The 57,671-nt window shown below is 45.4% G+C and carries 50 protein-coding genes and 1 riboswitch (1 of these 51 cut by a window edge); of the genes, 46 read left to right on the top strand and 4 right to left on the bottom strand.

Translation table 11 applies throughout. From position 1 onward, the window contains the following. Positions 1-37 precede the first annotated feature (37 nt). The 3 genes from MHB43_RS29595 to MHB43_RS29585 all read left to right on the top strand — a co-directional run bounded on the left by MHB43_RS29595 (position 38) and on the right by MHB43_RS29585 (position 2,383). Positions 38-394, top strand: a complete 357-nt coding sequence (locus MHB43_RS29595) for a hypothetical protein (RefSeq protein WP_339179947.1) — start codon at positions 38-40, stop codon at positions 392-394. Positions 395-567: 173 nt separating this feature from the next. Further along, positions 568-1,911, top strand: coding sequence for a transcriptional regulator (locus tag MHB43_RS29590; RefSeq protein ID WP_339179944.1), 1,344 nt, complete (start codon positions 568-570; stop codon positions 1,909-1,911). 301 nt (positions 1,912-2,212) lie between these two features. Continuing rightward, positions 2,213-2,383 carry an aspartyl-phosphate phosphatase Spo0E family protein gene (locus tag MHB43_RS29585; protein ID WP_101313549.1) on the top strand — a complete coding sequence of 57 codons (171 nt, stop codon included), beginning with the start codon at positions 2,213-2,215 and terminating at the stop codon, positions 2,381-2,383. An 82-nt stretch (positions 2,384-2,465) separates the two neighbouring features. On the opposite strand, the gene MHB43_RS29580 is transcribed toward MHB43_RS29585, so the two are convergent. Continuing rightward, complete coding sequence (locus MHB43_RS29580; protein ID WP_339179941.1) at positions 2,466-2,900, bottom strand: hypothetical protein; 435 nt, start codon at positions 2,898-2,900, stop codon at positions 2,466-2,468. Positions 2,901-3,113: 213 nt separating this feature from the next. Between MHB43_RS29580 and MHB43_RS29575 the strand changes: the two genes are divergently transcribed. Together MHB43_RS29575 and ychF are read left to right on the top strand one after the other, a co-directional pair. Then, the gene (locus MHB43_RS29575) at positions 3,114-3,584 is read left to right on the top strand and encodes a GNAT family N-acetyltransferase (RefSeq protein ID WP_339179940.1); all 471 of its coding nucleotides are present in this window, start codon (positions 3,114-3,116) and stop codon (positions 3,582-3,584) included. Between the two features lie 192 nt (positions 3,585-3,776). Beyond that, positions 3,777-4,877: a redox-regulated ATPase YchF gene (ychF, locus tag MHB43_RS29570; RefSeq protein ID WP_017691917.1), complete on the top strand. Its 1,101-nt coding sequence runs from the start codon at positions 3,777-3,779 to the stop codon at positions 4,875-4,877. A gap of 189 nt (positions 4,878-5,066) precedes the next feature. On the opposite strand, the gene MHB43_RS29565 is transcribed toward ychF, so the two are convergent. Next, positions 5,067-6,424 (bottom strand): IS3 family transposase gene (locus MHB43_RS29565; protein ID WP_339179937.1). Its coding sequence is split into 2 segments (ribosomal slippage): positions 5,067-5,971 and positions 5,971-6,424, totalling 1,359 coding nucleotides; the frame shifts between segments, so codons are not numbered across the junction. A 638-nt stretch (positions 6,425-7,062) separates the two neighbouring features. Beyond that, positions 7,063-8,019 carry an IS30 family transposase gene (locus MHB43_RS29560; RefSeq protein ID WP_076210700.1) on the bottom strand — a complete coding sequence of 319 codons (957 nt, stop codon included), beginning with the start codon at positions 8,017-8,019 and terminating at the stop codon, positions 7,063-7,065. 834 nt (positions 8,020-8,853) lie between these two features. Between MHB43_RS29560 and MHB43_RS29555 the strand changes: the two genes are divergently transcribed. Further along, positions 8,854-9,573: a hypothetical protein gene (locus MHB43_RS29555; RefSeq protein WP_339179933.1), complete on the top strand. Its 720-nt coding sequence runs from the start codon at positions 8,854-8,856 to the stop codon at positions 9,571-9,573. A 477-nt stretch (positions 9,574-10,050) separates the two neighbouring features. On the opposite strand, the gene MHB43_RS29550 is transcribed toward MHB43_RS29555, so the two are convergent. Beyond that, entirely contained in the window at positions 10,051-10,323 is a 273-nt protein-coding gene (locus MHB43_RS29550; RefSeq protein ID WP_339179931.1) for a hypothetical protein, read from the bottom strand. A gap of 411 nt (positions 10,324-10,734) precedes the next feature. Between MHB43_RS29550 and prfA the strand changes: the two genes are divergently transcribed. The 40 genes from prfA to MHB43_RS29350 all read left to right on the top strand — a co-directional run. Further along, complete coding sequence (prfA, locus tag MHB43_RS29545; RefSeq protein WP_062836950.1) at positions 10,735-11,802, top strand: peptide chain release factor 1; 1,068 nt, start codon at positions 10,735-10,737, stop codon at positions 11,800-11,802. Between the two features lie 24 nt (positions 11,803-11,826). Further along, entirely contained in the window at positions 11,827-12,711 is an 885-nt protein-coding gene (gene prmC, locus MHB43_RS29540; protein ID WP_339185462.1) for a peptide chain release factor N(5)-glutamine methyltransferase, read from the top strand. A gap of 85 nt (positions 12,712-12,796) precedes the next feature. Then, on the top strand, positions 12,797-14,017 hold the full coding sequence (locus MHB43_RS29535; RefSeq protein ID WP_339179929.1) for an FtsW/RodA/SpoVE family cell cycle protein: 1,221 nt from the start codon (positions 12,797-12,799) through the stop codon (positions 14,015-14,017). A 271-nt stretch (positions 14,018-14,288) separates the two neighbouring features. Continuing rightward, positions 14,289-15,509 carry an FtsW/RodA/SpoVE family cell cycle protein gene (locus MHB43_RS29530; protein WP_339179926.1) on the top strand — a complete coding sequence of 407 codons (1,221 nt, stop codon included), beginning with the start codon at positions 14,289-14,291 and terminating at the stop codon, positions 15,507-15,509. A gap of 256 nt (positions 15,510-15,765) precedes the next feature. Continuing rightward, positions 15,766-16,425 carry a stage II sporulation protein R gene (spoIIR, locus tag MHB43_RS29525; RefSeq protein ID WP_405130921.1) on the top strand — a complete coding sequence of 220 codons (660 nt, stop codon included), beginning with the start codon at positions 15,766-15,768 and terminating at the stop codon, positions 16,423-16,425. A 221-nt stretch (positions 16,426-16,646) separates the two neighbouring features. Continuing rightward, positions 16,647-17,846, top strand: a complete 1,200-nt coding sequence (locus MHB43_RS29520) for an L-threonylcarbamoyladenylate synthase (protein WP_405132483.1) — start codon at positions 16,647-16,649, stop codon at positions 17,844-17,846. A 175-nt stretch (positions 17,847-18,021) separates the two neighbouring features. Then, entirely contained in the window at positions 18,022-18,582 is a 561-nt protein-coding gene (locus MHB43_RS29515; protein ID WP_017691925.1) for a manganese efflux pump MntP family protein, read from the top strand. A 58-nt stretch (positions 18,583-18,640) separates the two neighbouring features. Further along, positions 18,641-19,213: a low molecular weight protein arginine phosphatase gene (locus tag MHB43_RS29510; RefSeq protein ID WP_221821825.1), complete on the top strand. Its 573-nt coding sequence runs from the start codon at positions 18,641-18,643 to the stop codon at positions 19,211-19,213. Between the two features lie 96 nt (positions 19,214-19,309). Beyond that, positions 19,310-19,391: riboswitch (ZMP/ZTP riboswitch) on the top strand. A 141-nt stretch (positions 19,392-19,532) separates the two neighbouring features. Then, positions 19,533-20,126, top strand: coding sequence for a TIGR01440 family protein (locus tag MHB43_RS29505; protein WP_074092525.1), 594 nt, complete (start codon positions 19,533-19,535; stop codon positions 20,124-20,126). 41 nt (positions 20,127-20,167) lie between these two features. Continuing rightward, positions 20,168-21,415 (top strand): serine hydroxymethyltransferase, encoded by a 1,248-nt coding sequence (gene glyA, locus MHB43_RS29500; protein WP_164783303.1) that lies wholly within the window; start codon positions 20,168-20,170, stop codon positions 21,413-21,415. Positions 21,416-21,843: 428 nt separating this feature from the next. Further along, positions 21,844-22,473, top strand: coding sequence for a uracil phosphoribosyltransferase (gene upp / locus MHB43_RS29495; protein ID WP_017691929.1), 630 nt, complete (start codon positions 21,844-21,846; stop codon positions 22,471-22,473). A 223-nt stretch (positions 22,474-22,696) separates the two neighbouring features. Beyond that, complete coding sequence (gene wecB / locus MHB43_RS29490; RefSeq protein WP_339179915.1) at positions 22,697-23,854, top strand: non-hydrolyzing UDP-N-acetylglucosamine 2-epimerase; 1,158 nt, start codon at positions 22,697-22,699, stop codon at positions 23,852-23,854. A gap of 185 nt (positions 23,855-24,039) precedes the next feature. Next, positions 24,040-24,294, top strand: coding sequence for an AtpZ/AtpI family protein (locus MHB43_RS29485; protein ID WP_024632723.1), 255 nt, complete (start codon positions 24,040-24,042; stop codon positions 24,292-24,294). After that, positions 24,287-24,664 carry an ATP synthase subunit I gene (locus MHB43_RS29480; RefSeq protein WP_339179912.1) on the top strand — a complete coding sequence of 126 codons (378 nt, stop codon included), beginning with the start codon at positions 24,287-24,289 and terminating at the stop codon, positions 24,662-24,664. The genes MHB43_RS29485 and MHB43_RS29480 overlap by 8 nt, the downstream gene beginning before the upstream one ends. A 45-nt stretch (positions 24,665-24,709) precedes the next feature. After that, the gene (gene atpB, locus MHB43_RS29475) at positions 24,710-25,528 is read left to right on the top strand and encodes a F0F1 ATP synthase subunit A (RefSeq protein ID WP_339179909.1); all 819 of its coding nucleotides are present in this window, start codon (positions 24,710-24,712) and stop codon (positions 25,526-25,528) included. A 78-nt stretch (positions 25,529-25,606) separates the two neighbouring features. Next, positions 25,607-25,831 (top strand): F0F1 ATP synthase subunit C, encoded by a 225-nt coding sequence (gene atpE, locus MHB43_RS29470; protein ID WP_017691934.1) that lies wholly within the window; start codon positions 25,607-25,609, stop codon positions 25,829-25,831. Positions 25,832-25,944: 113 nt separating this feature from the next. Continuing rightward, the gene (gene atpF, locus MHB43_RS29465; protein WP_036612568.1) at positions 25,945-26,433 is read left to right on the top strand and encodes a F0F1 ATP synthase subunit B; all 489 of its coding nucleotides are present in this window, start codon (positions 25,945-25,947) and stop codon (positions 26,431-26,433) included. Continuing rightward, on the top strand, positions 26,430-26,978 hold the full coding sequence (locus MHB43_RS29460) for a F0F1 ATP synthase subunit delta (protein WP_339179906.1): 549 nt from the start codon (positions 26,430-26,432) through the stop codon (positions 26,976-26,978). The genes atpF and MHB43_RS29460 overlap by 4 nt, the downstream gene beginning before the upstream one ends. 16 nt (positions 26,979-26,994) lie before the next feature. Further along, the gene (atpA, locus tag MHB43_RS29455; protein WP_047840700.1) at positions 26,995-28,509 is read left to right on the top strand and encodes a F0F1 ATP synthase subunit alpha; all 1,515 of its coding nucleotides are present in this window, start codon (positions 26,995-26,997) and stop codon (positions 28,507-28,509) included. A 170-nt stretch (positions 28,510-28,679) separates the two neighbouring features. After that, complete coding sequence (gene atpG / locus MHB43_RS29450; RefSeq protein ID WP_036612560.1) at positions 28,680-29,552, top strand: ATP synthase F1 subunit gamma; 873 nt, start codon at positions 28,680-28,682, stop codon at positions 29,550-29,552. Between the two features lie 95 nt (positions 29,553-29,647). After that, positions 29,648-31,051 carry a F0F1 ATP synthase subunit beta gene (gene atpD / locus MHB43_RS29445; RefSeq protein WP_047840699.1) on the top strand — a complete coding sequence of 468 codons (1,404 nt, stop codon included), beginning with the start codon at positions 29,648-29,650 and terminating at the stop codon, positions 31,049-31,051. A gap of 65 nt (positions 31,052-31,116) precedes the next feature. After that, positions 31,117-31,521 (top strand): F0F1 ATP synthase subunit epsilon, encoded by a 405-nt coding sequence (locus MHB43_RS29440; RefSeq protein WP_405130920.1) that lies wholly within the window; start codon positions 31,117-31,119, stop codon positions 31,519-31,521. Positions 31,522-32,127: 606 nt separating this feature from the next. After that, positions 32,128-32,385, top strand: coding sequence for a DUF1146 family protein (locus tag MHB43_RS29435; protein ID WP_017691941.1), 258 nt, complete (start codon positions 32,128-32,130; stop codon positions 32,383-32,385). A gap of 521 nt (positions 32,386-32,906) precedes the next feature. Next, a complete protein-coding gene (gene murA, locus MHB43_RS29430) occupies positions 32,907-34,253 on the top strand; it encodes a UDP-N-acetylglucosamine 1-carboxyvinyltransferase (protein WP_083656970.1) in 1,347 nt (448 codons plus the stop codon). Between the two features lie 470 nt (positions 34,254-34,723). Then, the gene (spoIID, locus tag MHB43_RS29425; protein ID WP_405130919.1) at positions 34,724-36,064 is read left to right on the top strand and encodes a stage II sporulation protein D; all 1,341 of its coding nucleotides are present in this window, start codon (positions 34,724-34,726) and stop codon (positions 36,062-36,064) included. Between the two features lie 628 nt (positions 36,065-36,692). Continuing rightward, entirely contained in the window at positions 36,693-37,433 is a 741-nt protein-coding gene (locus tag MHB43_RS29420; RefSeq protein ID WP_405130918.1) for a peptidoglycan DD-metalloendopeptidase family protein, read from the top strand. A gap of 170 nt (positions 37,434-37,603) precedes the next feature. Continuing rightward, positions 37,604-37,891: a sporulation transcriptional regulator SpoIIID gene (gene spoIIID, locus MHB43_RS29415; RefSeq protein ID WP_024632710.1), complete on the top strand. Its 288-nt coding sequence runs from the start codon at positions 37,604-37,606 to the stop codon at positions 37,889-37,891. A 219-nt stretch (positions 37,892-38,110) separates the two neighbouring features. Further along, positions 38,111-39,109 carry a rod shape-determining protein gene (locus MHB43_RS29410; protein ID WP_036612542.1) on the top strand — a complete coding sequence of 333 codons (999 nt, stop codon included), beginning with the start codon at positions 38,111-38,113 and terminating at the stop codon, positions 39,107-39,109. Between the two features lie 102 nt (positions 39,110-39,211). After that, positions 39,212-40,096, top strand: coding sequence for a flagellar hook-basal body protein (locus MHB43_RS29405; RefSeq protein WP_076319217.1), 885 nt, complete (start codon positions 39,212-39,214; stop codon positions 40,094-40,096). 639 nt (positions 40,097-40,735) lie between these two features. Then, complete coding sequence (locus tag MHB43_RS29400) at positions 40,736-41,575, top strand: flagellar hook-basal body protein (RefSeq protein ID WP_405130917.1); 840 nt, start codon at positions 40,736-40,738, stop codon at positions 41,573-41,575. Positions 41,576-41,587: 12 nt separating this feature from the next. Further along, positions 41,588-41,812, top strand: coding sequence for a DNA-directed RNA polymerase subunit beta (locus MHB43_RS29395; protein ID WP_017691949.1), 225 nt, complete (start codon positions 41,588-41,590; stop codon positions 41,810-41,812). Positions 41,813-42,296: 484 nt separating this feature from the next. Continuing rightward, the gene (gene fabZ / locus MHB43_RS29390; protein ID WP_405130916.1) at positions 42,297-42,728 is read left to right on the top strand and encodes a 3-hydroxyacyl-ACP dehydratase FabZ; all 432 of its coding nucleotides are present in this window, start codon (positions 42,297-42,299) and stop codon (positions 42,726-42,728) included. A gap of 111 nt (positions 42,729-42,839) precedes the next feature. Then, complete coding sequence (locus MHB43_RS29385) at positions 42,840-44,561, top strand: phospho-sugar mutase (protein ID WP_091036315.1); 1,722 nt, start codon at positions 42,840-42,842, stop codon at positions 44,559-44,561. A 217-nt stretch (positions 44,562-44,778) separates the two neighbouring features. Continuing rightward, on the top strand, positions 44,779-46,800 hold the full coding sequence (locus MHB43_RS29380; protein WP_339179885.1) for a DUF5693 family protein: 2,022 nt from the start codon (positions 44,779-44,781) through the stop codon (positions 46,798-46,800). Then, on the top strand, positions 46,776-47,957 hold the full coding sequence (gene csaB / locus MHB43_RS29375) for a polysaccharide pyruvyl transferase CsaB (RefSeq protein ID WP_405130915.1): 1,182 nt from the start codon (positions 46,776-46,778) through the stop codon (positions 47,955-47,957). Before MHB43_RS29380 ends, csaB begins: the two co-directional genes overlap by 25 nt. Before the next feature lie 7 nt (positions 47,958-47,964). Further along, entirely contained in the window at positions 47,965-48,726 is a 762-nt protein-coding gene (locus tag MHB43_RS29370) for a WecB/TagA/CpsF family glycosyltransferase (protein ID WP_315371198.1), read from the top strand. 378 nt (positions 48,727-49,104) lie between these two features. Further along, positions 49,105-50,232 (top strand): glycosyltransferase family 4 protein, encoded by a 1,128-nt coding sequence (locus MHB43_RS29365; RefSeq protein WP_036667762.1) that lies wholly within the window; start codon positions 49,105-49,107, stop codon positions 50,230-50,232. 164 nt (positions 50,233-50,396) lie between these two features. Continuing rightward, positions 50,397-54,350 carry an S-layer homology domain-containing protein gene (locus MHB43_RS29360; protein WP_405130914.1) on the top strand — a complete coding sequence of 1,318 codons (3,954 nt, stop codon included), beginning with the start codon at positions 50,397-50,399 and terminating at the stop codon, positions 54,348-54,350. Between the two features lie 205 nt (positions 54,351-54,555). Beyond that, entirely contained in the window at positions 54,556-54,897 is a 342-nt protein-coding gene (locus MHB43_RS29355; protein ID WP_036612519.1) for a hypothetical protein, read from the top strand. A 519-nt stretch (positions 54,898-55,416) separates the two neighbouring features. Further along, positions 55,417-57,671: the 5' portion of an S-layer homology domain-containing protein gene (locus MHB43_RS29350; protein ID WP_405130913.1), read on the top strand. 1,570 nt of this gene lie beyond the right edge of the window; only the first 2,255 of its 3,825 coding nucleotides appear in the window; it begins with the start codon at positions 55,417-55,419; the stop codon falls past the right edge of the window.

The raw sequence follows: 57,671 nt of genomic DNA, 5'->3' as shown, positions 1-57,671 counted from the left end.
ATGAGTCTCATTCTTTTTAAGGGAGGGCAATAGTGTCATGAAAATCTCAAACCATTTTGAACGTGCTTTGTTAATCCTCGACACCTTTGACCAAGATCGAGAAATGTATATTTACCAAGGTTATGTCATGAATGAGCGCTATATCATTTATGTAGATGAAGGTACGTTATGGCTTCGGCATGTACAGAGAGTTACACATATAGATCATTTATATATTGATGGAGATACTGGAGGGTTAGTCCTGGCTGAGCATATCACAGGAAATGCAAGAGAGATGCTGGAGTCAATCGTGGACAGATTGAGTGGTATGGATGCGATGACATTTCTCACGGATGTCTTATTGTGGACTCCCAACCGTGTGGATATGAATTTGATGCTTGAACGCATACTATGACAAGGCTCTCCAGCCCTCTTCCAGGCTATTTTTTACAACATTTTAAGCAAAGCAGATAAATATCTTTATAATAAAAGTAAATTATTTACAAGTAAAATATTGATATTAAATTCAAAAATATAGTATTATTTAATTGACCATTGCTTAATTTTGCTTGGAAAGGTGGTGTACCTTTGAACTCAGTAGCCACAATACGTGATCATTTAGCAGACTACTTAAAAACGAACCATATGACACTCAATCAATTCTCTGAGATATCGGGAATCAACTCAGGGACGTTGAGTGGTACGCTGAACGGGCTACGTACCATTGGCATGCAGCAGTTGGATCGACTAACTGCCGGGATGGGTTTAACAGAGGGTTACTTCTATGAATTATACATACATGAGTGTTTTGTACATACAAGCCCGGATTGGCGAAGACTGGGGCCTTTTTTATACCGTTGTGCCGAACTCGGTAAGGTCGATTATATGGAAGAAGCCGTTAATCTAATTATGGATAATCTTTCCTATGCACCGCTTTTGTTCGAGTTGGCTGAACAGTTATATCGTGAAGGGAAGTTAGAAGCGGCCAAGCCCTTGTATGTATGTGTAGCCGAGGGTGAGAAAATGCAACATTCTGAACGGTTGGCTCTAAGTCAGTATCGTTTGTTCACAATCGGGCTTTCCAAGGATCAGATGAGTAATCTTGCACTTGCTACCCAGTTCGAGTTTTTTGTAGATCGGCTAGACGAGCCTTACCAGCTGGATGGACTGAACGATCTGATGAATGTGTATGCTTCATTGCGCCGATGGGATAAGGTGAGGAGCCTTGCTGATCAGTTAAAGTTAAAAGCAATGATCCATTATGAATTGAAGAAAAAAGTAAATGTAGCGGAAGATAACCCTAAAAAGCAAATTATATTCTATGTTTTATACGCTTATTTGATGCTTGGAGAGGCTTGTTTTTATTATGAAGAATATGGAGAAGCACTTCAGTATGTTTCGTTGTACACCGATTATAGTTGGATAAATGATCCGAGCGAAGAGGAAACCGTTGTTATTCGTCAGTTCGAGGAATGGGCAGAAGGCAATCGATATCTATATGAACTAATGTCAGGTAAAACAGAGGTTATCCAAAGTTATATGAACTATATCTCGGAGAGAGAAAATGAGATCTTTCCTGCTTTATGTGCGATTGTAAATGCAGCGAATCGGTATGATATGAACATTTCTTCGATTCTTGAAAAGTATCAATCTTATTTCATGTATCAGGACCAAAGCAGTCGTATTGGAAAAATCAGCGAGCAATATACGAATGATCAATATGGTACTTTGCTTGTGGGCCTAGGTACATACTATTTAAAACATCAAGATTATAACAGAGGATTTGAGTTGATTCTTAACGGTTTGGATTTTGCAAATAAAATTAAGAATAAAGATAGTATTCTAGAGTGTATAAAAATATTTGAAGAATTTCGGTGTTTTGCAGTCGAAGAAGCTAAACTACGATACAAAAAAATGATTCGGGAGGTTTGATGACGAATGAAGATGAAATTGGCAATATTGATAGTTACATGCAGTATCACAGTAGGCGTTGTTTTTCCTACTACTCAACCCATCCCCGTTGAAAAAGACCGTCCAGTAATCGTGACAACTAATGGCCACGGCACAGGGAGTTAACCAGCATTTCTGAAAATACGCTTTTTGAATATGAGCTGCTCCCTCAAGTAGAATGGTGAATTGTCTACGTTGAAGGGAGCTTTTTCGTGTTGGAGTTCGCCTGATTTCCTACTAATTAGCAGAATGGACTAGAATGTTACAACAGGGAGGGGTGAATATGGATTGTGGTGAGCTCAAGTTGCAGATCGAAGCAGCGAGACAAAAGCTCTATCAACTCAAGATGGACTATGGAAATCTGCTTCATCCTCATGTTATACAGCAATCTATGGTCCTGGATGATCTAATTAATCAATACAATCAGGTTAAAATAAAAAAGCCGATTGAATAATTCAATCGGCTTTGGGCGAGAAACTTTGGCGGGTCGCTCGCCCCTATATTTTAACATAAGTCCAACGAGCGAAGTATCGTTATTACATACATTCCTCTTTCACGGTGATATTCTCATTGGTTACAGTAACGTAGGAATTGCCGGACAAGTATTCCGTATAACCGCAAACCGTTTTGTTAAAGGTTTTTCCGCGGCTGTCCGTAAACGCCAAGGAGACGGCGCCCTCCCCAGAAAGTTTCAGCTGCGGGGCGAATTTCACGTTTGCTCCGCTGGGAATATCTTTATCGAATACGTAGGTGGAGCCACTCTCATTGTTGTTTAACGAGTTGTCGCCTTGGACCAGGCTTGCCTGAATATTGGTGATGTCATAGTCGGACTGATTGTGGATCGTGATCCTTAAGTGGCGAAAGGGATCCATTGCATTCAGAAAGCTCATAAAAGCGACTATGGCGATTCCGAGTATGATAGCGGATAAGATAATCATTTTCTGTTTGGAGAATCGGCGACGTGTGTTCAATATGATCCACTCCTTTCCTATGAGGTATAAACGATGAGAAGAGATCAAAAGTTTTGATTAAAATGGATAAATATGAAAATTGAAAACCGAATCGTCAGAATAACTTCATGCGCTAAGCGAGAGAACAGGATACAATAAGATACTAGTAGTGCAAAAAGGACTGCACAGAGTTCATACATAATTAAGATCACTCTTAATAAGGAGGGGATAAACTTGGAACTTTCTCCAATGAATCAGGAAGATTATGCGAGTTTTTGCATTCGATCGATTAAGGATTTTGCACAGGAAAAAGTAGAAGCGGGCACCTGGGCTGAGGAAGAGGCACAGCAACTGGCGGAGGAATCTTATGAACGTTATCTGCCAGAAGGCTTGAAAACACCTGGAGCGTATCTCTACAATCTGGTGCACCCTGTGGACGGAAATGTGGGGTATATCTGGTTTAATATCACGGATAATCGTCGTGGGAAAGATGCTTTTTTGCTGGATATTGTGGTTGAAGAAGCACACCGTGGTAAGGGATACGGAACAGAGACAATGCAGGCGCTTGAACAGACGGCCTTGAGTCTTGGCGTGGATCGCATTGGTTTGCATGTCTTTGGACATAATGTGCGGGCGAGCAGCCTGTATCGCAAGATGGGATACGAGGTGACGGATCTGACGATGTATAAGGAAATCAAAGGGTAAACCTAATAGGGGATATTCTAGGCAAAACTTAAGATCTGCGCAAAACGAATTATCCGCAGTAACCGGAGATTTCGGGAAGCGGATGGTGCTCTGGTCGAATTGGCGAAGTTCCTTGATGCCTTGAGGTTTGTCATATATAATGTATAGGATTATCCATACCGAACAAGTAATCAATGAGGAGTTGTCATATACATGGCTTTGAAAGCAGGAATTGTAGGGCTTCCGAACGTCGGAAAATCTACGTTGTTTAACGCTATTACACAAGCAGGTGCCGAATCGGCAAACTATCCGTTCTGTACGATTGACCCTAACGTGGGGATCGTTGAAGTACCAGATGAGCGTTTGGACAAACTGACAGAACTCGTTGTACCTAAGAAAACAGTACCAACGGCGTTTGAGTTTGTAGATATCGCTGGTCTGGTTCGCGGTGCGAGCAAAGGCGAAGGTCTTGGTAACAAGTTCCTTGCCCACATTCGTGAAGTAGATGCAATTGTACACGTGGTACGTTGCTTTGTAGATGAGAACATCACACACGTCGATGGTAAAATTGACCCGGTGAGCGACATCCAGACGATCAATCTGGAGCTGATCCTGGCCGATATCGAGAGTGTTGAGAAGAAAATCGATCGCTCCAAGAAAAACATGAAGGGCGGCAACAAGACTGCCTCTCAAGAAGTAGAAGTATTGGAGAGAGTGAAGGCTGTTTTGTACGATGACAAGCCGGCACGCAGCATGGAACTTACGGATGACGAGCTTCTGATCGTGCGCGATCTGCACTTGCTTACCCTGAAGCCTGTTCTGTACGCAGCCAATGTAGCTGAGGACGAAATCGGCGACGTGGCGAACAATGCTTACGTGCAAAAAGTAAGAGAATTCGCAGCTGCTGAGAACGCAGAAGTGGTGCCAATCAGTGCAAAGGTTGAAGAAGAGATCTCTGAGCTGGAAGGCGAAGATAAACAAATGTTCCTGGAAGAACTCGGTATCGAGGATTCTGGTCTGAACCTGTTGATTAAAGCGGCTTACAAATTGCTCGGTCTGTACACATACTTCACAGCAGGTGTACAGGAAGTTCGTGCTTGGACAATCCGCAAAGGTACCAAAGCACCTGGAGCAGCGGGTGTCATTCACACCGACTTCGAACGTGGATTCATCCGTGCAGAAGTTGTTTCCTACGATGATCTGGTAGCAGCGGGTTCCATGAACGGTGCCAAAGAGCGCGGACAACTTCGTCTTGAAGGTAAAGAGTACGTTGTAAACGACGGCGACGTTATGCACTTCCGTTTCAACGTATAAGTTGTTACTCGTTTATATGTAGATTCAATAACATGACCCTGCGACCTTCTCGTGAAGTTCGTGGGGTCTTTGACTTAGAGTTTTGTAGTGGAGTTAATAGCCTTATGCAGTGCGTGGAAAGTAGCACGGAACAAGAAAAACCACCGGGATTATGTGAAGTGACCCCGTAAAGTTAGACAGATTATATCTTTAGGCAACTTGTTGGGCATGAATCCGGTATCGTACCGGACTGATGCCTTTTAGTTTTGCCTTAATGCGTTTGTTGTTGTAATAATCGATGTATTTGGATAGCTCTTGTTTAAAATGTGAGACACTTTCAAATTCCTTTAAATATAATAATTCGGATTTCATGATGCCAAAGAAATTCTCCATGACGGCGTTATCGTAGCAGTTACCTTTACGGGACATACTTTGCGTGATGCCACGTTCTTCAAGAGCATGACGATACGGTCTCATCTGGTAGTGCCAACCTTGATCCGAATGAATGAGGAGTTTATCTTTATTTGTTAAACTGCAAAATGCTTGATCTAACATCGTGGAAACAAGCGAGTAGACCGGTCTTGAACCAATCGTATATGTAATGATTTCTCCGTTATACAGATCAAGTATGGGAGATAAATATAGTTTTTCTCCGAACAATTTAAATTCTGTAATGTCCGTAACCCACTTCTCGTTTGGCCTTTCAGCGTGGAAATTGCGTTCTAATAGGTTCGGTGCAATCTTGCCAATTGTCCCTTTATACGAACGATATTTCTTCATACGTACCAAACACTTTAATCCCAATACTTTCATCAAACGCTGTACCTTTTTATGATTTACATGGTGTCCACGATTGATTAACTCGTCGCGAATACGACGATAACCATAGCGTCCCTCATGCTCCTTATAAATCGCTTGTATCATGTCTTTTAGCTCTAAATCCTTGTCTACCGTACCAAACGCTTTTACCACGTAATAATACGTGCTACGAGGGATATCTGCTAGCTTTAGAAGTGCTTTCACCGAAAATTCGTTCCTTAGTTCATAGACTACTTGAGCTTTGTCTTGTTTGGTGATTTTTCCTTGTTTCGAACTAAGGCATTCAACTTTTTTAAATAAGCATTCTCCATTTTCAAACGCTCTACCTCTGCTTGTAAAGCCTCTACAGATCCTTCTACTAGCGTTTGATTCTTCTGTGCTTTAGATCCTTTTTTCATGGATGAGCGCCCCTTTTTCTTTGGTTGAAGGGCGTCTATCCCTTGTAATTCCAAGCTTTTTTGCCAACTTAAAAGGGTACTATGGCTAGGAATATTAAATATAGCAGCCGTTTCTCTAACAGACGTCCCAAATTCGTTCATATAATGAAGTACGTCTAGTTTAATCTGCGCAGGATATGATGTATAGCCCTTTTTAAAAGCTTTTTCACCATGATGCTCATATTGTCTAATCCAGTTTAAAAAGACAGAATGGTGAAGCCCGATTGATTTTGCAATGCTTTTCAAGCTTTCTGATCCCTTTTTATAACGCATAACGGCTTGTATTTTTTCATCTGAACTGAATTTAGTCATGAAAAAACTGCACCTCCAATTGGTAGTTGTGTCTAACAATTGGGGTGCAGTTCAATGTTGGTCGCCTTGCAATCCGGTGGTTTTTCATTCGTTTGATTGAAATTCGCCGTGGTCGCCCACCGGCCTTTGTTAGAGAAGTCACGATGTTAGCACATCGTGGCTTTTGTTTATTTTACACTTGCTATACTTGTATTATACTACCACAGTAGGAACATTTCGGAACCACATCGAACAACAATTTCATTTTGTATTTTTGCAGCACATATTAGGATACTACTTGGTGGAGAATGAGGGATAATAAAACTTAAAGCCTAATTTCAAAGGGTAGAGAGGTGTTTTTTGAAAAAAATGAGTATAATCAGATATGTCGGAGTAGAGGGACGAATATCACTACCAAAAGAATTTCGTGAGTTAAATCAAATAGATTCACACACTACACTTATTTTAACAAAAGAGGAAGATTCGATAGTATTTTCTATTCGAAGTGATCATTGTATTTTTTGCGCTTCAACAAGTAACACTATAGTTTTTAAAACACACAATGTTTGTAAGAAGTGTGTTGGAACTGTCAGTGAAGAATATAAGCCTGTAACAGAGATGTCTAAAGTTACATATGAGGAATTACTTCCGACAGATTGTCAAACCAAGTGCGACAGTTCCTCTGTGAAAGATTCGTGAGCGGTTCTCCAGCCCAAGCATTTTCGGGGTCTGTGGTTAATCAGATCCAGTGAGTGGCCGAGATCTTCATCCTCTACTTGAGCGAAGTCGGTACCCTTGGGATGAAACTCCCGCAGTAGTCCATTCCCATTTTCGTTGGAACCGCGTTGCCAGGAAGAATACGGGTCAGCAAAATAGACGTGAAAGCCATGTGTGTCTTCCAGGTTTGCATAGCAAGCAAATTCCTTGCCTCTGTCAGCCGTGGCTGTAAGGAAGGTGCCTTTAGGGTACTGGGAGATGGCTACACCAAGCGCAATTTCCATGGACAAAGCGGTACGATCCGGCATGAGAATGGCGGTATACAGCCGGGTTTTGCGTTCAATGAGCGTGGCTACGCATCCTTTACTTTTCCCACGACCTGATACGACGGTATCCAGTTCCCAGTGCCCAAACGTTTCTCGGGAACGAACCTCATTGGGGCGATCCGAAATGGATCTGCCGATAGCGAATTTACCGCGAGTTTCTGTGGGTTTCTGACGCTTCCCTTTGTGTCGAAGGACCTGTAACACGCCTCGAACTAGACGTCCGGCATAGAGCCAACGATAGATGGTTTTAAAGGAGACCGACGGCAGGCCTTGGATGCGGAAACGTTCCGTGATCTGTTCCGGAGACCACGTGGCTTGCAGTTTTTCCTCCAAGGAAATAGCTAAGACTTCGGACCATTTACCAGGTGAGACAGAAGCCTTACGACGCTCCTCATACGCGCTCTGAGCCTGTTCTGCCTGATAGGCTTGCGATGAAGTAGCACGATTCAATTCACGACAAATCGTCGAAGGATGTCTTCCTAATTCTTTTGCGATGCCTCTTGAACTTTGACCTTGCCGATGGAGGATTTCTAGCTTGCTGCGCTCGATTATGCTAAGATGTCTGTAGCTCATGGTGGATTCTCCTTGTGTGAATGGTTGTTGTGGTGACTTCATTCTACACGAATCCGGCCATGGGCCATTATTTATTTATTTCCAGCGGGTGTCGCACTTCATATTACAATCTGTCTTCCTAAAAAAATCAGAGAGTACCATAACCTAATACTGTCACATCCAGGTATAAAACAACATGAAGCTGCCCAAATTTTAGGAGTTTCTCAACAAAGAGTATCAAAAATGAAAAGAAAAATTGCGGAAGTATCACATCTTTTAAGTCATGGAAATATATATTGAGAATAGTATGGATTTTTACTTATCTTAATTGATGCGATTACAAACTACTTATTGGTGGGTAAAATTCCGTATTAGACGATTTATACATTAAAACCATTAGTGTAGGAGAAAGACTGGGAAAGAATATTTGATTTCAAAGATTGAGCTGCTGTTAACAGCGGCTTTTATTTTTTGTCGAATAACGCTAATTCTGTCGTATTAAAGGTGCTTATGAACTATTTTAGATTTATTCGGCTTAAGTTAAGATTAAGTAGCAATAATTACTAAATATGGAGGTGATTCAACGAAAACGTTCTTGCTCACCTTTTATTTGTTCGTTTTTGCAATAATCGTTGTCCAACTTGTCTATATTCTAAACTGCGGATCCTACCTTTCTCCAGTGAGAAAGCAACAAAATATTTGAATTCGCAATATTTGCAGAACTTTTAGCGAAAACAATTATTTCAAGTTATTTCCTATTATAATTATAGTTGAAAAAGAAGAGAGGAGCTGTAAGTAAAAATAGTTTGCCCGTATTAGTTTACTATCTAAATCAAAAAAGAGGAGCTGTATCAATTGTTAAAAAAAATCGGAAAACTATTCGGCGCTGTGGTACTATGTGTTTCTTTGATTCCCGCATTCTCCACATCTAAAGCTGAGGCAAGTAATGATGTACAAGAATCCATAAATTTCGCAAAATATTTTAATAGCTCTAAGCAATTAAAAACCAACTCTGATCAGTCCGGTCAGTCTGTTGTAATTACGGATCGTGAGACGATTAACGCTATAGCTAAGGAACAATCTTTAAATAATCCAGATTCAATTAAAGAAATTCAATTCGATTCTGTTGTCATTGATTCTGAACCCCAAGATGCGGGAAGTTCTAATATTACTCCTTCAGCTGTGACAAAATATCATATCGAAAATGTGAAAGACTTGGGAACAGGCTGGTCTTTTCCAGATACATTCATATCTCATATTTTCCCAGGTCCTGCTGAAATTAGACAAACTTTCTCAAAAGAAGATACCTTTGCAGTGGCTGGTTCATTAGGGACTCAACTCAAAGATATTATTGAGGCTAAATTCTCGGTGACATTGGGTACTAAGAAAACACAATCAACTGAATATAAGTTTAGTGTACCAAGCGGGAAAACTACAGAGCTTCGAATCTATACAAATTACAACAAGAAGTCTTACGAAGTATGGAACCTGGTTAATGGATTAGATTACAACTTAGGTACTGAGAATTTCCATAAATCAGTTGGATTAATATTTCAACAAGTAAAGTACAACTAAAGAGATAACATGAAGAATACAATTATAGGCATATCATTTCTATATTTTGGAGCTATCGTGTGCTTGACTATATTAGGTTATGGATTCAAATATTCAGAAGCAGTAACAGAGTGGAATCCTAAACTCGGAAAATTGTGGTCATTTATTTGGGATAATTATTTACTAATACCATTTGTTCTTTCGTTATTGCTTACATTATTCGCAATTGCATTACTACTAAAAGAGTACTTTTCAAAAAAATGATCGGATGCGTACTAAGAATTAAATCTGATTGTATGCTAGCCGTAAAAGCCGACCTTTAAAGTTATAAAATGTACCCTATAAGATGGACACTTTGAAAAAAGTCCATCTTATAGGGTCATTTTAATCATCAGTGGTTTTCTCTTTTTCTCTCGATTTGTTGCGTGCTGCTCTAAGGATCTTCTCTTTGTTAGACTAACTCTGGCATCAAAGCATCTCTTAATGCCTGGTTGTCGATTATAATTGTCGTTGATCCATTATTTTATCAATCGTCTTGACTATGATCATTAGACCTTGACTTGGCTTCTCTGAAGCAACAAGTATACTCGCCCGAATGTCCTTTAATTCATCGTTTGAACTTTCCCATAGAAGTCTTTCGAATGCATCTCCAACCTCCAGTACCATGATCCCATTCACAGTTTTAACTTCATCTTCCCGTAAGGACATCACTTGTTCGCCGTCTTTAAGAATTTTATAAGGATATTTATCTTGACTAAAGTTTCTCATCAAATGTTCATACATCCCTTTCTAAATTTAATGATTTACTTAGTGATTGACACAGAAATTTTTCTAAATTAGTTTATCCGCCTGCGGAACAGTTACTATTCAGAACCATAAGAATATGCTATAATTAAGAGTCGTATACCACGTTGGATTTCGCGCTGTAACAGATGAGCTTAAGCGGATTTCATACAGGGTACGCGATTTCTTGATTTCACTTTAAAAGTAAAGGATTTGATGACGTTGTAGCGATGTTATACGTCGATCATACATGAATGTGAATACATGCTGCGGTCAGGGGATTCGCTGAGAATCCTGTGCGTTGTGGAATATAGATTATAGATGTTATGAATAATGAAACCGAAATAATTATTAAAAACGATATGTGCATGGACAAAATAATGCGTGAGGTGACTATACATGTTGGATAAATTACAGGCGTTAGCCGACCGTTATGACAAGTTGAGCGAGCTTTTGTGTGACCCGGATGTAGCAAGCGACAATAAAAAGCTGCGGGAATATTCCAAAGAACAATCGGATCTGCAACCGACTTATGAAGCGTACAATGAGTACAAACAAGTAAGTGAGGATCTCGAAGCTGCAAAGGAAATGCAGGGTGAGAAACTGGATGATGAGATGCGTGAAATGGTCAAAATGGAAATTGACGAACTAAGCACTCGCCAGAAGGAACTGGACGAATTGATTCGTGTACTCATGCTGCCAAAAGATCCGAATGACGACAAAAACGTTATTGTTGAGATTCGCGGAGCAGCTGGTGGAGATGAGGCAGCGTTGTTTGCAGCAGATCTGTATCGGATGTACACACGTTATGCAGATGCACAAGGCTGGCGTGTAGAGCTGATGGACGTTAACACAAATGATCTCGGTGGATTCAAAGAGGTTGTTTTCCTGATCAACGGACGTGGCGCTTACAGCAAAATGAAATACGAAAGCGGCGCACACCGTGTGCAGCGTATTCCAACAACTGAATCCGGCGGACGTATTCATACGTCAACTTCAACGGTTGCGGTTATGCCTGAAGCCGAAGATTTCGATATTGAAATTCATGACAAAGACATCCGTGTTGATACGTTCTGTTCCAGTGGTGCCGGTGGACAATCGGTTAATACCACGAAATCCGCAGTACGGGTAACGCACGTTCCAACGGGAATCGTGGCGACATGTCAGGATGGAAAATCACAGAACTCCAACAAGGAAAAAGCGTTGCAGGTTCTGCGTACACGTATCTTCGATATGAAACGTATGGAAGAGGAAGCAAAGATCTCTGTTGAGCGGAAAAGTAAAGTGGGAACGGGCGACCGCAGTGAGCGTATTCGTACGTACAACTTCCCGCAAAGCCGTGTGACGGATCACCGTATCGGCCTGACGATGCACAAGCTGGATCAGATCATGAACGGGGAGATTGAAGATATCTTGTCTGCACTGACGATTGCTCAGCAGACCGAGTTGATGGATAGAGGAGAATAATCTGTGACCCGCGCGCAGTTTGTCATGACGCCGGAACAGAGCTGTCGGGAAGCCTTCGTGGAGGCTTCCTCTTTTTTGGAGAAGTGCGGCGTGTACGAGCCGCAAAACAATGCCCGGCTGCTGCTGGAACATGTACTCGGCGTTTATGGCGCCGCGTATTACATGATGCAGCCGGAGCCTTTTCCCAGCGAGCATCGCAGCCGCTGGGAGGACGCCGTCACGCGCAAGGCTGCGGGTGAGCCGGCGCAATACATTATCGGCAGCCAGGAATTCTATGGGCTGCCGTTTGAGGTCACGCCGGCCGTGCTGATTCCGCGGCCGGAGACCGAGCTGTTGGTCGAGGCTGTGCTGCGCGAAGCCGACCGCGTGTTTCCCGACGGCGCTCCGCTCGCCGTCGATATCGGCACGGGCAGTGGTGCCATCGCGGTGACGATGGCTTCACTACGCCCGCGCTGGCAGGTAGGCGCCGGAGATCTCTCGGCGGCTGCCCTGCAAGTGGCCGCGCGGAACGCGGCCGCGAACGGGGTACAGATCGACTTCCGTGAAGGCGATCTGCTGGCCCCGTTCGCCGGGGCACGGGTGGACATCTTGGTGTCCAACCCACCATACATCCCGGCGGCGGATATCGCCGGGTTGCAGCAAGAGGTGCGCGATCATGAGCCGCGCATGGCATTGGACGGCGGTCCGGACGGGCTTGCACCGTACCGTGTCATGCTGGAGCAGTTGGCGCTGCTGCCTGCGCCGCCGCAGATCATTGGTTTTGAGCTGGGCCAGGGGCAGGCTCATGACATCGCAGCTTTGCTTGAATCGGCGGGACATTGGCCGGAAATAATCATTGTACCGGACCTTGCCGGAATCGAGCGGCATGTCCTGGGTGTTCGTACTTCGGAACAGGTGACGAAAATGTAAGGTTCCGCGGGTTTTCTTTTTGCCGTGAAATCCTCTACAATGAGATATACCGAAGATTTCTGAATGCTTGGGGGAACATAATTACATGCTGCACAAATTTAAAAAGATAGACTATTCTATTGTCTTTATACTCGTTATTCTGATGGGTATCAGTATTTTATCGATTTACAGTACAACGTTTGGTCGTCCGAGATGGGAATCCTATCCCCAAAAGGCAGGGATTTTCTATATTATAGGTTTCATCGTATTCTTCGGAATGTCTATGATTAACTATAAAGTGATTATTAAAAACTATTTATATATCTACGGTGTGGGTCTACTGCTACTCGTCATCGTTAACTTTTTCGGTGTTACGTATTATGGAGCCCAAGGCTGGTTATCCATTTTTGGCCTTAGTTTGCAGCCTGCGGAATTATTTAAGTTGTGTTTAATCGTTTTCCTGTCTGCTCTGCTTGCGAGAAAGAAAAACAGACCCTTATTCTTCGGGCGTGATGTCATTCCGATCGCACTGTGCGTTTTGCCTCCTTTGTTGTTGGTTCTGCTTCAAAATGATTTGGGGAATGCTTTGAGCTATGTAGTCATTCTTGTCGGTCTGTTGTGGATTGGCAATGTGAAATTCAGCCATGCACTGATTGGTTTTGTGATTGCTGTCGCTGCCTTTATTGGTGGAACACAGGCCTATATTCATTATCATGATGAAGTTGCCAAGTTCCTCAAGGATATTGGACGTGCTCACTGGGCTGAGCGGTTTGACCCTTGGCTCGTGCCAGAACAGACATCCAGAGATGTATTGTGGCAGACCTATAATGCCAAGTTAGCCATCGGTTCAGGAGGAATCAGTGGTAAGGGGTATCTCGAAGGTACGACAATCCAGTCCAATCGAGTACCGCTCGCATACGCGGATTCCATCTTTGTGCAGATTGGTGAAGAATTCGGTTTTGTTGGAGCCTCGGTATTGTTACTGCTCTACTTTATTCTGATTCACAGGCTGGTGTTGATCGCGCTGGAGTGCAAGGATCGAGCTGGGCCGTACCTAATTGTAGGTATTATCTCAATGTTGCTCTATCAGATTTTCGTTAATATCGGTCCGTTTATCGGTCTGATGCCATTAACAGGGATCACCCTTCCGTTTATCAGTTTCGGTGGTACCTCTCTTGTGCTCAACATGCTCAGTATGGGCGTTGTCATGAGTATCAAAGTGCATACGGAAGAAAATGAAGATATCCTGGGTTCGTCAGAACAACTCAGTATTACGGAACTGGTCATGAAATTGTTCAGACGGAAGCCATCACAGCAAGAGCAATAACTCTCTGGAATCAAATCGTGAAGCAAACAAAAGATATTTAGGTATAAGCCGAGATCACGATAAAACCCTGGAACAGACCAACCCAAGTCACATTGGGTGGATGTTTTGGGGTTTTTATTGTTTTTACGGCGTAATTCAGGCCATTGAATAGTTCATTTTTTTAACCTGAAATGACCCTGATTTCCATTTTATTATCCAATTATATACAATGGTAATATTGAGTTTAATTGGAAATCATAGAATGCTAGATTTCAGGGGGATGGACGGCGTCATGTTGAGAATGCTGAAAAAGATGGACGGTGTGATTCTTTTTGTCATGCTGCTGCTCATGATTATTAGTGTATTTGCGATTTATAGCGGAACGCAGACAGATGCCAACCTGGCGAATCATCATGTCAAAACGATGTATTTCTATGTGGCCGGGTTCATTGCGGTGCTTGTGATCGGGCTTGTGAATTACAAGTTATACGTGAAATATGCGTTTTATTTGTATGGCTTGGGGATCATACTACTGATCCTGGCCAATGTCCTGGGAAGTTCAATCAATAACGCCAACGGTTGGCTGAAGCTGGGCGAGAACTTTTCTTTTCAACCCGCAGAGCTGTTCAAGATGATTCTGATTTTGTTCCTCGCCCATTTGATCGTGAAGAGACAACGAGGCACGCTGAAATTTTGGAGAGATATTGTGCCGATTGGCTGTTGGGCGTTTATTCCGTTTGCCCTTGTTATGGCTCAGAATGATTTGGGGAATGCGCTGGGGTATGTGGTGATTTTGGCTGCGGTATTCTGGATCGGAAATATGAGGCTGAAGCACGCATTGATTGCACTGGCGATTGTGGGGGGAGCGTTCTTTGGTTTTGTCAAAGCTTATACCTTCTACCATGATGAAGTATTCACTTTTCTTGAGAAGATAAAACGTGAGCATTGGGCGGAGCGGATTGATCCCTGGCTTGTACCGGAAAAGGCTACCTCAAAGGCTTCTTGGCATACGAAAAATGCAGGTTTAGCCATCGGTTCAGGGGGCATCATCGGCAAAGGTTATTTGCAAGGAACATCCGTTCAGAGTGGACGAGTCCCCTATACGTATTCTGATTCCATTTTTGTTGTGATCGCAGAGGAGTTTGGCTTTGTTGGTGCATCCGTACTGATTCTGTTGTACTTTATCCTGATCCACCGCATGGTGCTGATTGCTCTGGCATGCAGAGATCGCGCGGGACCCGTCATCATTGTAGGTATTATCGGAATGTTATTGTATCAGGTGTTTGAGAACGTGGGGGCGTTCCTCGGACTGATGCCACTCACAGGTATTACGTTACCGTTCATCAGTTACGGCGGCACCTCTTTGCTTATAAATATGGCTTGCATCGGTGTAGTCATGAGCATAAAGTTGTACGGGCAAGAAGAGGAGGATGAACTTCTGATCGGGGAGCAGCAACCTCGGTTGTCGGAACGTTTATGGAATATGCTCAAGAAAGAGAAAAGTGCTGTGTAACTGTTGAGTCGGTGTAGTGAAAAGCAAAGCTGTGGAGTAGATAACGTGATCTTTCGTAGGAATAAAGAGGTTGATTTGCCCTGTAACCAGGTGCAGATCAGCCTTTTTTAACATGACTGGTGAGCGAATGTAAATGAGAGAATTGATGTAGTAGATTTATTGCAAATGCTAGGTTTACTTCCGGTTCTTCGGGGCATACTGATAGACATGAGAGAGTTGCAGGCAACGTGATCAGAGAGCCAAGGGGGAGAACGGAATGAACAGACGAATTGTAAAGCAAATTGGACTTATTATTTTATGTCTTATGTTGATTATCATGATGTGGGAAGGTCAGAAAACGGATGCAGCTGTGGCAGCCACAGCAATTCCAGAACAATCGATTCGCTTGCGTATTCTAGCAAACTCGGATGCACCGGGAGATCAATTGGTGAAACGCGAGATTCGGGATGCTGTCGTTGCTCAGATGGGCGAGTGGGTAGCCGAACTGGAGAATCCGCAAAGTCTGGATGAAGCGCGCAAGGTTATTCGTGAGCATTTGTCCGAGATTGAGAATAGAGTAGGAGAAGAGTTGGCCAGTCGCGGTTTGAATTATGAGTATCAGGTGGAGCTGGGTTCCGTTCCGTTCCCGACCAAACTATATGGTGGCACTGTGTATCCTGCCGGAGATTATGAAGCGGTTCGGATTACGCTGGGCGAAGGAAAAGGTCAGAACTGGTGGTGTGTGTTGTTCCCGCCGTTGTGCTTCATTGATGCAGGGACCGGGGATGCACTGGCGAAACCTTCAACTGTATCAGCCGCAGCGGCTGATACAGTTGAAGCCGAGGCATCTGTGCAGGGAGATACACCGGAAGCAAGATTCTTTCTATGGGATATGGCTGTGAAACTGTGGAGTTGGGTAACTGGATTATTCACATAACAACGTATTTATACTATTAATAAGGGTGACTTCGATTCATGAAGCTGCCCTTTTAATATGAATTAGTGGTGAAATTCCGAGTGGAGTATGAAGGGCATCCGAGGCGGGAGAGGTATGTTATAATTACTTAATATTGAATATGGATATGAAGTAACCTACTTGAAGTTTAGGAATGATGATATATGAGCAGAGAAAACGAACCAGTGCAACACACCTCTGAGATGAGGGATGGTAGAGAAGAACGTGATATGAAAGCTCCGGGAGAGCTGGTCACTGAGATGTGGGATGTACGCGTCTTGGTGAGCGCTGAGAATGATCACGGAATGGGTAATATTGAAATGTTGGATGTGAAAAAGGGGAGCGCCGATCAACAGGCGCTCGCCGACTTGCAGGCTGCCGCAGCCTGCATTCGTCAAGGTCAGACGGTAGCCTTTCCGACCGAGACGGTCTATGGCCTGGGTGCTGATGCGCGTAGCACAGCAGCCGTGGAGGCTGTATTTGTCGCCAAAGGCCGACCTTCCGACAATCCACTGATTGTGCATATCGCGCACCGTGACCAGTTGGATACGCTGGTCACGGAAGTGAATGAAACGGCGGAAGCCCTGTTGACGGCGTTCTGGCCGGGACCACTGACGCTGGTGCTGCCGGTTAGGCCGGGGGCGGTGTCCCCGCGTGTCACCGCCGGTCTGGACACGGTGGCCGTGCGCATGCCGGACCATCCGGTGGCCTTGCAGTTAATCGCGGCGGCGGCATGTCCTGTGGCTGCGCCAAGCGCCAACCGCTCCGGGCGGCCAAGCCCGACACTCGCGTCTCATGTACGCGAGGATCTGGATGGCCGCATCGGCGGCATTGTGGACGGCGGCCCCACCGGGGTGGGCGTCGAGTCCACGGTTGTGCAGGTCGGTGACGACGGTACCGTCACCATCCTGCGCCCTGGCGGCATTACGGCGGAACAACTGTCCGCCGTTGCCGCCCGTGTCGCCACGGACCCCGCGCTACTCGCGGAGGGGTCCGATGGCGTGGGCAGCCCGGCGCCGCGCTCGCCGGGCATGAAGTACACGCACTACGCGCCCGCAGGGGCGCTGTGCGTGGTAGAGGGGCCGCCCGCAGCAGTGGCGGCCTGGATCAGCGCCGCCCTCGCAGAGGCGGCGCAGCGCGGAGAGCGCACCGCGGTGCTGGCGTTCGCCGAGCACGCGGAGCAGTACCGCGCCGATGCCGTGTTCTCGCTGGGAGACGCCAGCGAGCTGGAAGAAGCAGCGCGCCGGCTATACGCCGCGCTGCGTAGCTGCGATGAGCAAGGCGCCACATATATTGTGGCTGAAGCCTGCTCACGCGAAGGGCTGGGAGCAGCCGTCATGAATCGGCTGCTCAAGGCTGCAGGGAACCAACTCATACAAGTTGGCAACCAGCAACCCTCTTAAGCTCTCCTGATCATACAGTCAGGAGAGTAATCACCCTTTTTCCAAAACAAAATCAAGATTCTATAAAGCCGGCATCTGACCAGAGAACCGTCGCCGTTTGCCTTTCATCGGTCATGTTTAGGTCCTTGTCCGCATATCGTGTACAAGAACCTTTACGTGACTTGGGGGTATGGGGATGTGGGATGTGTCTGCCCATGTGGGGCAGTTGGTAACCATTTTGATCATGGCTGTTGCGCTTGGCCTCGATGCGTTCTCACTCGGAATCGGAATTGGCATGAAGGGCATTCGGCTGCGGGATGTATTGCGAATCAGTATTGTAACGGCGCTGTTTCATATCATCATGCCGCTCATCGGCATGTATATGGGCAAATACGTCAGCTCGCTGCTCGGTGACATTACGACGTATGCGGCAGGTGGATTGCTTGTTTTGCTGGGTGCTCATATGATTCTGAATGCATTCCGTGAAGGCGATACAAAGCTGGTGGACCACCGTTCCCTGCTCGGCGTTGTGTTGTTCTCCCTCAGCGTAAGTGTGGACTCGTTCTCCGTTGGCGTTTCCTTAGGGATGTTTAGCAGTGATCTGATCTTAACCGTACTTGCTTTCGGTGTGTGTGGCGGGGTGATGTCGGTTATGGGGCTGTTATTAGGCCGTCGGGTGAGCCAGAATCTCGGGGATTACGGCGAAGCTATTGGTGGCGCAATCTTGCTTGCGTTTGGACTTTTGTTTATATTTTAGAATAAAACTTGAGATATCATATCATTCGCATCATATGTAAAATGGGGAGGCTAACACAATGAAACATATTTTATTCGTATGTACAGGAAATACGTGCCGCAGCCCCATGGCAGAGGGGCTTTTGCGAAAACTGGCATCGGAGCGCGGCATTCAGGTAGAGGTTCGCTCCGCAGGTGTGGCAGCAACGTCGGGTATGCCGATCTCCCGACATGCTGAAGCGGTTTTGAGAGATCATAACGTTGAAGGTCCACCTCATTCCACACAGCTTAGCGCTAACCTGGTAGGTTGGGCCGATCTGGTTCTTACGTTAACACGGAGTCATAAGCAGCATGTCATGCAGGTTTTTCCCGATTCAGTCCACAAAACTTATACATTGAAAGAATATGTGGAGGATGATGAACAGGTATTAAGTGATGTTCAGGAGTTGGACAGCCTGTTTGCAACGCTTGAGATGAAACGTGCCCTTGGGCAAGAGATCCTGGCATCGGAGCGTGAGCGAGCCATTGAGATTAGACAACGAATTCCAAGTTTCGACATCTCCGATCCGTTTGGGGGAAGTCGTGATGATTACAATATAGCTGCAGCTGAGATTCGGACGGCGTTGGACCGGCTTTTGGATAAGCTGGGTTAAATCTGATCCTGCGGGGCGGGTTATAGAAATAGGACACGTGATGTAAATTAACCGTTGATTTTAGACGCGGGTTGTTTTATGATGAAGGGGAAAACAGGGATCCGGTGTAACTGGCGACGAAGTGGGCATAACCACGATGGAGCACCGGAACAAACGGCCGGTCGCCTGGGCAAAAGAGCAATTCTGCGTTACCCGCAGACTGCTCTTTTTTTCGTCTTTCATCTGATTATTCGCTATAATAGTACCTGAGATGCCGTGCAAGAATACGAAGGACAACCAAGAGACAGCGGGCATGATTTTATCGGGAGGCGATGATAGGATGACTATAGAGTTAGATTCGGAACAACCCGGATTGCAGGAACAGACCGCGTCTATTCTGCATGAACTGGCGCTTGCCGGACAGCTTGGACCTGGACAGATCGTTGTGATCGGTACAAGCACAAGTGAAGTCGCAGGCGCTCGGATTGGTACGAGTGGTGCCATTGAAGTGGCACAGCAGCTTCTTGCGGGTATACGCGAGGTGCAGGAGGAATTCGGTTTTGACACGGTATTCCAATGTTGTGAGCATCTGAACCGTGCGCTGGTAATGGAACGTTCTGTGCTTACTCGTCTTGGATTGACCGAGGTTGGTGCTATACCCGTGCCCAAGGCCGGAGGTTCAATGGCATCCGCAGCATATCGTTCGCTGACCGATCCATGCCTGGCTGAACATGTGCAGGCCCATGCGGGACTGGACATTGGGGAGACGATGATTGGAATGCATCTCCGGCATGTAGCCGTACCCTATCGTACAGCGCTTCGCTATGTTGGAGATGCTCGTGTAACCACAGCGTTGACCCGTCCGAAGTTGATTGGCGGCGAACGCGCGGTGTATCGTATGGAAGAACAACCAGATTCGACATTATGTGACTAACATATTCAACCTACTTCACTATACTTGGGAGGAATTTAATCATGGAACAATTGCGCAAGAATGACCCGGCAGTACTGGAAGCGATGAATCTTGAACTGAAACGTCAACAGAACAACATCGAACTTATTGCATCCGAGAACATCGTAAGTGAAGCAGTAATCGAAGCAATGGGATCTGTTCTGACCAACAAGTATGCTGAAGGATATCCAGGCAAACGTTACTATGGCGGTTGTGAGCATGTGGACATCGTTGAAGACATCGCGCGTGATCGTGCAAAAGAATTGTTCGGAGCAGAACACGTGAATGTTCAACCTCACTCCGGTGCACAAGCGAACATGGCAGTTTATCTTGCAGCGTTGAAACCTGGTGATACTGTACTCGGTATGAACCTTGCCCATGGTGGACACCTCACACACGGTAGCCCGGTTAACGCATCCGGTTTGCTGTATAACTTTGTAGCATACGGCGTACAGGAAGATACATTCCTGATTGATTATGATGAAGTACGCAAAGCGGCTTTCAAACACCGCCCTCGTCTGATCGTTGCAGGTGCAAGTGCATATCCACGTACCATTGATTTTGAAAAGCTGGCTTCCATCGCCAATGATGTAGGCGCTTTGTTCATGGTGGACATGGCTCACATCGCAGGACTGGTTGCTGCTGGTTTGCATCCAAACCCGGTTCCACATGCGCATTTCGTAACAACAACTACACACAAAACGCTGCGTGGACCTCGTGGTGGTATGATTCTGTGCCGCAAAGCATGGGCAGCAGCGATTGATAAAGCCGTATTCCCTGGTTCCCAAGGTGGACCTCTGATGCACGTGATTGCTTCCAAAGCGGTAGCATTCGGTGAAGCTTTGCAACCTTCGTTCAAAACATATGCTGAGAATGTTGTGAAAAACGCACAGGTTCTGGCTGAAACACTGATCGCTGAAGGATTGAACATCGTATCCGGTGGTACAGATAACCACTTGATGCTGATTGACACACGCAGTGTGAACATCACAGGTAAGGAAGCTGAGCATGTGCTTGATTCCATCGGTATTACCGTGAACAAAAATGCCATTCCATTCGACCCTACTAGCCCGTTTGTAACGAGTGGTATTCGAATTGGTACACCTGCTGCAACTTCCCGTGGCATGAACGAAGAAGCGATGGTAGCGATCGGTAAGATCATTGCCAAAACGCTGAAAAATCCAAAAGATACAGCGAAGCTGGATGAAGCTCGTGCAGAAGTGACTGCACTGACAGACCAATTCCCGCTCTATACAGATCTTAAATACTAAAAAACTTTGCTCATGCTGTTTGTATTTGAGATGTTCTTAAAATGGGATACAAAAAAACGAAGCAGACAGAATGAGACCGCAGAAGCGAAGCGTTCGCCTTTATCCCCGGATTTTCCCCTTGTTAAAAGGAGAATAAAAAAATCTGGGGATAACAGCGATCGAAGGATCATTCTGTAGGCGGAGTGCCATTGTATTCATCATTTTCATTTTCACAACGACATAACAGCAAGAGCAAAACAGGACCGGATGGATCATTTTCCGGTCCTGTTTTTTATAGGATTCGGTAATCTGTAATGATTGGGTGCCCTTTGATGGTGTAATTCGTTGTTGGTGATGATATAATATACAGGATTTATCGAGCCCATGAATGGTGGCTAGGTATATTTGGAAATGCTGAACATGAAGAACTTACCGGAGGGACAAATTAGATGGGAAAATTAGTAATATGTGATCACCCTTTGATTCAACACAAACTGACGTTTATACGCGACATGCGTACGAATACGAAAGATTTTCGTGAATTGGTGGATGAAGTAGCAACGTTGATGGCTTATGAGATTACAAGAGATGTTGAACTGGAAACGATTGATGTACAGACACCTGTAGCTGCAACACAAGGTAAAGTTATCTCTGGACGTATGCTCGGACTGGTGCCGATTCTGCGTGCAGGACTCGGAATGCTGGATGGCGTTGTGAAATTATTGCCAGCGGCAAAAGTTGGACATGTTGGTCTGTTCCGTGACCCGGAAACACTGCAACCGGTAGAATACTACACCAAACTGCCTACAGACGTAACAGAGCGTCAATTGATTGTAATTGATCCGATGCTGGCAACGGGTGGTTCGGCAATTGCAGCTATTGACGTGCTCAAAAAACGTGGCTGTACCCAAATCAAAATGATGAACCTGGTTGCAGCACCGGAAGGCGTAAAAGCTGTGCAGGATGCACATCCCGATGTGGACATCTATGTAGCAGCATTGGACGACCGTCTGGATGATCATGGTTATATCGTTCCAGGACTTGGAGATGCAGGAGACCGTCTATACGGCACTAAATAAGCATATCGCATGCTTTGTAAGAGGTTGTTCAAAAAGTCCAATTTTGATTACGAAGGATGCCCAAGGGCATCATCGGCATCGAATATGAAATTCAGCCGAAATGTCCGTTGCTCACGTAGTTTTCCCTACGCTCTGCTACTCCATTTCTACCTTCATTCCATATTCTTGGTACTGAAAACCGGACTTTTTGAACATGAACTTATAGAAAAGGGGCTTTGCTCGAATGTCCAACAAAATTAAAGTCATGACGATCTTCGGGGTGCGTCCGGAAGCCATCAAGATGGCTCCGCTTATTTTGGAATTGCAAAAACACCCTGAGTCTATTGAATCTATTGTTTGCGTAACTGCGCAGCATCGCCAGATGTTGGATCAGGTACTTGACGTTTTCGACATTCATCCCGATTATGATCTGGATGTGATGAAGGACCGTCAGACATTGAATGAAATTACAATTCGTGTGCTTGGTGGTCTGGAGCCCGTGTTAGCTGAAGCTAAACCGGATATTGTGCTGGTTCACGGGGATACATTAACTACCTTTGTAGCGAGCTACGCAGCATTCTTGCAACAGATTCAGGTAGGACATGTGGAAGCGGGACTGCGGACGTGGAACAAGCTGTCTCCATATCCGGAAGAGATGAACCGTCAGCTGACGGGAGTACTGGCTGATCTACACTTTGCGCCTACGGATTGGTCTTCTTCCAATCTTGTCAAAGAAAATAAATCGGAGTCTAGTACGTACGTCACAGGCAACACGGTAACAGATGTGTTTCAATATACTGTACGGGAGGACTACACACACCCGGTACTTGATTGGGCCCAAGGCAAACGCCTTGTGCTGATGACAGCTCATCGCCGCGAATCTCAAGGCGAGCCTCACCGCAACATTTTCCAGGCCGTCAAACGGATTGCCGACGAATTCGAAGATATTGCCATCGTGTACCCGGTGCATCCAAGTCCTGCTGTGAAGGAGCCGGCTCACGCGATTTTGGGGAATCATCCCCGTATTCAATTAATTGATCCACTAGACGTGGTGGATTTGCATAACTTTTACCCGCACACTCACTTGATTTTGACCGATTCAGGCGGTTTGCAGGAAGAAGCGCCTTCGTTTGGTGTGCCTGTGCTCGTATTGCGCGATACAACAGAACGCCCGGAAGGTATTGAAGCCGGAACGCTGGAATTGGTAGGTACCGAAGAGGAACTTGTGTATGAACGGACCAAAGCTCTGCTTACAGACAAAACCCTGTATGCAAGCATGAGTCAGGCTGCCAATCCATACGGTGATGGACATGCTTCGGAAAGAATTGTCAATGCGATTTTGCACCATTTTGGTGTAAATAGTGAGCGTCCGGAATCATTTCACAGAAAATTCAAAAAATAATACATTTTTTCTGACGGATTTATAAAGGGCAAGCATACAGTTAAACTGTACGGTTTACGCGGGTTTATGGGCTTTGAGGGTCTGTATTCCCGTCGTTTCCCCCTTTAAAACGCTAAAATCATTCAATTGACAAAGGCTCTCATCATTCAGTAAAATTAACTGGGATTGCAAGGGTGGCGTGGAAAATGGCCGATTCGAACAAACCAAATTCATCCCGTAACCATGACGATAATGTGTGGAAAGCGATGGGGCTCGTGACAGCTTTTGGGATCGAGATTGCCATTCTCGCTGTTGCCGGATATTACGCTGGCTCCTGGTTGGACAAGACCATCGGGGGTAACGGAATATGGATCGCCGTAAGCGTTCTCTTTTTTCTTGCGGCAGGCGGTGTAAGCATCTACTTTATCGCGAAAAAATTCATGGGGGAAAGTGATGAGTGAACTAACCAGATACCGCAGATCGATGACTGTTTTCATCATGTACTTTCTTATGATTTGTTTTCTCGCAGCGGCCTTTATGCCACGTGTGGAGACAATTGCTTTGGGACTGGCCCTGGGTACAGGAGTTAGCTGGATCAATGCATTTTACTTGGGCTACAAAGTAAGGAAAATGTCTGATGATGCGGCAGAAGGTAACTTGAAGCGTGTGAACCTGGGATTTTTGACAAGAGCGGCACTCGCTGTGCTCGGTATATTCATATCGATGCGCTTTCCGCAGTACTTCAATACATATGCGGTTGCAGGCGGTCTCGTCATTGCACAATATTCCTTACTGATTATAGGGATTGTCCATTCCCGCAGAGCAGAATGATGTTAAGGGCTGCAGCTTTCAAGTCGAGAAAGGGGTGAGAAAAATATGCATGAAGCTCCAATTATTATGCTTGGCGGATTTCGACTGGATCTATCGGTACTGTTGATGCTGGTGGTAACAGGTGCACTTGTTTTTATTTTTGCTGTACTGGCAACACGGAGATTATCCGTTGAAAATCCCGGCAAGCTGCAAAATTTTATGGAGTGGGCAGTAGAATTCGTCCGCAATCTGATTTCCAGTACAATGGATATGAAGAAAGGTAAACATTTTATCTCTCTCGCTCTTTCCATGATTATGTTCATTTTTGTAGGAAACATGCTCGGACTTCCATTCCAAGCGGTAACTGCAGTGGACAGCGCAGAACATGCGCAAGTATTCGGTAAGCCGATTGTTACAGCGGTGGAGGCGTTTGAAAAAGCGCATGCCAAGGACCCTGAAGCACACCCACACGTTGAACTGGCCTGGTGGAAATCACCAACAGCCGACTTGTCTGTAACGATGGGACTCGCTCTTGTAGCGTTCCTGGTATCTCATGGACTGGGATTGTTCCGCAACACAAAAGGATATCTCCAGCATTACCTGAAGCCATTCGCTTTGTTCTTGCCAATCAACTTGATTGAGACGGCATCCAAGCTGTTGACACACGGTATGCGTCTATTCGCGAATATCTTCGCAGGTGAGGTACTGATCGCAACGATCCTGAAACTGACCACATTTAAAGTGTTTGGTGCTATTGCAGCGATTCCGCTACTTATGGTGTGGCAAGGCTTTAGTATCTTTATCGGCGCGATCCAGGCATTTGTGTTTGTTATCTTGATGATGGTGTACATTTCACAGAGCATCGAGACGCACGACGAGCATTAAGTTTCAAGCCCTACGAAGATTTCTTCACCAGGCTGAACAATAAAAAATTCGATTTATCATTTTAAGGAGGATATACAAATGGGAGCAATGGCATTAATCGCAGCAGCAATTGTTGCAGGACTGGGCGCGTTTGGCGCAGGTATTGGTAACGGTATGGTAATCAGCAAAACGGTGGAAGGTATTGCCCGTCAACCAGAAGCAAAATCCACTCTTCAAACAACAATGTTTATCGGTGTAGGTTTGATCGAGGTATTGCCGATCATCGGTGTGGTACTCGCGTTCATGTTCTACGGTATGGCTTAATTAAATTTTAAAGGTTTGGCGGGGAAGGCCATAGCCATCCGCGCCTTCTTTTTAGGTAATGTCCGTTCTAACGGATGACGTTTCAAGGATACCTCCAGGAAGGAGTGAACAGATTGAGTTTCATATGGGAAAATACGCTTCTTGCGATTGTTGCATTTGCAATTTTATATTGGCTGCTTAGCCGTTATGCCTTCGGGCCTTTGTTCTCCATTATGGAAAAACGTCGTGAACTCGTGATGACGCAGATGAATGAGGCTGCACAGACTCGGGAACAGGCCATTGCCTATGTGGAGGAACAAAAACAAGCTCTTGAACAAGCACGTCAAGATGCTTACGACATCATTGAACAGTCCAAACAAACAGGTGGCAAACAAGCTGAATCGATTTTGGCTGATGCAAAAGCTGAAGCTAATCGTCTGAAAGACGATGCAGTACGCGAAATCGAGAGCGAGAAGAACAAAGCAGTCGCAGCACTTCGCAGCGAACTGGGTACAGCTTCCGTTCAGATTGCATCTAAGTTGATCAAAAAAGAAGTTGAGAACGGTCCTGCACAAGAAGAGCTTGTGAACCAATACCTCAATGAGGTAGGAGGCCGACAATGAGCCGCGATACGATAGTTGCCAAGCGTTATGCGAAAGCATTGTTCGAAGTTGCTCTTCAGCAAAAGCAGGTGCTTGAGGTTGAACAGGAACTGGTTGCAGTAGTCAGTGCATTGACCGGAGATGCAGATATCGAGAAATTTATCGTATCCCCTAATATTTCTGATGAAGCCAAGCAGAACGTAATTCACTCAAGTCTTGATGGCAAGGTATCCGATTCAGTCCTTCGTACAGTCTTGTTGTTGATTGAGCGCGGACGCGTTGAATTGCTGGGAGACTTGTTGAATGATTATCGGAAGATCCAAGGTGAGTCGCTGGGCATCGCTGATGCACGTGTCTATTCGACTTATGCGTTGAATGATGAAGAAAAAGAAGCGGTAGCCCGTGAATTCGGTGGCCGTGTGAATAAAAAGATTCGTATCGAGAACATTGTTGATCCGACTCTGCTGGGCGGATTGAAAGTCGCCATTGGCGATACGATCTATGACGGCAGCTTGGCTGGCAAGCTCGAACGTCTTGAGCAGTCTTTTAACAGACGAGTACAGTAGATTGGGGTGAGGACACTTGAGTATCAAACCAGAAGAAATCAGTACATTAATTAAGAGCCAAATCGAACAATACAAGACCGATATCGATGTAGTCGAAGTCGGAACGGTAATCGAGGTTGGTGATGGTATCGCTCGTGTTTACGGACTTGAGAACGTCATGTCCAACGAGTTGGTTGAATTCCCAAGCGGTGTTATGGGACTCGCCATGAACGTCGAAGAAAGCAATGTCGGTGTCGTTATCCTGGGACCTTACTACGATATTCGTGAAGGTGACCAAGTTAAACGTACTGGTCAAATCATGCAAGTGCCTGTAGGCGAAGCATTGATTGGACGCGTTGTGAACCCGCTCGGTATTCCTGTAGATGGCAAAGGGCCAATCGCTACAACGGAATTCCGTCCGGTTGAAGGTAAAGCACCAGGCGTAATGGATCGTAAATCGGTTCATGAGCCGATGCAAACAGGGATCAAAGCCATTGATGCAATGGTTCCAATCGGTCGCGGACAACGTGAGTTGATCATCGGTGACCGTCAAACAGGTAAAACATCCATCGCAATTGATGCGATCCTGAACCAAAAGGGCAGTGGCATGAAGTGTATCTACGTGGCTATTGGTCAGAAACAGTCTACGGTTGCTCAAGTTGTGGAAACTCTTCGTCGTAAAGGCGCAATGGAGTACACAATTGTTGTAACAGCAGCAGCTTCCGATCCATCACCACTCTTGTACATCGCACCGTATTCCGGTTGTTCGATGGGTGAGTACTTCATGTACAAAGGCGAGCACGTTCTGGTTATCTATGATGACTTGACCAAACAAGCCTCTGCATATCGTGAGCTTTCCTTGTTGCTTCGTCGTCCACCGGGCCGTGAGGCTTATCCGGGTGACGTCTTCTACCTGCACTCCCGTTTGCTGGAGCGCGCTGCGAAGCTGAATGATGAACTTGGTGGTGGTTCTTTAACCGCACTGCCGTTTATTGAAACACAAGCTTCCGACGTATCTGCATACATCCCAACGAACGTAATCTCCATCACGGACGGACAAATCTTCTTGGAAGCTGACTTGTTCAATGCTGGACAACGCCCGGCGATCAACGTAGGTATTTCCGTATCCCGTGTCGGTGGTTCTGCTCAGATCAAAGCGATGAAAAAGGTTGCAGGTTCCCTGCGTCTCGACCTCGCTCAATATCGTGAGCTTCAAGCGTTCTCCCAGTTCGGTTCCGATCTGGATAAAGCGACTCAGGCCCGCCTGAATCGTGGTGCGCGTATGATGGAAATCCTGAAGCAAGGTGTTAACCAGCCTCTGCCTGTAGAACAACAGGTTGTCAGCTTGTACACTGCGGTTAAAGGATTCCTGGATGAGATTCCAACAGGTGATGTTACTCGTTTCGAGCGTGAGTTCCTCGCGTTCATGGAGAGCAGCCATCCGGAGATTCTTGCATCCATCCGTGATACTAAAGAATTGACTGCAGACAACGAAAATGCACTGAAAGGTGCAATTGAGAAGTTCAGAAAGAGCTTTGCTGTCTCTGTCTAAATAAATGATTGCAGGTGCGGAGTTGTCTAACCGATTCCGCATGTCTGCATGTAATACTTTGACTCTGTCAAAAAAGATGATGCTTACGATGTAGTTTTGACTTTGTCAAAACTAGTGGTGATGCTTACGAAGTAACTTTGACTCCGTCAAAGTTTTGAGGTGGTGAAATCATGGCAAAAGGCATGCGCGAAATTAAGCGGCAAATTAAAAGCGTACAAAGCACCAAGCAGATCACCAAAGCAATGGAGATGGTAGCTGCTGCAAAACTGCGTAAAGCGCAGGAAAAAGCGGAAGCAGCCCGTCCTTATTCGGAGAAACTGAAAGAAGTTGTAGCTAGTATTGCATCAAGCACGCAAGGTATACAGCATCCGATGCTGGAGAGCCGTCCGGTCAAAAAGACAGCTTACCTGATCATTACATCGGACCGTGGTCTTGCAGGTGGATACAATGCGAACGTTTTGCGTCAGGTTAATCAGACGCTCAAAGAGCGCCACAACTCCCAGGATGACTACGAATTGTTCGTCATTGGACGTAAAGGACGCGATTACTTCAGACGTCGTGAAATTGCGATGGCATCCACAACAACGGATCTGTCGGATTCGCCTTCATTTGCAGACATCAAATCCATCGCACACGAAGCTGTTCATGGGTTTGAACTGGCTGAATTTGATGAATTGTACATTTGTTATAACCGCTTTGTGAATGCGTTGACCCAGATTCCTACGGTAGAAAAACTTCTTCCGATGGAAACACCTGAGGTAACTGCTGCGGAAGGACCAACGGCAAGCTACGAATACGAGCCGTCTGCTGAAGCTGTACTTGAGGTCTTGCTTCCGCGTTACGCGGAAACGCTGATCTATGGTGCACTTCTGAACGGTAAGGCAAGTGAGCTCGGCGCGAAAATGACGGCAATGGGTAATGCAACCAAAAATGCATCCAAACTCATTAACGACTTGTCATTGACATACAACCGTGCCCGTCAAGCGGCGATTACGCAGGAGATTACGGAAATTGTGGCAGGTGCCAACGCAGCACAAGGCTAACCGTTTTTTTATTAATGAAGGCTTGCAGAGCAAAGATAAACGAACGGTACATTATTTTTGCAAAAGTAGCAGGCTTGTAGGAGGGGAACGTTAAGATGAACAAAGGACGCGTTGTGAGCATCATGGGTCCGGTTGTTGACGTCGAGTTTGATCGCGGCGGTCTGCCGGAAATCCTCAATGCCATTACGATCACTACAGTAAGTGAGAGCGGCGTTAGTGTAAACCTTACACTCGAAGCTTCGAAACATCTGGGTGACAACCGAGTACGTTGTATTGCGATGTCCTCCACGGATGGACTTGTTCGTGGTATGGAAGCTTTAGATACAGGAGCACCAATCTCTGTACCTGTCGGAGAAGCAACACTGGGTCGTGTATTTAACGTACTCGGCGAAGCAATTGATACTGGCGGTGCCGTAGCTGCTGAGCACAAGAACCCGATTCACCGTTCAGCACCTGCATTTGATGAACTGACTACCCAAGCAGAGATGCTGGAGACAGGAATCAAAGTTATCGACTTGCTTGCTCCTTACGCTAAAGGTGGTAAAATCGGTCTCTTCGGTGGTGCCGGTGTAGGTAAGACGGTAACCATTCAGGAATTGATCAACAACATCGCACAAGAACACGGCGGTATCTCCGTATTTGCGGGTGTTGGTGAGCGTACACGTGAAGGTAATGACTTGTATCACGAGATGAGTGATTCCGGCGTTATCAACAAAACAGCAATGGTCTTCGGACAAATGAACGAGCCTCCAGGCGCACGTCTTCGTGTAGCCCTCACAGGTCTGACGATGGCGGAATACTTCCGTGATGAAGAAGGCCGTGACGTGTTGCTCTTTATCGATAATATCTTCCGTTTCACCCAAGCGGGTTCAGAAGTATCTGCCTTGCTTGGACGTATGCCTTCCGCGGTAGGTTACCAACCTACACTGGCAACAGAAATGGGTCAACTGCAAGAACGTATCACATCAACGAAAAAAGGTTCTGTAACATCCATCCAGGCCATCTACGTGCCTGCGGATGACTACACTGACCCGGCTCCTGCAACGACGTTTGCCCACTTGGATGCAACGACGAACCTGGAGCGTAAAATTTCCGAGATGGGTATCTACCCTGCGGTAGATCCACTGGCTTCCAGCTCCCGGATCTTGTCCCCTGAAGTTGTAGGCGAAGAACACTACAGCGTCGCTCAAGGCGTTAAACGTATCTTGGCACGTTACAATGAATTGCAAGATATCATTGCAATCCTGGGTATGGACGAGTTGAGTGAAGAAGACAGAGCGCTTGTATACCGTGCTCGTAAAATCCAACGTTTCTTGTCCCAGCCTTTCCACGTTGCTGAAGCATTTAACGGTATTCCGGGTAAATACGTTCCAGTTAAAGAAACGGTGCGCAGCTTTAAAGAGATTCTCGAAGGTAAGTATGATGATCTTCCGGAAGCAGCTTTCCTCTTTGTTGGTACAATTGAAGAGGCAGTGGAGAAAGCCAAAACACTGGTTTAGTCTGAATCCAGGATTGTCCTTCTTATGAAGCGGGCTATCCTTCGGATATTTCAGGAGGGATGGAATTGAGCACCTTTTTGTTGGAAATTGTAACACCCGAGCGTTTGGTCTATTCAGAACAGGTGAATAGCATTACGGCTCGTGGTATTGAAGGGGAACTTGGCATTATGCCAGGTCATATTCCTATGGTTACACCTTTGCAGATTGCACCAATCTATATCCATAACGGAAAAGAAAATAAACGAGTTGCTATCGGTGGCGGGTTTATCGAAGTTCGTAGCGATAAGGTTGTTGTACTCGCAGAGAGTGCTGAATTCCCGGAAAGCATTGATGTGGATCGTGCGCGTGCGGCGAAAGAGCGGGCTGAACGTCGGCTTGCAAGCCAAAGCAATCAGGACCACTTTGATCACCGTCGTGCAGAGATTGCGCTGCAAAAAGCGGTTAACCGGATTAATGTATTCGGCAAATAAACGATTCTTGGAAGCCTGGCGGCTTAGTCTGCCGGGCTTTTTTGAGTTTGTTTGATAGAATTGTTCTATCGAATATATCAAAATGGCTGACCACAAATCCATCCTATTCCTTCAGTAAACAGAAGTATTTTAAGCAAAATATTCACCGATTATGAGGATTTGAATAGGATGTAGGACTAAAGTAGTGGGCGCATTTACCACTAAGAGAACCATTTTTTTCATGAATGAATTTAAATTATTTCCGAGGAAATGACAGAATCGATATCGAAATAGCGCTCTTTTATGTCGTTTTAGTCACAAAATCCCGGCATTTTAAAATTAAAATATTTTAGAAGTGGAAATCAATGTAATTGACAATGTATGATGAAAGAGCCTATATTCCATAGAGTCAGCAGAAGCAGGAAGCTGCGTAGTAGATTCCGTAGTCATGCACAGCCGCATTGTTGCTGCTCGGTGATTGGGCATCAGGAGATTCCTGCCTGGCAGGAGTAAATCTGACAGTACGCTCAGTATGTTGTGCTCAAGACATTCCAGTATACTAACAAGTTATGGGTGCCGGGCATATGATATGCTGATCGCTGCAACAAATGTGGAGGTAAAGAATATATGGATACTGATCTGACGAATCAGGTGAACCAGGCGTTAAGCACCAATGGCTTGGTCTCAATCATCGTCTCCCTGTTATGTATTGCGTTGTCTTGGTGGGCTTTGACAAATCTCAAACTGGATTTAATCATCAGGCAGCCACGAGGTGCTCAGGGAAGACTGTTGCATTTGTTGCTCGCCATCATTTTGGGGCATGCCGTTGCTGGCTTTGTCATTGACTACTTGTCCTGGACTCAAATGTTGCGTAATTTGTTTTAATGTTGAGATGGTTGGTTAATCATCTGTTAGGTTCTTCAAGCTGCTCATTGTCGAATAACATCGATTAATTGTGTTAACAATTAGAGTATGAGTTGTCGGTAAAGAAATTAAGAAAAAAATGTGACGTAAAATTGGTTGAATTTGAGATGTTTTATGTAAAAATGCTTGTATCGTACAATTCAACAATGTTATGATGGAAGTTAGGGAATTCACAATTGTTCACTTATTTTGTAGTTATAAACGGGATATCCGGTTCATGCCGGCTAATAACCATCCCACTCTGTCTGTTCTGATGCTCTGCTGGCTTGTAAGACACTTATTTTACATGCTGAATAGTAAGATGCACGGCACATGGTATCATTGATATGGATTATAAAAACCAATTCTTTTCTGAACAGACATCTGTGGCAATATGCCAGAATATGTCGAAATTCCACACACAGCAACAGTCCTTTCTAGCATAGTGGGGCTTACGTATTCCGGAATGAAGAAAAGGGAATAAAAGCGCGGAGGGAACCATGATGAGCAAATTTATCGTCCGCGGTGGCAAAAGGTTGACCGGAAGTGTCAAAGTTAGCGGCGCTAAAAATTCTGTTCTTCCGATCATCGCTGCCTCTCTCTTAGGGGAAGAAGGACAAAGCGTTATTATTGACGCGCCTCCTCTAGACGATGTGATGACGATTAACAAGGTGTTGGAATCGCTGGGAGCGGGAGTTACATACCGGGACGAAGTGATTACCGTAAATGCGGAGAAACTTACTTCCTGTGAAGCCCCGTATGAATGGGTAAGTAAAATGCGGGCGTCTTTCCTGGTCATGGGGCCTTTGTTGACTCGTATGGGTCATACAAGAATCTCACTTCCTGGTGGATGTGCCATCGGTACACGGCCTATTGATCAGCATTTGAAAGGTTTTGAAGCCATGGGCGCAGAGATCAGCTTGGGCCAAGGTTATATCGAAGCTCGTAGCCAAGGAAGGTTGCGTGGCGCGAAAATTTATCTGGATGTGGCTTCCGTAGGTGCCACTCAAAATATTATGATGGCTGCAACATTGGCCGAAGGTGTAACTGTTCTGGAGAACGCGGCGAAAGAACCTGAGATTGTGGATCTTGCCAACTTCCTGAATGGAATGGGTGCCATCGTACGTGGTGCTGGTACTGGAGTCATCCGCATTGAAGGTGTGGAGAAACTTAAAGGCGTTACACACACCGTTATTCCGGATCGGGTAGAAGCTGGTACGTATATGGCTGCTGCTGCAATTTCTGGTGGTGACGTGTACATTGAAGGTGCAATCTCTGATCATTTAGGCTCCGTTATCGCGAAGCTTGAAGAGATGGGTGTTACAATCCAACCGGATGAGAATGGCGTGCGTGTAATCGCAGATCGTCCTCTTAAGGCTGTGGATGTGAAAACATTACCATACCCAGGATTCCCGACAGATATGCAATCCCAGATGATGGCACTCTTGCTCGCATCTGAAGGAACAAGTGTCGTGACAGAGACTGTTTTTGAAAACCGATTCATGCATGTGGATGAGTTCCAATTGATGAATGCGGAGATCAAAGTTGAAGGACGTTCGTCCATCATCACAGGTAATGCCAAACTGAAGGGTGCCAAAGTAACGGCTACCGATTTGCGTGCGGGTGCCGCACTCATTATTGCAGGTCTCGTTGCTGAAGGTACAACGGAAGTGGGCGGTGTTCATCACATCGACCGTGGCTATGTACATCTCGCTGAGAAGCTTAATGGACTTGGCGCTGACATCTATCGGATCTCGGTTGATGAGCCTAAGCTGGAAGCAACCAAAGCACCTAGTGAAAAAGTGGAGAAAGAAGTACCGATGTTTAAGGTACAACCAACTTTGGCTTAACACTGGATTGAATAGAAAAAAATATGGTCCCCCTATTATGAGTCACACCGTTGTGTGGATTATGAATGCGAAGGAACGTATATTGTAAAAAATGATAAAGCTAAGCCATCTGGCTTGGCTTTTTTTGTGTTTACTTTCAAGAAAACAACGAGATATTTGATACCTGATTCTATTAATAGCTGGTCCTAACTTGTATAGCATAACATCGTATTCTGTATCGATTCTGAACCAAATGAAAGAGCGTACTTTATATAGGGTGTCGGGTCCAGCTAAACACCAGTATTCAGCGACAGATCAACGTTTCTAAGATGTACATAGCAAAAGAAAACAGGAGATTGAACAGAACAAAAAGGGCCTCGTTTCTCTTAAATCAGGTTCTATCAGATCAAACCAGCTCATAACCTAAACTATGGATTTGAACAACACGACCGGCACATGACCGGCCATAGATAACGGAGGGTTATATTCGAATGAAAGAAGCTCGTGTACAGGTAAAGGTACCCCTTGTCCCTCGTCCAGGTATGCAAGAGCCGGAGGGTAATACCGTTTCTGGAGTGGAAAAAGACAAGCCTGCCCCATTGAATCTGAGGACTGTTCCATCAAACCCTGCAAGATTATCCAATCCAGGACGGGTGTCGACAGATGAGCTAAACCGACAGACAACCGAGCACATTCATATACCTGTTATTGAGCTGGACCAATTCCGCCGAGTGAAGCGTCGCCGAATGCGGACATTTGGACGAAAACCCCGATGGGGACGCAATACGAAGCGATGGCAACCCGCTGCCGCTGTATCTGCCTTATTGGCAATGGCGTTGCTAATTCCGGTAATTCTGGTATGGCCGCGGTCAAGCGAATCACCAAAGCCGATCCCTGCTCCAACAGATTCAAGCAGTGTAAGAACCCCAGCTCCTGCGCCAGCCGTTCCAGTTACCTACCCTGAACCTAAAGTACGCGTATACCTGTCCGCAACGGGCACAACGATGAATCTGCCATTGGAAGACTATGTTACCGGGGTTGTGGCAGCTGAGATGCCGGCGGAATTCAGACTGGAGGCGTTAAAGGCACAGGCAATAGCTGCTCGTACATTTATCGTGCGTAGGCTCGCAGCGAGTGATACAAGTGGTGTTCCATCGGGTACTGCGGATGTGACGGATACGGTCAGCCATCAGGTGTTTATTCCGCCAGATCAGGTGAAAGCGGATTGGACGCGTCTAGGGAAGGCGAAGGAATGGGAGAAGCTGCAACAGGCTGTACGCGAAAGTCGAGATACGGTGATGACATATCAGGGCCAAGCAATCACCGCATCTTTTTTTTCCACAAGTAATGGGTATACCGAGAATGCCGAGGATGTATGGGGGAACGCTGTGCCGTATCTGAAAAGTGTAGACAGTCCGTGGGACAAAAATTTGGCACCAGGATTCAAGCAGACCGTTACCTTGAAGCGTAATGAGATTCTACAGAAGTTAAACCTGGATGCCATTCCGGTTACCGCCCAGAAGAGTGGTTCGTGGATGGAAGTGTTGTCTACAACCAAAGGACATCGGATTAAGGAAATGCAGATCGCAGGTGAAAGATTCAGCGGACCAGAGGTGCGTAAACTGCTTGGATTAAGATCCAGCCAGTTCAGTTGGAAGACCACAGGTGACGAGGTCCAAATTACAACGTTCGGGTATGGGCATGGGGTTGGCATGAGTCAATGGGGAGCAAACGGCATGGCGCAGGAGGGACACACCGCCACCCAGATTCTCAAACATTACTATACCGGCATCTCATTCGGACAGGCATCCAAGATGCTTGCATTGAAGTAGGAAAGATGAACACGGATAAAGCAAAATAATTCGAATGGATACGAATGTATGCAAATGTATGTGAATGAGAGCAGTATAGGTTTGGAACTCATCAGACTTCACATACACCATTGGCGCGCTAACGAATCTGAGAGACCTTATTGGGCGTTATCACAGCGAATGGGAATTCTAACAAATCTCAGACATCTCACTTTAACGAACCTAGAGTACCTTACATCTGCATTATCCAGTCACATCCTATATCATTTCGCTCTCACCGATAAATGCACTTCATAGAAGGATTGGCCTCTACAGCCAATCCAGACCAGTCTACCAACACCCATTCCGGAGCTTTCGAGATTTGGCTATATATGCGGAGAGTGCTAGCCGTATGGGGAGCGCAGGGGACAGAAAAGACCTGTAGAAGCGAAGCGTCCGCCTTTATCACCGGATTTCTCCCTTGGGAGAAATAATCAGGAAATCCGGGGATAACAGCCGGTCGAAAGGTTTTCTGGCCCCGAAGCGGCGCACCAACTAGCTGCACACACACTCCATATATAGAACTCTCTGAAACCTCCATGAAAATAATTAGAGTCGCGCGTGTATAAAAGAGTTGCACCCGGTAACACTTGTTACTGAGGTGATTAACATGAATGAACAAAACAAAAAAACCAACCAAGAAGAAACTCCTAAAACAACTCAAGGAGTACCGGCTAGTCAGCCCTCTTCATGGAAAAGAGCAATGTCCAAACGCTGGGTCTTCCCGGCAGCCTACATCGCAGCAGCAGGCATTATACTAACCTTAGTGTGGGTCTATCAGGGCACAGGCGACAAAACGCTAAACTCGGACCCTGCTAGCGGGGTAGTTGAAACAGGCGCATCGGCGGGTACAGAAGGAACAGCAGTAGGTGGAGAAGAAGAAAGTGTGGAAGTTGTTGCAAAGTCGGAGAATTTTGGTTGGCCGGTAGCGGTACCGTCCGAAATTTCGGTAGTAAAACCTTTCTATGATAGCGAAGCTTCAACCGAGGAACATGAAGCGGCAATGGTGCAGTACAATGATACATTCATCCCGAACACGGGTGTGGATCTGGCACGTGGGGATAACAAATCGTTTGAAGTCAAAGCAGCACTCGCCGGTAAAGTTACCCGGGTTGAGCAAAATCCGCTCACAGGTCAAGTTGTGGAAATCACACATAGCGATAACCTGAAGACGGTGTACCAAAGCTTGGCAGACGTCAAAGTGAAACAGGACGACGAAGTGAAACAGGGAGATGCAATTGCATCCGCTGGCGTCAATGAATTGGGTAAAACGCTTGGCAACCATCTTCACTTTGAAGTGTACGAAGACGGACAGCCGGTTAACCCTCAAGGATATCTTCCGGAAAAATAAATGAATTTTACCGCAGCAACATGACGGGCAGGGGGTTAAACCTCTGCTCTTTTTGTGCTTTTCAGAAAATAATGGGACCTTCGAAGCTTGTCACACCTCTAAACCGCGAATATATAGGCATGCTCCTCATATAATGTACCAAACTATCCACACAGTAGGGAGGCGGGAGCGTGCACGATTACATCAAGGAACGGACCATCAAAATTGGTCGCTGCATTGTTGAGACGAGGAATACGGTCCGTACCATAGCCAAAGAATTCGGCGTGTCAAAGAGTACTGTGCATAAGGATCTGACGGAGCGTCTGCCGGAAATCAACCCTGATCTTGCTGACCAGGTGAAACACATTTTGGAGTATCACAAGTCCATCCGCCATTTGCGGGGCGGTGAAGCGACCAAAATTAAATACAAAAAAACGAGTGGCAAGAAACGTGAGGTGTTGGCTTCCGCCAAATCGTAAGCATCTTCACAAAGACGTAGGCCAAAAAGCTCACACATGCATTGAATCCCTCCCCTGAAGTATGATATGTTAAATGCTGGTACAGGATCGAATTATGACATCTTATCAGCCCGATTTTTACATATATATGTTGCACTTTGTCGAACGAGCGGTGACGTGATAAGGGACTCTTTTTCACAGGATACGCTGACCAAATAATATCACTTTGGGGGCTCTTTTATGTTTAGCAAGGATATCGGTATTGATCTTGGCACGGCCAACGTGCTTATTCACGTGAAAGGAAGTGGGGTTGTCCTCGATGAACCTTCCGTCGTGACCATTGAAAGAGATACGAAGCGTGTCCTTGCTGTTGGGGAAGAAGCGCGTCGTATGGTGGGGCGTACTCCAGGTAACATTGTTGCCATTAGACCGCTGCGTGACGGCGTTATTGCGGATTTCGAGATTACAGAAGCGATGCTCAGACATTTCATTAATCGTGTGGGTGCAAGAAGCTGGTACAGCCACCCTCGAATTTTGATCTGTGCACCAACGAACATTACTTCCGTGGAGCAGAAGGCCATCCGTGAGGCGGCAGAACGCAGTGGTGCCAAAGAAGTGTTTCTGGAAGAAGAGCCGAAAGCGGCAGCGATCGGTGCGGGAATGGATATTTTTCAGCCGAGCGGCAATATGGTCGTGGATATCGGCGGCGGTACGACTGACGTTGCAGTCCTTTCTATGGGCGACGTGGTCACCGCCTCTTCTATTAAAGTCGCAGGGGACAAGTTCGACGAAGCCATTATCAAGTTTATCAAAGCCAAGTACAAGCTCATGATCGGTGAACGGACCGCTGAAGATATCAAAATTGCGATTGGTACCGTACATCCGGGTGGACATCAAACGGAGATGGACATTCGCGGACGCGATATGGTATCCGGCCTTCCTGTTACTGTAACGATATCGGGAAATGAAGTACAGGAAGCACTTTGGGATTCCGTACAATCCATCATCGTGGCAGCCAAATCGGTATTGGAACGTACACCGCCTGAATTGTCAGCGGACATTATCGACCGTGGTGTTGTATTGACCGGCGGAGGTGCGTTGCTGAACGGACTGGACGAGCTTTTGTCCAATGAATTGCATGTACCGGTATGGGTTGCGGAAGATCCGATGCACTGTGTCGTGAAGGGGACAGGCATAATGCTTAATAATTTGGATCAGGTGGTTAAGAAAAAGTTCTAATCTGCCGATATAAATAGCAAAGGTTCGCCATGCTCGGAAAGCAGAACGGACAAGCAGCCAACCTGTGATGCAGGTCAAGCGCTTGAGGAGAGGGGTTAATTCATGTTAAGAGGTCTGTACACCGCTACTGCGGGAATGATTACGCAACAACGCCGCCATGACACAGCAACACAGAATATCGTAAATATGAACACCACGGGATATAAACAGGTGAACAGCGTAAGCCGTTCCTTCCCGGAAATGCTCATTACTTTGGTAGGCGGAGATGCAAATCTTCCAACAAAGCGGCTGGGCAAGCTGAACACGGGGGTGTTCGCGGAAGAGAGTTTGTCCATGAATTTGCAGGGGACCATTATGGAGACTGGGCAGAAAAACGATTTTTCCATTTCATCCAATATGACTGTCAATGATCCGCAGACTGGACAACCTGTCCCGTTTGACGCATCAGGCAAATTTGTACGGGCCGACGGCACGGTGACTTACCAGCCCCAGGCGTATTTTACAGTTCAGGATGCAGAAGGTAACACCGGATATACACGCGATGGTCACTTCGAGATCACTGGAACGGGACAATTGCTGAGTTCAACAGGTTCACAAGTGTTGGATAATAATGGACAACCTGTAGTGTTGACAGGTTCTGTGGAGCAATTTAAAGTGGATGAGCAAGGCCGTTTGGTGAATGCAGCAACGGGTGCACCAACAGGGGTTACTCTTGGCATTAGTGTCATTGACCAGCCGAATCAACTGGTTCGTCAAGGTAATGGCAACTTCAGTCTCAGCGATGCAAACGGGGCAACGTCCCGGATGATGGCTGCAGGAGATAATGTGCAGATCCGTCAGGGATACCTGGAAGGTTCCAATGTTGATGCCTCACAGGCAACGGTTGATATGAACGCCGCATTCCGTGCGTATGAAGCAAACCAGAAGATCGTACAATTCTACGACCGCAGTCTGGATAAAGCCGTCAATGAAGTCGGGCGTGTATAACGCCGACGTTTAAATATAACCGCGCAGCGGAGAGCCAAACGCCCTTTGCGTAGCAAAGCAGAGAGGCTCACGCGAAGCGCAAACCAAACGCATCCGAGCTTATGCGAGGAATGCGTAGCAGTACCTGAGCGCAGCGACGGTCTCGACAGTCCTTTGCGGAGCAAAGCAAGGAGAGACCACGCGGAGCGCAAGAACTTAAACGCAGCCGAGCTTATGCGAGGAATGCGTAGCAGTACCTGAGCGCAGCGAGGGTCTCGACAGCCCTTTGCGAAGCAAAGCAGGGAAGAGACCCCGCGAAGCGCAAACCAATCGCATCCGAGCCTATGCGAGGAATGCGTAGCAATACCTGAGCGAAGCGACGGTCTCGACAGCCCTTTGCGGAGCAAAGCAAGGAAGAGACCACGCGGAGCTACACGCCGCATAAAGAGCGTGCCGTGCTATGATTCAGCCATGTGAAACGATGGCGGGAATCATAGCACGGCAGTCGCGGCGAACACACACCACCGTCACTTAGCAAGATCGTACCCCACTTACCTAATCCGCCTGTTTCGGGAGTCCAGAGGGCAGCGCCATCTGGGGCCCTCCCTGCTAGGGAGGGTTTGGGAGGGTGGACAGGACACAAGGGAGGGTATACCACCAATGAATAATTCCATGATTAGTGCCAAGGTTTCCATGACTGCCATACAGCAGCGTCTGGATGTCATTTCCGATAATATTGCCAACGTGAATACGGCAGGCTATAAGAGCAAGCAAGCGGCCTTCGAGGATGTGCTGACCCGGGTTCAACAACAACCGGACAAGTACAAACTGGATGGACGTTCCACACCGATGGGATATAACCTCGGTTTTGGTGCTCGTTTGGCAGATGTAACGAAGGATATGTCTCAAGGCCCCTTGAACGAGACTGGTCTTCCGACCGATCTGGCCATTGAAGGAAATGCGATGTTTGCAGTTGAAGCGAATGGGGAGAAAATGTGGACACGTCAGGGTGCATTTCATTTTGTACCTGATACAAGACCTAAGCCTACTCCGAATTCACCTGATATGATGGTGATGGTCAATGGCGAAGGCCACTTTGCCCTGGATCGTCAAGGCAATCGTATTACGGCACCGAATAATAGCAAAGTTGCTTTTGATGAAAATGGCAACCTGTTAATCCGACGCGGTAATGCGGCAAACGCAACCATTGGAGCACAGCTGCAAGTGGTAGACATTGAACGTCCTGAGGGGCTGGTGCAGTTTGCGGATAACCTGTTTGGTCTGGATGCGGGATTAACCGAAGATGATGTATTTGGCGCTAATGCAGCTACACGTCAAGCAACGGCCTTGATCCGTCCAGGATTTTTGGAGCAATCCAATGTGGATCTGACACAGGAGATGTCTTTGCTTATGCAAGGACAGCGGACATATCAGCTGGCGGCAAAGGCGCTAACTTCAAGTGATTCCATGTTGGGTCTTGCCAACAATATGAGAGCGTAAAAGGTGAATGTGATGACAGAAACACAGCAGCAGAACAGTAAGCCGGAGAAAAAGGAAGTCAAGAAGAAGAAGAGTGGATGGCGCATCGCAAGATGGTTCCTGGTTCCGGTCCTGCTTGTTCTTGCCCTCGCTGGCGGAATGGTAGCTGGATATGTGGTACTGGGCAAACAGGATATCGGTTCCGTATGGCAATGGAGTACATGGGAACATGTATATAATCTGGTATTCGCTCCATAATGTAACGAGTTAAGCGAAAACTCCTGCGCAGGCAGGAGTTTTCTTTTTGACGTTGAAAACAGTATAATGATGGATGACGTTTCATAGCAAAAGAGGCCTCCCCTGCGAAAGACATTCGTCATCGCGAAGAGAGACCCCTTATCTTAACCTTCACTACTGCAGTCATGAAGGATATAACTAGTGTTAACCGAAAATATGCTTTCCATACAAAATTTTAAAATTAAAAACCTTTTATATGAGCTTTTGATTTTATCATGTTTGGGTTGACCTTGCAGCATCGAAGTAAGTGGAGGGAACGGAATCGTTCAGAAGAAGCAAAGCGCTCGCCTTTGTCACCGAATTTTCACCTCTCTGAGGTTGATCAAAAAAATTCGGAGACAACAGCGATCAGAAGGACGATCCGTAACCGTAACGACCACCGCAGCGCTAAGAGTCAATCATGATGAAGAACGCTCATATAAACATCCCGAGAGGAGATTACACTGTGCTCGATATCAAACAGATTCAAGAAATCATCCCGCACCGCCCCCCGTTTCTGCTGGTGGACAAGATTCTAGAGATTGAGGATGGCAAACGTGCCGTTGGTTTGAAAAACGTAACCATTAACGAACCTTTCTTCATTGGTCATTTCCCAGCCTATCCGGTAATGCCGGGTGTACTGATTACAGAAGCGCTGGCGCAAGTTGGTGCAGTAGCCATTCTGAATTTGGAAGGCAACAAAGGAAAAATCGGCTTTTTGGCGGGACTGGACAACTTCCGATTCCGTGGACAAGTTGTGCCCGGAGATACGTTGATTCTGGAAGTGGAGATTACACGTCTGAAGGGTTCTATTGGTAAAGGTAAAGCAACTGCCCGAGTGAACGACAAAGTGGTCGCTGAAGGCGAGATCATGTTTGCACTGTCTGACCCAAGCTGATTACATACGTGAGCATTGACATCATGCAGGAACGTAGACGGACCGAATGATGCAAGATGCTGTAGTAACTCAGCACACCTGAATTTATATAGACGGAAGGGGTTTATCGGAATGGAACAGTTAAGCACAGCAGCAGCAGAGACGTTGCAGCAATGGTTGGAGGATGCTTCGATTGATGAAGCAACGAAACAGGAGCTTCGTGACTTGCAGGATCAGCCGAAAGAGCTGGAGGAACGTTTTTACAGAAACCTGGAGTTTGGTACAGGAGGATTGCGCGGAGTCATCGGTGCGGGAAGCAACCGGATGAACCGCTACACCGTAGGTCGGGCAACCCAAGGATTTGCGCGTTATTTGCTTGAGCAGCATGGTGACCAAGAAGGCAAACCTTCTGTTGTCATTGCTCATGATTCCCGTCATTTCTCACCTGAATTCACACTGGATGCTGCGCTTGTACTGGCTGGAAACGGCATTGTAGCCAAGCTGTTCCCATCCCTGCGTTCTACTCCTGAGCTGTCATTCGCAGTGCGTCATCAGAAGGCAACTGGAGGGATCGTTGTAACAGCGAGCCATAACCCACCGGAATATAACGGCTACAAAGTATACAATCATGAGGGCGGTCAATTGGTACCGGATGAAGCGGAAAAAGTCATTCAGTACATCCAGGAAGTGCCTTCCCTTGCTGACGTGAAAAAGCTGACGCAAGAAGAAGCAGAAGCTCAAGGACTCCTGATCTGGTTGGGTGAAGACCAAGACCAAGCGTTTGTGGATACCGTAGCGAGCCGCAGTCTGAGCCGTGAACTGATCCAATCCGGCATAGGCCGTGATTTCAAAATCGTTTACACACCGCTTCACGGAACAGGTAACATTCCTGTACGTCGCGTGCTGGAGCAGATCGGATTCGAGCAAGTGCACATTGTAGCTGAACAAGAACAGCCGGATGCTGAGTTCTCTACCGTGAAATCCCCTAACCCGGAAGAACGTGAAGCGTTTACGCTTGCAATGAAGCTGGGAGAATCCGTAGGCGCTGACATTCTGATCGGAACAGATCCGGATGCAGACCGTATGGGTGCTGTCGTGAAAGACAATGATGGCAAATATTTCGTCTTGTCCGGTAACCAGTCTGGTGCCATTATGGTACATTACCTGCTCAGTCGCCTGCAAGAGACAGGTACACTGCCAAGCAATGGTGCGGTTGTCAAAACAATCGTAACAAGTGAGATGGGTGCTGTTATTGCTGAACATTACGGTGCAGAAGTGATGAACACACTGACGGGCTTCAAATATATTGGTGAAAAAATGAACCAGTTCGAAGCAACAGGCAGTCATACATTCTTGTTCGGATATGAAGAGAGTTATGGCTACCTTTCAGGCAACTATGCCCGTGACAAGGATGCTGTCCTTGCCTCGATGCTGATTGCTGAAGCTGCTGCGTATTATAAGAGTCAAGGCAAGACGCTGTATGATGTCTTGCAAGAGCTGTACAACCAATTCGGATACTTCCTGGAGAAGCTGGAGTCCCGTACGCTTAAAGGCAAAGACGGCGTAGCTCAGATTCAAGCCAAAATGACGGACTGGCGTTCCAATCCGCCACAAGAAGTAGCGGGAATTGCTGTACAAGATGTACTGGACTACTCCCTTGGTCTGGACGGTCTTCCGAAGGAGAACGTACTGAAGTTCATTTTGGCAGACGGTTCATGGTTCTGCTTGCGTCCTTCAGGAACAGAACCGAAGATCAAAGTATACTTCGCCGTGCGTGGAGAGAATTTGGAAGATGCGGAAAGCCGGATCGAGCGTCTGGTGACTACAGTGATGTCGCGTGTAGACGCACAATAATACGAATGCAACAATGAGCAAGAACATGAGAAGGCCTCTCCGCACCGTAAGGTTGGTTGGCGGAGGGGTTTTTCTTTGAAATAAAAGTGTAGATGGTTCTAGCATATAAGAAGGCTTGTTGACACAAGCTGTTTGTAACCTATTGTATGAATGTTATATGAACGAATTACTTGAGCTGAACGTGTATTTGGTTCCAACACTTGAGGAGGTACATGTAGTGCGTCAAAAATGGCTTTATTGGAATAACGCTTCTCGGAAGTGGTTGTGGCTCGTCGTTATCATCGGTCTGGTTGCGTCCATCCCTGTAATCAGTGATCGGGTGCAGACAGAATCTTCTGCCAAAAAGGTGGAGCTTGTCTTCAACTATCGAGGTCTGCTGGATATTTCCGCCTATCAGGCACATCCGCAAGATTTCATGAATGAACAATTGACTCGTCTGAAAGACGCAGGCGTAACAACGATGGCTGTGTTCGAAAGTACATTGGACGAGCTGAGAAAGACACGCCGACTAATGGTATATAACGGCCAGGATCTCGCGAACCTGACTAAAGATGTGATCCCTTCTAATGCGAATTACACGTATGTGTTATTTACATCAGAGGAAAACGCACAGACGTATACCCCTATTATTGAACAAACGTTCGCTGATCGGCAGATTCCGGTAGTACCATGGGAATATGAAGGTCGTAGCGGCTTAATATTGCAGACTCCTCCGGAGAATGCCAACATGCAGCCTTTGCAGCCCGATCCGGTTGCCGTGAAGATGCTGCGTGATAAAGGTTTCTACATTTTGCCGCGGATCTCGGACAGTGTGCCATACAGCCAGGAATCGATGGAGCGCTTGCTTACCTTCTTCGAAGAGAATGGCGTAAAGCGCATCTTGTTTGATGGTGATGCTGTGAAAGGGTACAATGATAATGCAGAGATGAAAAGTCTCGACCAATTTGCACAGTTGCTGAACAAGCACAATATTGGTCTTGCAGCCATTGAGAACTTGAAGAAACCGCAGTCTGGATTCCAGACCCTTGCATATAAAACGGATTACAACGTTACGCGTCTGTACTCGCTTAGTGATGGAGATGCCAATCTGGACGTAGACACGATTGCTGACCGTTTTGTTCTCGCAACCAAGGATCGTAACATTCGTATGCTCTATATGAATGCATCGCCAAGCCGGAATACAGCAAAGGCCATGATTACAGATCCAATTGAGAATCTGATCAACAGCCTGGGTGAGCCGGGTCATGCCGTAGAACGCATGGCGAAGCATGGATTCGAGCTAGGACAAGCTGAGGCATTTACAGTTAAGGATTCTTCGATTCAGCGTTATGCCAAGCTGGTTGCTCTTGTTGGTGCAATTGCCATGATTGCGCTTATGGTTTCTTATTTTATCCCACTACTGACCTTGATCGCATTTGTGGTCGCTTTGGTGGGCAGTGCAGGATTGTTCCTTTTGAAACCAACGCTGCTGGAGCAAGGAATTGCCTTGCTTGTGGCAATCGCCGCGCCGACCATAGCAATGGTGCTGGCCGTTCGTACAGTGAACTATCAGCAACAGCGTCAACCAGATGCATCTGCAGGTCGTCGTTTGAAACAAACGTTAGTTTTATATGTAAGAACTTCGATTCTGTCATTCCTGGCGGTACCTTTTGTCATCGCATTGCTTAACAGTATTACGTACAGTCTGGTGATTAACCAGTTCCGCGGCGTGAGTCTGTTGCACTTTGCACCTATGGCACTGGTGGCGATCTATATTGTGTTTTACCGGGGTGCGGGATCGTTCTCTATTAAACAAATTAAGAATATTCTTCGTACACCGATTACCGTTGTGATGGTTGTGCTGGGACTTGTTGCTGCCGTTGTTGGATATTACTATTTGAGCCGTACAGGCAACTCGGGTTCGGTAACACCATTCGAGATGTTCCTTCGTGTTGTGTTGGAAGATACGTTCGGTGTACGTCCGAGATTCAAAGAATTTATGCTGGGACACCCGCTGTTTATCGTTGGCGTGTTCGCCGCTTTAAAATATCGTAAAGTCATCTTTGTGCTCATTATTGCAGCGATTGGACAGTTGTCCATGGTGGATACGTTCGCGCATATCCATACGCCGGCTGTATTGTCACTCATTCGTGGAGTGATGGGATTGGGACTTGGCTTAATCTTCGGTATCATTGCTGTGGGTGTGTGGCAAGTAGCGGAAGGATGTTGGAAAAAATGGTCACCACTTCTCAAAAGTTAGTCATCTCGGGGTATTACGGATTCCGCAATAGCGGAGACGAAGCGGTGCTAAAGTCGATTTTGACAGCGCTGGAAGAGGAAAGCCAAAGGTCGAACATAACGATTGAACCTATTGTTCTCTCGGGTGATCCCGAGTCGACAACTGCCATGTACGGTGTGCGTTCCGTGCATCGTATGAAATTGAAGGAAGTCCGTGAAGCACTCAAGGAGAGCGACGGGTTAATCAGTGGCGGAGGAAGTCTATTGCAGGATGCAACTGGACTGAAATCCATTCCTTATTATCTGGGTGTAATCAAGCTGGCCCAGTGGCTGAAAAAACCAACGTTTATCTATGCACAGGGGATTGGTCCTGTGAATCGTAAAATTTTTAATCCGATGATCAAATCGGTCTTTAAGGCCTGCACCTATGTATCCGTTCGGGATGAACAATCTGCAGACTACCTGCGTGGGCTCGGGTTACAGTGGAACCAGATCCATGTTGTACCCGACCCCGTAATGGGTTTGCCATTACCTGAAACAAATTCGAAGGCTGTAGCTGGCGCTACTTCAGCAGATGCTGCTAACCAGGCTAATCGAGTGGAACCTTCAACTGGAGGACATACGAAGCTTCCTGTGATCGGCGTTTCGGTACGTTTTTGGGAGTCAGACCGGAAGGAACTTACGGCTATTGCCGCCGGATTGAAAAAGCTGTGCTCCAAAAGAGCCGTGCACTTGCGTTTTCTACCATTTCATTTGCCGGTTGATGAACAGGCATCACGATTCCTTATGGAAATGCTAGGTGATGTGACCAGCAAAGGCAACGAGATTAGCATCACAGAAGATCTGACCGACCCTCAGCTTATGCTGGAGGAAGTCAGCAAGTGTGATCTTGTCATCGGTATGCGTCTGCACAGTCTGATCTATGCAGCATCTCAGTATGTTCCACCGGTGGGCATCTCGTATGATCCGAAAATTGATCAATTCCTGCTTCGTCTGGACAGTGAACCAGCAGGCAATACGGATACACTCGATGGCGACAAACTCGCCAAGACTGTTGTTGGACTGCTGGATCAACGTTCACAGTGGTTGAAGGAACATGAAGAAGGTATCACCCAACTGAAGCAGGAAGCCAGAGTGCCTGCACAGCAGATTATTAACTATTTAGGCCGCAAAGGATGAGATAAAGATGAGTCAGACTGGATCAATACCTACCGTTTCGATCTACGGCATTCCTTTTTCCAAACTGACGATGAAAGAAACGGTAAAGGTTCTCCAGGAAGCTGTGCTGTCCAAACAGACACCACATCAGGTCATTACAGCCAATCCCATTATGGTTATGGCCGCATTGGAAAATCCCGCAATCATGGAAGTTATGCAAGCTGCGGAATTGATTGTTCCTGATGGAACAGGTGTCGTATGGGCTGCAAACTATTGTGGAGATCCTGTAGCTGAGCGAGTGCCGGGTTTTGAGCTTTTACATGAATTGCTGCGTGTTGGAGAAAACTATCGATGGGGCGTATATCTGCTGGGTTCCACCCCTGAGGTGATTCAAGAAACGGCAGTTCGGTTACAACAGCAATATCCGGCGATTCGAATTGTGGGTTATCGCGACGGTTATTTTGGTCCGGCTGAGGATGAACAGGTCATCGCTTCCATTCGGGAAGCGGCACCTGATCTGTTGTTTGTAGCACGTGGGGCGGACACCCAAGAACCGTGGATTCACAAGCACAAAGATGCGCTAAAGGTTCCTGTAACTATGGGCGTTGGCGGAAGCTTTGATGTGATTTCGGGTAAAACTAAACGTGCGCCTGTCCTGTTCCAAAAGTTAAGACTGGAGTGGTTTTATCGCTTATTGCGTGAACCAAGCCGGGCTGGACGGATGCTTGCGCTTCCGAAATTCGCTGTTAAGGTGATGCGTGACAAAGAAAACGTGACGAAAGTCCGTTAAAAACAGGTAATTGCGAGATAAATGCGTGTTTTTGCTAGAAATTGAGGATGGCTTTTCGGGTGTGATGAGCGTATAATTCATTCCGGATTACATGTGTGCCACTCCATGAAAAACGGAAGTTGTTGCATACGGCCACTTCGATGTCAGAATAACCTTTTGATCGCTGTTATCTCTGGATTTCTTTTATCCACCTTTACAAGGTTGAAATCCCGCGATAAAGGCGAACGCTTCGCTTCTACAGGTTATTTCTGCCCTCTCCGTTCTGGTGCAAATTGCATTTTTCATCAAAAGTGACTAACAAATAATTTTTATATATAAAAAGAGATCAGGGGATTTATAATTTCGTACAGGTATTATAATTGGGGGTCGAATGTTCAAATGGTAGCGATCTTTATCATTGGATTTATCGTGTCAATGGGACTGGCTCTTGCCCTGACACCACTTGTCAAAAAGTTCGCAGTCCGCATTGGCGCAATGGATACGCCGAATGCACGTAAAGTACACACACGGATCATGCCTCGTCTTGGTGGTCTGGGGATATTCCTGGCCTTTATTATTACAGTTGCTGCATTGCTTCCGTTTGTATCGGCATGGTTCACGACTCGTGATATGAGTTTTGTCAGCGCGTTTCTGATTGGTGGAACAATTATCGTGCTGATCGGCGCACTCGATGATCGGTTTGAACTGTCAGCCAAAGTGAAGTTGCTTGGTCAGATCGTTGCTGCTTCTGTCGTTGTATTCGGATTTAATATCCGGGTAGATTTCGTTAACATTCCGTTTCAGGATTCCTACTCTTCACTCGAAGCTTGGGTATCCATTCCGCTGACGATCTTCTGGATCGTTGGTGTAACCAATGCGATTAACCTGATTGATGGTCTGGATGGTCTGGCAGCCGGTGTATCTGGTATTGCAATTGGTACCATCGCCGTGATGTCCTTCCTCATGGGTAACATGATGATTGCCTTGATGTGTCTTGTATTGCTGGGTAGTATTATCGGATTCCTGTTCTTCAACTTCCACCCGGCCAAGATCTTCATGGGGGATACCGGATCACTATTCCTTGGTTTCTCTCTGGCGATGCTGTCCATGCTGGGATTCAAACAAATTGCTATCGTGTCCTTTATTACCCCGCTGATCATTATCGGTGTGCCGCTCTCGGATACCTTCTTCGCGATTATCCGTCGTGCGGTACAACGGAAACCGATTTTCGCACCGGACAAAGGTCACCTGCATCATTGCTTGCGTGAACTTGGATTCAGTCACCGTCAGACGGTACTGATCATATACGGAATTGCCGCCTTCTTCGGTGTTCTGGCGATTATCCAATCTTCCGCTGCCATGTTTGAAGCAAACTGGGTAACATTTGTGGTCATCTGTATCATGATGTTCTTCCTCCAGGTGGGAGCAGAAGTTATCGGGCTTGTTAGCAAAACTAGAAGACCGGTTATTAACTTCCTGATGCGCATGCGCGTTAAGTTGAATCCGGAGACTCGTTCGAAATCATAAATAGATAAATGTAATGGTTATAGCTATTCTTGAATATTATTCCAGACCCAACCTTATCCCTTGTGGATAAGGTTTTTTGTTTATTTTGAGATTTTTACTAAATAATTGGAACCTTTTGCCGATATATAAAGGTAACTGACTTAAAAGAGGAGAGATGATATTTAATGCAACAAAAGAAACGGCCGTTGGTCTGGATCATGTTGGTCACCATGGTGTTCTCATTGTTCCCACAAGGTCTATTCGGTGGGTCCGTTGCTTCGGCTGCAGATGAGCCTAATCCTAGTACAGCTTCCTACTTCATCCCAGATTTGAAAACCTTGCGAGAGACATCTGATCTTTCGATTGATGCTGCTAATGCAAACAAGGTATTTCTTACAAGAGATAAAGCCTACGTTACCAAAGACTCAAAGGTCACAGTTACAGGAACATTCTCGGGGGTTAGCACTGATAACCTGAAAGCATCGGTGGAACAATTAACTCTATCTAGCAATAACACGAAATGGACGGTTGAGGCAGGACGTACGAGAACAGGCAGTATCATAGCTGATGCTGGTTCTCAAGCTGCCCCTAAGTTCACAGCTACATTAGACTTGTTTCCGGGATTTAACCAGGTTACCCTAACTGGAAGTGGATTAAATAATGTTGAACGCTCAAATACATTTTATATTTTATACGAAGAAACTCCATTAATTGAGAAATTAACCGTAACAACTGATTTCACCACAGGAAATGGACAAGAATTTAACTTGAACGGTGTGTCAGAAACAATTGTAGATACGAAAGATGTTACTTTCGGTTTAACGCTTCAAAATGCAACTAAAGTATCCCTTTCCATCAATGGTGGGACTAAGGTAGATGCTTTTCCTACACAGAATAATGAGATTAGTCAGAAGTTCTTTACTCCACCATTAGAGCTTGCGAGTGGCAAAAACAAAGTTGTGTTTGATATTGTTGGACCGTCGAGTTCAATGACTGTCGAAAGAACGTTGTATTACTTTGACAAGAATCAATCATTTGCAGACTTGCAGATTACTATTGGTGGAGAAAATGGAGAGAAGAAGTCGGTTCTTAATAACAAAGCAAACTTCTCAACTCCGGCAACAACAGCCAAACTGTCGGGTCAACTTATACTACCTTACTCTACGACTCCATTTGACGGTGCTACAGGTATAGAAGTGAATAACAATCCCTATCCTGTAACAGTTGATTCTAGTCAAGATATCCTTATTACTGGTGCCAATGGAGTGGACTTTCAGTACAGAATTATCACATTTGTAGGTGTTGGTGAATATACTCTCGCCGCTACAGGTGGCTTAACGGACAAGAACCAACCGATAAAAGTAGTTGCAAAGTATGGATCATTTAATACGGGATATACGGGAGAGTTTACTTACTCACCAGACAGCAAAGATATAACGAATGTTTATTATCTGCCTGGATACACTAGTGGTCCAGTTGATTCGAAAGTTCAGTTGAACAAAACTGACTATACTAAAGTGGCGGAAGATTCATTTTACATCCTGGTTGAGTCAACTCAAATAATCAAGGGTGCAGACATCAATGGTAAATATCTTCCTTCACTAACAGTACCATTAAGTATTACGCCCGTTAATGATAATACTGCAGGGCTTAAAGATACTCAGCAAATATATAAAATCAACAAAGTTTCGGGTGGACAACAGAAGATCAGTTTTTATTATGGAGATTCAACTAAAGCGCCTGAGTTACCTTTTGTAGCTTGGATAAGTTACGCATCAAGCAGTTCGATATATATCGAAAACCTTCAAGATGGTCAGACATTTAAGTTTAATTCAGGCAATAAATCTGCGAAATTAGAGGTTATCGGTAAGTATCTTGATTTCCGCAATGTGGATAATTCAACTGGACCCAAAACTGGCTTTAAAGCTGAGTTACAAGTAAATGGTAAAGTGGAGAAACCAGATACAGGATTTCCAACGTTATCCGGAAACAACTTCAAGTTTGATTTGGGGATAACCAAAGATGGCCCTCTTGGTTATGGGCAAAATATAATTCGTATTACGGCTACAGATGCGGATGAGAAAGGTGCACCAGTAATCATTACGAGAACACTTACGGTGTATATTATTGATGAAAATGTATCTACTATTGATTCATTTATGCCTACAGCTGTACCTAAGTCTTCTAATGCCAGAGCACCGTTTTATGAAAAGGAGATAACAAGTTATACATCAGAAGAGATGAGTAACATCTTCGCGGTAACTCCTGATTTTGCGTATAAAGAGAATAAATATGTAACAAGTGAAGATACCTATGATCTTGTGTTCAGAGGTGGCGGCGCCCAGATTGCTAATGTCTACTTTGGTTCTGAGTTGATTTTCCGTCATGAACAGACAGGTACATTGACACTTGATTTGGATAAGGATGGTCCAGCATCTCAGCTCAAAAAGTATGACTTTGCGGGTAATGAGAAACAATTTATAGCTCGGATCAAGAACTTGAAATTTGATTCGCCAGGTACACAGGTATATACACTTGAGTTAATTAACAGCACAGGTGCAAGAACAACACAAAGGCTGGAGATCGTCCGTGAACCATCTTCTTTCCGTATTGTGGCACCACAACCGACAGTGGGAGATAAAATTGTTGTTAACAAAAACTATATCCGGTTCGATATCGAAGCAGAGGGTGCTTCCCGAGTAGTAATTGATAAGAATGTGGCAACAAAACGTACAGACATGAACAATCGTTACATCTATGATTACGTTGGTTTGAAACCGGACAAGGATAATAAGATCAAAATTTCCATTGAACGAGATGGTAGTACAATTAATGAAACGATCAATGTATTCTATACAGGAGCAGTAACTGTAGACAGTCAGTTTATGGCTCCTAAAGTGGCTAACAAGTATACGGTGTTCAACAAAGGACTGACATTATCTTTCCCTAAGGGGACAATTCTTCAGGCTAAAGTTGATGGAGGCACGAAGTTCTATCCTGATAATAAAATTCTATTCGGTATCGCTGATCCTCTGAACGGTGTACTGGAACGTAAGAATGATTACGGCAATGTAATAAATATTGATCGAGACATGAGAACTGTTCGTGGGGAAAGTGCTATCGCACTTCGAGAGGATTTAATTAGTGCATTCACCTCAACAAACAACACTGGGAACTTTACCTTAATATCAGATGTATACTGGATTAACGGTGGATTGGGTGAGTTGAACAATTTACCTTATACGGATGGTATACCACCATATTCGATCTATGGTTATTATCCTGAGTATCCAACTTCAAGAATTCTCACTCCCTCGCAGCGAGGAAGTCTGACGCTTAAATATGATCCAAGTATTGTTGATGAAGTTGGCTCGACCATTAGCGTATTCCGCTATACTGATGTAAGTGATCAGAAACAGTGGATTCCGATTGGTGGAGTTGTTGATACCAAAGCACACACGATTACTGTACCTTTTGACGAGTTCGGTTATTATAAAGTCATGAAGCAGAGCAAAAGCTTCCAGGATATAACGAATCACCCTTGGGCTCGTAATATGTTGAACGCTTTGTACTCAAAAGGCATAATGAAAGCACTTCGTACAGGCGAGTTCGGTGCAGATGATCAAACCACACGTGGTGAATTTGCAACATTGCTAGTTAAAGGTCTGAACATTCCCCTTAATTACGATGCTAATAAGCAGACATTTATTGATGTGTCGAAAAGAGCAGAGAAGAACTCTTGGAGCTTTGCTGCCATTGAGACAGCAGCTCGTGCGGGAATCGTACAAGGGTTAAGTGACGGATACTTTGGAGTGGAGGATCGGATAACGCGTGAGCAGGCTGCGGTCATGATTGCTAGAGCAATGAGTAGTAAGCTTGCGACAAATGACAGTAAACTTTCAGCTACTCTTGCTAAATCATTCCAAGATTCTGGTTCCATTGAGCATTATGCCCGACCGGCTGTTCAAGCCGTAACCAAAGCAAAAATCATGGAAGGTAGTCCTGTAACAGTAACAGGCTCTACCAAGCAGCAATTCCAATTCAATCCGAAGGGGAACCTGACTCGTGCAGAGGCTGCTAAGATCGCAGTGGAACTACTCAAAAAGAGTACGAAGCTATTCCCTAAAAACTTGAGTTAATTCTAGTTATGAGATGAAATTTGTTCTATGACCTGCCCCTTGCATTAAAGGGGTAGGTTCTTTTTAATGACAGTCAATAAATTGACAAACAACTCATTTATAATAGAGGAAACAGAATTATTACCAATAACTATTTTTGTAATTTGCTAGAGTTTAAGATACAATAACGGTAAATACACAATGATCTAGAGGGTGAAGTTAGCTAATGAAACCGATTTATTCGAAAGCCCAGTTGGGCTACATGAAGGCAAAGACACAGTTTGAGAAGCAGGCAGTCATTCTGGAGAAAAAGTTGGAAGATACACGCAAGACTCAGGAGATCTCTCAGGAAGTTATGGAAGGGCTTGTACAGTCCACTGGCTTCCATGATGCGTATAACAATCTGGTTCTGGCTGAGAATGAGTTGATTGAATGGTCTCACACGACGATGAAGCATGAGAAAACGTACCGTGAGAACAGACAACCAATTGACGATATGTATCTGAGATTGAACAGTGATCCAAATATGCGTGCTCAAATTATTGAACTCGCGATGAAGATTAAATAACTTATATTTCCAGAATTGCACCAGAAGCATCCCAATAGGGGTGCTTCTTTATTTTGTTTTTTGTGGATTTTGTCGCTTCATAGGATGAAACTGCGGGTATAAATAAACGTTGGTAGCAAAGACAAACCAGAGATCACCATTCCAGATTCATTGCTATATCAACGGTTTGAAAAGGTTTTGAATGGCTTCAATACCCGCACTGTACCTATACATAAAAAAAATCAAAACTTTTTTTGTGCAATCCGCAACTTTTTGAAATCTACTGCGTTTAAAGTGTAGAGTCGAAAACATTGGGCCTGTTACCAAGAATGACCTCGTGAAGAATCTTGTCTATTTTTTAGAAAAAATTGCTTTACGGCACGAGAGACCCATTGTATAATACGTAAGGTAGGATTAGGAAACTACTCTATTTTCGTATAAATCTGCTTTACAATCTTAGTTTACAAGTTTCTGTGATAGCTCACAGACATCATTTATATTAACTTGCTCACAAACTCTGGAAAGGGGGTGCAACAATATATGAGAAATACGAGCGACCCTATTAAAGAAAATTCAAATGTTATGTACACCCAAGGAGGAGAAAAAAAGGTTATGAAGAAAATTTTATCCGTAGCATTGTCTACAGCAATGGCATTCTCAATGTTTGCATCTGTAGCATTCGGTGACACAGCAGTTTCCCCGCAACAACAGTTTGATGCATTGAAAGCAAAAGGTATCTTCAACGGTTATCCGGATGGTACAGCAGGTCTTGACAAAGACATGACTCGTGCTGAGTTTGCAAAAGTTATCACTAAATTGCTGGGTCTGAAAGAGATCACTGGAACTCTTTCTTACAGTGACAAAAACTACACAGCTAAAAACTGGGCTGTACCTTACATCGAAGCAGTAACTGCTGCGGGTATCATGGAAGGTAAAAACGTTGAGAAGAAAATCTTCGACTTCAACGGTAAAGTAACAGTAGCTGAAATGGCTACAATCCTGACTCGTGCATTGGATCTTGAAATCCCAGCTGAAACAAACAACACTGCAGCAGCATGGGCTAAAGGTTACGCTCAAGCAGCGATCAATGCAGGTCTGATCGACGCTAACGCTAACTTCGCTGGAAATGCTTCCCGTGAATTGCTTGTAGGTGCTGCTTACGCAATTGATGAAGCTCAAAGCATCAAAGTTGAATCTTACACAGTATCTGAAGCTGGTAAAGTAGTTGAGTTTAAAATCAGCGATGGCGAAACTGTAAAAGTAACTTTGGATAAAGCTCTTGAAGCTAACAAAGAAACTGAAGTGAAATTCACTTACAAAGATAAAGAATTCACTGAGAAAGTTACTTATGTAGTAACTACAGCTACTAAAGTAGAAAAAGTATCTGCAGCTAACCTGAAAGAAGTAACTGTTGCTTTCGATGGTACTGTTGACGAAGATACTGCTACAGACATCTCTAACTACTCTTTGAAATCAGGCAAAGCAATCAAAACTGCTACATTGTCTGATGACAAGAAAACAGTTACAGTTGAGTTGCAAGGCACTCTGAACAACAATAAAGTTGACTTCTTGAATGTCTCCAACGTTAAAGCTGGTAATGTTGTAGTGAGTGCAAAAGACGTTGAATTCTCAATCGCGGACAATGAGCTTCCTAAAGTTGAATCAGTTAAATCTTTGGGTACTAAATCCGTTAAAGTAGTATTCAGTGAGCCGGTACAATTGCCAGCACAAGGTAACTTCGAACTTGATGGTAAAGCATACTTCGGTAAAATCACTCAACCTACATTGAGAACAGTTGTGTTGACACCTTACAGCACTTCAGCTCTTACTGTTGGAGATCACAAACTTACTGTAGTTGGCGTTAAAGACTATGCTGGTTTTGTATCCCTGACAACTTCACATGACATTACAGTTGTTGAAGATAAAGATGCTCCAACAATTACTGCAGCAACTGCAACTTTGGAAAGTGTAACTCTTACATTCTCTGAAGAAGTTGATCCAGAAACTCTTGATTCTGACAATGTATACTGGAAATCCGGTACTGACAAAATCAAGGCTACTGGAACACCAAAAGCATTGGCTGACAACAAATACAAATTCACTTTCGACAAAGCAAACGCTCTGCCAACAGGTGCTGTATTGGTCTATGTTGAAGGAGTAAAAGATTACTCCGGTAACCAAATTGCTAAGGACACTTCAGTTACAGTTAACGCTGAAATTGACCAAACTCGTCCTGAAGTAAGAAAAGCAGAAGCAATTGATTCCAAACACATTCAAGTTACTTTCTCTAAAGCTCTTCTTAATGATTCTGTAAAAGAAACTAAGAACTACAGTGTGACTGATAAAGATGGAAAAGTTGTTGCTGTTAAAGACGCAGTAAGAAGTGGTAATGACAACAATGTAATTACAATTGAATTGTACACTGCATTGTCCACAGGTGATAACACTGTAACAATCAAAAACATCAAAGACAACACAAGACTTGGTAACACAATGCTTGATTACAGCGGTAAAGTGAACTTGGCTGATATAACGACTCCTAAATTGGATTCGAAATTAGTTAGTGTGAGCAATCGTACTGTAATTGTTGGCTTCGACAAGAAAATGGATCCTGCAACACTTGCTGACTACTCTAACTATCATGTCGTAATCAACGGAGACAGAGTTACGTTGACTCCTGAATTGGCTGATATCACTGTATTGAACGACAGCAAAGCTGTATCCATTAAATTTGTTGAAACATATAAAAATCAATCTGTTGTATTTGCAGCTGGAAACTCCACTTCCACAAGAAA

It is taken from the genome of Paenibacillus sp. FSL H8-0317 (assembly GCF_045040685.1).
In the GTDB taxonomy this organism is placed as follows: Bacteria; Bacillota; Bacilli; order Paenibacillales; family Paenibacillaceae; genus Paenibacillus.
The sequence above is the reverse complement of the archived record's forward strand: the minus strand, read 5'-3'. Positions and strand labels throughout refer to the sequence as shown.

What these genes read in the sequence shown, in the direction of transcription:
- MHB43_RS29385 (WP_091036315.1), top strand. Translation starts at nt 42,840, where the DNA reads ATGGAACAGTTAAGCACAGCAGCAGCAGAGACGTTGCAGCAATGGTTG.
- MHB43_RS29585 (WP_101313549.1), top strand. Translation starts at nt 2,213, where the DNA reads ATGGATTGTGGTGAGCTCAAGTTGCAGATCGAAGCAGCGAGACAAAAG.
- MHB43_RS29560 (WP_076210700.1), bottom strand. Translation starts at nt 8,019, where the DNA reads ATGAGCTACAGACATCTTAGCATAATCGAGCGCAGCAAGCTAGAAATC.
- MHB43_RS29485 (WP_024632723.1), top strand. Translation starts at nt 24,040, where the DNA reads ATGGCCGATTCGAACAAACCAAATTCATCCCGTAACCATGACGATAAT.
- MHB43_RS29535 (WP_339179929.1), top strand. Translation starts at nt 12,797, where the DNA reads ATGCTGCACAAATTTAAAAAGATAGACTATTCTATTGTCTTTATACTC.
- atpE (WP_017691934.1), top strand. Translation starts at nt 25,607, where the DNA reads ATGGGAGCAATGGCATTAATCGCAGCAGCAATTGTTGCAGGACTGGGC.
- MHB43_RS29505 (WP_074092525.1), top strand. Translation starts at nt 19,533, where the DNA reads ATGACTATAGAGTTAGATTCGGAACAACCCGGATTGCAGGAACAGACC.
- MHB43_RS29460 (WP_339179906.1), top strand. Translation starts at nt 26,430, where the DNA reads ATGAGCCGCGATACGATAGTTGCCAAGCGTTATGCGAAAGCATTGTTC.
- prmC (WP_339185462.1), top strand. Translation starts at nt 11,827, where the DNA reads ATGACGCCGGAACAGAGCTGTCGGGAAGCCTTCGTGGAGGCTTCCTCT.
- MHB43_RS29420 (WP_405130918.1), top strand. Translation starts at nt 36,693, where the DNA reads ATGAATGAACAAAACAAAAAAACCAACCAAGAAGAAACTCCTAAAACA.
- MHB43_RS29520 (WP_405132483.1), top strand. Translation starts at nt 16,647, where the DNA reads ATGAGGGATGGTAGAGAAGAACGTGATATGAAAGCTCCGGGAGAGCTG.
- upp (WP_017691929.1), top strand. Translation starts at nt 21,844, where the DNA reads ATGGGAAAATTAGTAATATGTGATCACCCTTTGATTCAACACAAACTG.
- MHB43_RS29410 (WP_036612542.1), top strand. Translation starts at nt 38,111, where the DNA reads ATGTTTAGCAAGGATATCGGTATTGATCTTGGCACGGCCAACGTGCTT.
- prfA (WP_062836950.1), top strand. Translation starts at nt 10,735, where the DNA reads ATGTTGGATAAATTACAGGCGTTAGCCGACCGTTATGACAAGTTGAGC.
- MHB43_RS29365 (WP_036667762.1), top strand. Translation starts at nt 49,105, where the DNA reads ATGGTAGCGATCTTTATCATTGGATTTATCGTGTCAATGGGACTGGCT.
- MHB43_RS29530 (WP_339179926.1), top strand. Translation starts at nt 14,289, where the DNA reads ATGTTGAGAATGCTGAAAAAGATGGACGGTGTGATTCTTTTTGTCATG.
- wecB (WP_339179915.1), top strand. Translation starts at nt 22,697, where the DNA reads ATGTCCAACAAAATTAAAGTCATGACGATCTTCGGGGTGCGTCCGGAA.
- MHB43_RS29480 (WP_339179912.1), top strand. Translation starts at nt 24,287, where the DNA reads ATGAGTGAACTAACCAGATACCGCAGATCGATGACTGTTTTCATCATG.
- MHB43_RS29400 (WP_405130917.1), top strand. Translation starts at nt 40,736, where the DNA reads ATGAATAATTCCATGATTAGTGCCAAGGTTTCCATGACTGCCATACAG.
- spoIIR (WP_405130921.1), top strand. Translation starts at nt 15,766, where the DNA reads ATGAACAGACGAATTGTAAAGCAAATTGGACTTATTATTTTATGTCTT.
- atpB (WP_339179909.1), top strand. Translation starts at nt 24,710, where the DNA reads ATGCATGAAGCTCCAATTATTATGCTTGGCGGATTTCGACTGGATCTA.
- glyA (WP_164783303.1), top strand. Translation starts at nt 20,168, where the DNA reads ATGGAACAATTGCGCAAGAATGACCCGGCAGTACTGGAAGCGATGAAT.
- csaB (WP_405130915.1), top strand. Translation starts at nt 46,776, where the DNA reads ATGGTCACCACTTCTCAAAAGTTAGTCATCTCGGGGTATTACGGATTC.
- MHB43_RS29515 (WP_017691925.1), top strand. Translation starts at nt 18,022, where the DNA reads ATGTGGGATGTGTCTGCCCATGTGGGGCAGTTGGTAACCATTTTGATC.
- MHB43_RS29405 (WP_076319217.1), top strand. Translation starts at nt 39,212, where the DNA reads ATGTTAAGAGGTCTGTACACCGCTACTGCGGGAATGATTACGCAACAA.
- MHB43_RS29435 (WP_017691941.1), top strand. Translation starts at nt 32,128, where the DNA reads ATGGATACTGATCTGACGAATCAGGTGAACCAGGCGTTAAGCACCAAT.
- MHB43_RS29370 (WP_315371198.1), top strand. Translation starts at nt 47,965, where the DNA reads ATGAGTCAGACTGGATCAATACCTACCGTTTCGATCTACGGCATTCCT.
- ychF (WP_017691917.1), top strand. Translation starts at nt 3,777, where the DNA reads ATGGCTTTGAAAGCAGGAATTGTAGGGCTTCCGAACGTCGGAAAATCT.
- atpG (WP_036612560.1), top strand. Translation starts at nt 28,680, where the DNA reads ATGGCAAAAGGCATGCGCGAAATTAAGCGGCAAATTAAAAGCGTACAA.
- atpD (WP_047840699.1), top strand. Translation starts at nt 29,648, where the DNA reads ATGAACAAAGGACGCGTTGTGAGCATCATGGGTCCGGTTGTTGACGTC.
- MHB43_RS29510 (WP_221821825.1), top strand. Translation starts at nt 18,641, where the DNA reads ATGAAACATATTTTATTCGTATGTACAGGAAATACGTGCCGCAGCCCC.
- MHB43_RS29395 (WP_017691949.1), top strand. Translation starts at nt 41,588, where the DNA reads ATGACAGAAACACAGCAGCAGAACAGTAAGCCGGAGAAAAAGGAAGTC.
- MHB43_RS29595 (WP_339179947.1), top strand. Translation starts at nt 38, where the DNA reads ATGAAAATCTCAAACCATTTTGAACGTGCTTTGTTAATCCTCGACACC.
- MHB43_RS29360 (WP_405130914.1), top strand. Translation starts at nt 50,397, where the DNA reads ATGCAACAAAAGAAACGGCCGTTGGTCTGGATCATGTTGGTCACCATG.
- MHB43_RS29355 (WP_036612519.1), top strand. Translation starts at nt 54,556, where the DNA reads ATGAAACCGATTTATTCGAAAGCCCAGTTGGGCTACATGAAGGCAAAG.
- spoIID (WP_405130919.1), top strand. Translation starts at nt 34,724, where the DNA reads ATGAAAGAAGCTCGTGTACAGGTAAAGGTACCCCTTGTCCCTCGTCCA.
- murA (WP_083656970.1), top strand. Translation starts at nt 32,907, where the DNA reads ATGAGCAAATTTATCGTCCGCGGTGGCAAAAGGTTGACCGGAAGTGTC.